The following is a 57671-nucleotide window of genomic DNA, read 5'->3' as shown; positions in this document are numbered from 1 at the left end:
TTATATCACGCATTATCGCCTTATTATCAATGAATTTATTATGTCATATCTGCGTCTTGCACAATACCATGTGGATAATCATCCAGTTGATCCCATAGAAATTTAACACGTAACATAGACGCATCTGTTTCTTTTGAGAAAATATGATGTTTGTCTGCCGATTCATAACCTAACCCTTCGAAATACTCTGGACAACACCCCACAATGATAGTCGTATAGTGTTGTGATTTCGCGCGTTCTTCAACAGCTTGGACTAAGGCTTTGCCCAACCCTTCATTACGATATGGCTGTTCAACTATAAGGGACGCTAATTCTAGTGCTTTGTAACGCTGGTTTCCAGCATTCAAATTAATCTCGCTAAGCATGACATGTCCTATAATATCGCCCGATTCATCTTTAGCAATGACTTCGAGTTCATAATTATAATTCGCTGCTTGACGTAATTTTGAAATGAGTGCACGTTGTCTTTGACCAGCACCTTGATGTTTCTCATCATAACTTGATTCTATTCTATTCAAAGTTTCGCTATAATCCATTTCCGTTAATGTACTTAAGAATAATCGCATATTGACCCCCTCTAATGCGTCAAAGTGTTCTTCGTTCGACACTTGGACATATCGCTTTCCCGTTTTTATTTATCTATATTTTATACAAAAAAATGGGAGCAGGACAGAATTCTGTTTAAATTCGTTGTCCCACCCCCTCAAGGATGACTAGAACTGAGAAATGCTTGATTTAAGCGCCTTCTCAATTTAGACAGCTACTGCGAACTCGCAAAGTAGCATCATTACATTATTTATATTACAGGCTCTCTTTTAAATTTATACTAAAAATTTGATTTATTTCGGTTAATTTAACGTATTAAAAAACCGTGCACCTTCGAATCGAGTGTGTATCACAAACGTTACCGAAGTCGACAGCTAAATCTCGGCTACCCTACGGCACATATGAGGATCCACTTAATGCTGCTTCCGTCAGGACCTGACATGATTCATGGGTTCATATTGCATAGGACCGAAATCTTCAAACACTACGTGCTTCGGGCAGACTTCACAAAAACACACCCTCAACAAAGGAATTAAGTCTCGCATAAAGCGGATTTCGAGTACAGGGAACCGCTACCTCCCCACCTAGCACGGTAAGTTTTATAATACTATAAACGTTCTTCCTATTGCAAGTGTAAAGTTTTAATTCTCCATATCATCGACTCAAAAATAGCTTGATGCCATCTTATAATTTATGTCGTCTTGAAAATTCTTGGAATTTAAATTCTGTTGCTAAATGCTTCGACACATTATATTGGAATGGCGTTGTGTTATTTAAATAAACGACACTTCTCACTGTTGCAGTATATGGTGGTTGTATTTTACCGAAAACATCATAGGCACTTTCAGTAAAAGGCTCAAACGTAATCGATTTGCTTGAATAACTGATATCTAATTCTAATTGTGTTTCTAAATAATGATAAATAGAATCTTTTGCTACTGAATTCGTAATGCCCGGAACGATTGAAGCTAAAAAGTAGTCTTCATCTAAAATCTTCACTCTATGATTGATACTTCTTGTACGTACAACATGAATCAGTTCCTCATCACCCTTAAGATTCAATTGCGTTTTAACATAAGGTACCGAGTTGGCTTTAATCCGTTCGTTAATGAGTACTTCAGTTTCATGTTTCAAACCCAGTTCTTCTTGCACTTCTTTAAAGCTAATTAATTCTGAAAATGGGAACTCCGTAACACCTTGATCAATAACAATAGAGCCCTTACCTCTAATTTTTTGAATCATACCATCATTTGCTAACAAGTCCAGTGCTTTTCGAACAGTTTCACGCGATGTGCCATATCGTGTTACCAATTCATGTTCTGACGGAAGTTGTTGTCCATTGGTATATACATCTTCATATATTTGTTGTTTGAGTTGTTCATATATCGTTATGAATTTTTGTGTTGCCATGTCCTTCTCCATTACATCAATCTATTGAACATCAATGACAATTGCACCAAATGGAGATATTTCACCATTTTCTATTGTGCCATTTTGAATAATAACTGTTCCTTGTCTATTGATGTCTTCAGGTAATTTTACTGCTTCTTTTGAAAAGTTAGCAACCACGAGCCATGTTTGACCATCATAATTTCGGCGGTACATGAATAAGTGTGGGTGTTCCATATATAACGGCTCGATGTCACCATAAGTGATAATATCATGTTCATGACGCAATCGAATCAGTTCGCGATACGTGTGTAGTACGGATGTTTTGTCCTCAATTGCTGCTTCTACGTTAATATATTGCGCATTGTTTGGTATATCAATCCAAGGCGCACCAGAAGTGAAACCTGCTTGCTCACCTGATGTCCATTGAATAGGTGTTCTAGAATTGTCACGTGATTTTTGCCCTAGAATAGTTAAAATTTCACTTTCATCTATACCTTGTTCTTTTAAGTTATCATAGGCATTACGTGACTCAACATCACGATATTGTTGAATAGAATCAAAGTGCGGATCCGTCATACCGATTTCCTCACCTTGATAAATGTATGGTGTACCTTGCAACATATGCAATGCAATAGCTAACATCTTAGCGCTTGCTTGTCGATTTTCTTCTGTAGAATCATCACCGAAACGAGATACAACGCGTGGTTGATCATGATTGCACCAGAAAATCGCATTCCATCCGCCACCTTCGTATATTCCAACTTGCCAATCCATCAATATTTCTTTTAGTTTTAAAAAGTCTAATTTCGCATTTGACCACTTTTCTCCATCAACATAATCTACTTTTAGATGATGGAAGTTGAAGACACTACTTAATTCTTGTCGGTCAGATTTTGTATATTTGATACAATTATCAATGGTTGTTGATGACATTTCTCCTACCGTCATCATATCTTTATCTCCAAATGTATGACGATTGAGTTCATGTAGATACTCATGTACATGTGGTCCGTCAGTATAAAACTCTTTTCCAATTTTAGGAGAATCCTTAAATTCACCTTTAGAAATAAGATTAATTACATCAAAGCGGAAACCATCTACACCAAATTCAATCCAGTGGTTAACAACATCATATAAAGCCTGTCTCACTGCTTCATTATCCCAATTTAAGTCAGCTTGTGTGACATCGAATAAATGTAAATAATATTCATCTGTCTTCTCGTCGTATTGCCAAGCATTACCACCAAACTTCGATTCCCAATTAGTTGGAGGTCCATCTTGTGATGGTTTAAAGAAATAATAATCACGATACGGATTGTCTTTCGAACGGATCGCTTCTTTAAACCATTCATGTTCTGTAGATGTATGATTAATAACAATATCTATCATGACTTTTAAGTCTCTCTTATGTGCTTCACTGATTAATGTTTCAAAATCTTCTAGCGTCCCGAAGCGTTCGTTAATTTTCAAGTAATTGCTAATATCATAACCATTATCATTCATCGGCGATTCATAAACAGGTGTTAACCAAATGTAATCAACACCTAAATATTGAATATAGTCTAATTTTTCAATAATTCCTTTTAAATCTCCCTCACCATTACCTGTTGTATCGTTAAATGATTTGGGATAAATTTGATAAACGACAGACTTTTTCCAATCTTTTTGTGCCATGTATACTCACCTTTCGCTTATTAATCGTATTAATTTGATTTAAAAGGAGTGGGATAGAATTTTTTCGAATTCGTTATCCCCCTCCCAGTTTGCTTAACTTGTAAGATTTCTTTATGAAATTCTCTCTGCAGAGCCCGCCTGTAAGAATGACTAGAACCGAAAAAACTTGATTTAAATGCCCACTCAGTTCAGTCAGCTACTGCAAAATTGCAAAATAGCATTTTATATTTCAACGTCTTTATTTGTAAATTTATTTAGCTGCTGTTTCTTCAGGGTTTTCAACCATCTTCTTAGCTTTAATTGTTGTAAATCTTGCAAAGACAATTGTCAAAATAGCTGGTATTACCACAGCAAGTAATGTAACCGGCATATAAATAAACCAAAATTCACTTTGAATTGAAATGAAGGCTGGAACACCACCTACACCGACACTACCCAATACCTTTTTAGCACCGATAATAGCACCTAAAACGCTTGATGTACAAATAGCAGCAAAGAAAGGTACTTTTAACGGTAAATTCACACCAAACATTGCAGGTTCTGTAACACCTAAAAATGCTGATACACTTGAAGTTAAGGCTAAACCTTCTTCTTTTACCATTTTGCGTCGTCTATAGATAAACCACGCTCCAAACGCTGCCGATCCTTGACAGATATTAGATATTGCAACGATTGGCCATAAATATGTACCGCCCAGTTTGCTTCCCATTAATTGGAAGTCAACTGCCAAGAACATATGGTGTAATCCCGTAATAACAAGTGGTGCATAGAAGAATCCATAAATCGCACCGCCTAACCAACCAGCATGTTCGAAGACAAATTGAACTGCACCAGTAATTCCAGTACCTATCACAAGTGCAATCGGACCAATAATTATAAATGCTAAGAATCCAGTGACCAGTAATGCTACTGGTCCGACAACTAACATTTTAATTGAGTCATGAACAACTTTATTTAGTGCTTTTTCAATGAGTGATAAGACATAGGCTGCAATTAAAACTGGTAAGACTTGGCCTTGATAGTTTAATTGTTTGATTTCAAGCCCAAAAAGATTCCATGTCGGAATATGGCCTTTAGCAATGTCATATTGTGAAACTAACTGTGGATGCATTAGGATAAGTCCAAGTACTAAACCTAATATTGGACTACCACCAAACACTTTCATACTACTCCAACCAATTAACGCTGGTAAAAAGATAAACGCTGTACTTGCGATGACGTTAATAATATTCGATATATCACCCAACTGAGGATATTGTTCAACAAGTGGTTTAGGGCCAAATAATTTTTCCATAGTAAGTAAATTATTAATCCCCATTAAGAGACCTGCTGTAACTAATGCCGGTAAAATCGGAATGAAGATATCTCCCAATAGTTTTATAAGTCGTTGTAAAGGATTGCCTTTTTTCGCTGCAGCAGCTTTTGCCTCATCTTTTGAGGATTCTGCTACACCTGTCTCTTGAATAAATTGTTTATACACTTCGTCCACGGTACCAGGTCCTATAACGATTTGGTATTGGTTATCCGCTTTAAATTGACCTTTAACAAGTGCATTATCGTCTAATGCATCTTTATCAACTTGATTGTCATCTTTTAACACTAAACGCAGTCGTGTAACACAATGCGTTGCAGTTTCAATGTTTTCTTGCCCACCTATTGCTTTGACGATATCCTGCACATCTTTTCTTTTTACAGCCACGCCTTTCACTCCCTTATTTTTAATAACCCAAGTATAACTTGTCTAGACAAGTTTTGTAAAGGCTTTCATAATATTGTTTAATTTTTATTCTAGAATGGACGCTAAATGCAATAAAAAAGACAAGTACTCAACATATTAAACATTGAGTACTTGTCTTTTTTATATTTATTAGTCTTGGATTTTAATTATAATGGCGGAGGAAGAGGGATTCGAACCCCCGCGGCCCGTTAAGGCCCTGTCGGTTTTCAAGACCGATCCCTTCAGCCGGACTTGGGTATTCCTCCAATGAACACAATAAATATCATATACCACGGTTCATTGGAAGTCAATCACTTTTATAGTCAAAATGTAAAATTATTCATTTTTATTTTTAGTACGCGCTTATACGTCATTGAACTTACACGAATACCTTTTGTTTTAAGAAGTGATCTACTGATTGAGCAACGCCACGCCCTTCTTTAATTGCCCAAACTACCAAACTCTGACCTCTTCGCGCATCTCCAGCGGCAAAAATCTTTTCTTTATTAGTACGATAGTCTTTATCGTTGGCGATAATTTTATTTTGTTGCGTCGCAATATCAAATGACCTTGGGACAGTTGGTTCTGTGCCTTCAAAACCGATTGATAAAAGAACTAGATCTGCTGGCCAATGTCTTTCAGTACCATTTACAACAACCATTCCTTCTGGTGTTTCTTCTAAAATTTGTGTGTATACACCACGAACATTACCAATGTGATCTACATCGTACCGCATTGTTTGAACACCATAGGCACGCGGTTCTCTACCGAAACGTGCTTCATATTCTTTGTGTGCATAATCCATTTTGAAGACAGGTAATGCCAATGGCCATGACGTATTACTTTCAAATGCGATTTCTTCAGGTGCTTTTGTATATTTGTTGAATTGTACTATTGACTTACAATTCTCACGTAATGCGGTAGCGACACAGTCTGCACCAGTGTCACCAGCACCAATAATGATGACGTTTTTCCCTTTAGCCGTTATTGTTGGTTCATCTATTTCACCATTTAATAACTGAGTCTGTTCAGTTAAATAATCCATAGCAAAGTGTATCCCTTGGCCCATGCGCCCTTCTAATGGTAAGTCGCGCGCTTTTTGAGCACCCGTACATAAGATAATAGCGTCATACGTCTGCTCTAATGTTTCACGTGATATATCTACACCAATGTTGGTATTCGTCTTAAAGGTAATACCCGCTTCTTTCATTAATGCGATACGACGACGTACAACCTCTTTATCTAATTTCATATTTGGAATACCATACATGAGTAAGCCACCCGCTTCAGCAGCTCTTTCAAACACTGTCACTTGGTACCCCTTATAATTGAGATCTTCGGCAGCAGTAAGACCGGCTGGACCGCTTCCTACAATTGCTACAGATTGTTCTAATCGTCGCTTAGGATATTTAGGCTTAACCCACCCGTGTTCATAGGCTTCGTCAATAATCGTACGCTCAATACCTTTAATGGCAACCGATTCACGATTAATTTTCATAACACAAGACTGTTCACAAGGTGCTGGACAGACACGTCCCGTAAATTCAGGAAAATTATTTGTTTCACTCAAACGATGATAGGCAGACTCAAAATCTTGTCGATAAACTAAATCATTCCATTCAGGGATATAGTTACCGATTGGACAACCAATAGTTTCTCGCCCGAAAGGAAGACCTGTTTGACAAAATGGTGTCCCACAGTCCATACATCGTGCACCTTGAATGGACGCTTCTTCACGAGAAAATCGCTGTTGAAAAGCATCATGATGCTTCAAACGATCAACTAAAGACAGTTCAGATAATGATTGCTTTTCATATTTCATAAATCCCTTAAATTCCCCCATCACAGACCACTCCTTTCTTTAATAAATCACTGCTGGTTGTAATTCTTTGTCAATTGCCGTACGGTCATCGTAAAATGCTGCTAGTTTAGCTTCATCTATTTGTAGTAAATTACGATTTTGTAATTCAATTTTTTGCATCATTAGTTCGTAATCTTTTGGAATTACTTTGACAACTTTATCTGCCACATGTGCAAAATCATTTAAAATTGCTGCTGCTTTTGTACTTTGTGTATAGTGGTAGTGCTCTTCTAACATAGCTTTAAGTAACGTTTTCTCCTCATTATGCGTCACTTCCTTAAACGCTAAGGTTGGCAATTGATTCTTATGTTTAAATGATTCAATATCACTTGGGAATACATAACAAACACCACCACTCATGCCTTGACCAAAGTTCTTACCAACATCCCCTAAGTTGACGACATGTCCTCCGGTCATATATTCCAAACCGTGATCACCGATACCTTCGACAACCACATCAACTCCACTATTTCGAATACAGAAGCGTTCGCCAGCGCTACCATTAATAAAGGCTTTACCTTTTGAAGCGCCATAGAAGCATACATTTCCAGCTATAATTTCACGTTCTCGCTCTTTATTTGGCGCTTTAACAACAACTATACCGCCTGATAAACCTTTACCAACGTAATCATTTGCATCACCTGTATGTTGAATTAACAATCCTGACGGTGCGAATGCTGCTAAACTCTGTCCTGCATGTCCATGCGTTTTAGCTACAATAGTTGCTTCTGGTAAGCCATTAGCACCGTGTTGCTGTGTAATATAGCTTCCTGTAATAACCCCTACATCTCGTTGTTCATTATTAATCACATAGTTCCCTTTAAATACTTTTCCATCCTCAATACTTTGTTTAGCGTCTTTATAAAGATAATTTAAATCGAAACCGATATCTAAATGATGATTTTGATTGATTTCTTTTGCGTTAGGCCCATCAACTGAATCCAATAACTTTTCGATGTCCAATGTTGCTGCTTTCGAACGTTCATCGATTCGACTTGAACGTTGTAACAAATCGGTACGTCCGATCAATTCTTCAACCGTTCTTAATCCTAATGAAGCTAAGACCTCTCTTAACTCTTCAGCAATAAAATGCATAAAGTTAACAACGTGGTCAGCCTTACCTCTAAATAGTGCTCTCAAATCTTTATTCTGTGTCGCAATACCTACTGGGCATGTATCATTATGACAAACACGCATCATGATGCACCCTAAAACAACTAATGGCGCAGTCGCAAATCCAAATTCTTCAGCACCTAATGCGCATGCTAGCGCCACATCCCTACCCGTCATCAACTTACCATCTGTTTCTAAGCGGACACGGCTACGTAAATGATTTAATTTCAATGTTTGATGTGTTTCAGCTAAGCCAAGTTCCCAAGGCAATCCAGCGTGTTGAATACTTGTCTTAGGCGATGCACCTGTACCTCCGTCATATCCACTCACGACAATTTTATCTGCAAATGCTTTAGCAACACCTGATGCAATGGTTCCGATTCCTGTTTTTGAAACTAATTTAACTGCTACGTCTGCATTTCTATTCGCGTTCTTTAAATCATGAATAAGTTGCCCCAAATCTTCAATTGAATAAATATCATGATGAGGCGGTGGTGAAATCAACCCAATACCTGGCGTTGAACCACGTGTTTCAGCGATCCATGGATAAACTTTCGTTCCAGGTAACTGTCCACCTTCACCCGGCTTAGCACCTTGAGCAACTTTAATTTGTAACTCTTTTGCATGTTGTAAGTACTCGCTCGTTACACCAAAACGCCCTAAAGCCACTTGCTTAATCGCACTTGATAACACACTACCATCCGCTTGAATTTCATACCGTTTGGGATTTTCGCCACCTTCACCACTGTTACTTTTACCACCAAGACGATTCATGGCTTGGGCCAATGTTTGATGTGCTTCTTCAGAAATAGAACCGTAACTCATCGCACCTGTATTAAAACGTTTAACAATGGTTTCTACTGGTTCAACCTCACTAATATGAACCGGTCGCTGTGCTTTAAATTCTAATAAATCACGTAAATGATCGTTTCTTTGATCATGTACAGCATTAGAAAAAGCTTTAAACTGTGTATAGTCATTCTCACGACATGCATGTTGTAACAAGTGTATAGTTGTAGGATTAAATACGTGATGTTGACCTTGTTGGCGCCACTGGAAGACACTTCCCGAATCAAGGTACTCATTATGTCTTTGTTGACGCATTTTATTCTCTACGTCAATTTGTTGAATACTTAACCCTGATAATTTGGATTGTGTTCCAGTAAAATAAGCATCAATTACATCTTGGGATAAACCAACCGCTTCAAAGATTTGAGCCCCTTGATAACTTTGAACAGTTGAGATACCCATTTTCGCCATCACCTTAATAACACCTTCTGATAGAACACGTGTGTAAGTTTCAACATTATCTGAAAGCGTGCCTTCTAAACGATGTGTTTCAGTTAAATGGGCAATAGTTTGTTGTGCTAAATATGGAATGACCGCATTCGCACCATATCCTAATAAGCATGCCACATGGTGTACCTCACGCGTTTCACCAGATAGCGCTACTAAGCTCGTATCCATGCGTAAACCTTCTCTTATCAATAACTGGTGAATATGACTGATAGCTAGAAGTATTGGCATAGCGTAGTGTTGTTTCGATGCCTCATCCTCAATATGACAATCAATGAGTCCACTATCATCTAGGACTAATATCGTATAACCTTCTCGTGTAGCTTGTATTGCAGCGTCACCTAATCTTTCCAATGCCGCTTCAAGATGATCTTGATACAGTGTAGACAAGTGTTTCACGTTAAACTTACTTTGTTTAATCCTATTGAGTTGCGTTAGAGTCAAGACCGGTTTCGCTAATTGAATACGATCCAATACCGTTTCATCCGGATGGAATAAGTTACCTTCTCCACCTAAATATGATAATTCACTCGTTACAATCTTTTCACGATAGGCATCAATAGGCGGATTGGTTACTTGCGCAAATAACTGTTTAAAGTAATTAAATGATGATTCTGGTCTCTCGTTTAATACGGCAAGTGGTGCATCATACCCCATCGCACCTATTGGATCTTTCTTACCTTTCACTAACTCAGCCATATATTTATATATATCTTCTTTGGTATATCCAAATTGACGTTGTAACTTAAATAATATCTTGTGATTCAATGAAGGCTGGCGATAAGTTTGCGCTTCTAATTGTAAATCTATTTTATTGTTATCTAACCACTTCTTATAAGGATATTGACTGGCAATACGCGCTTTCAACTCATTATTTTCAATCACTTGACGTGACTCAAAATCTACAAGAAGTAACTTTCCAGGATTAAGTTGTCCTTTGTAAGCAACATTGTCTTCTGGTACATCCACAACACCTACTTCAGATGAAAAGACAATGAAATTATCTTTTGTAATTGTATAGCGACCTGGTCGTAATCCATTACGGTCAGTTAATGCACCAATTTTATCTCCATTACAGAACGAAATCATCGTTGGACCATCCCATGGTTCCATCAAATAACTATAAAATTCATAGAACGCACGAACATTCGCATCATTTTCTTTGTTATATAACCATGGTTCAGGGATAAGCAACATCGCAGCTTCTTCAGGTTCCATTGCCAATGATAGAAATTCTAGCGCATTGTCTACAATTGCTGAATCACTTCCATCTTCATCAACAATGTTCTGTATTTTACTATGCTCTTCGCCAAATAATGTTTGAATTAATTGTCTTTGACGTGCTCTCATCCAATTCACATTACCTTTAATTGTATTGATTTCACCATTATGCATTAATAAACGATTTGGATGTGCACGTTTCCAACTCGGAAAAGTGTTTGTACTAAATCTTGAATGTACTAAACCTAACTTAGATTGATAATCTTCATGATTTAAATCTAAATATAATTTTTTAATTTGATCTGAGCGTAACCACCCCTTATATACAATCGTCTTATGGGATAAGCTTGTAAAATAAAGACCTAAGTCTTGCTGTTCAGCATATTGTTCTATTTGCTTTCTTGCTATATATAATGGTTTAACCGGCGTTGCAATTGATCGAATATCTATAAACACTTGTTGAATGTGTGGCATTGTAGATGCAACATGAGGTGCTATGGCGTTGACATCAACAGGTACATCTCGATAACCAATTACTTTTAGGCCTTCACTTTGAAAGTAATGATTAAATTGCGATTCGTGTGTCGTACCTTGTATCTTTTCGTTAGAGAAAAAAAGACCTACCGCATAATCGCCCTCATTAGGTAAGTCTAAATCGACATGTGCTTCAAAAAATTGAAATGGTATTTCGGTCATAATACCTGCACCATCACCTGTTATACCATCTGCACCAACACCACCACGATGGTCAAGTCGACGTAACATTTCAAGTGATTTTTCAATAATATCGTGCGACCTTAAATTATTCATGTTTGCGTAGAAACCAATACCGCATGCATCATGTTCCTCACGGTAATCATATAATCCTCTTTTTAATCTTTCATCAAACATGATGCCCACTCCTTTTGAGAATTTTCAGAAAATTTACTGTTAATAATAATTAATATAATGTAAAATATTTATCTGAACAATATATTAATTAGATGACTTAATTCTAAAAATTAGAACAATCGACAATAAAATGTTATGCGCACAGTAGAAAGGAGCATTCATTTGGAAATTAAACAATTAAAATATTTCGTAGAAGTTGCACGTCGAGAACATCTCTCTGAAGCAGCACTCGAGTTGAATATTGCCCAATCTGCAATAAGTCGACAAATCACATTGTTAGAACAAGAACTACAAGTTACTTTATTTAATCGACAAGGGCGAAACATCCATTTAACATCACATGGTAAAGCGTTACTCACTCAGGCGACTCAGATTTTGGAGCAATTAGACGAAACAGTAGCGTTATTTCAACAAACTAATCACAAAAATGCGCGCATACTTAATATTGGGTTTGAAGAGAGCTATATTTCTCAAATGATTACTGCCATCATTCAAGCGTTTGAGCGCCAATATGATAGCATAATTGTTCCTCATATGATGTCATCATCTGAGATTTCTGAAGCGCTATATACTGGTAAAATTGATATTGGATTGGTCGAAATAAACACGGCTCTTCAGAAGAATGCTAATTTATCACTCAAACCATTATTTGAAGAAACATACCATGTTTATGTGCCTAAAGATGATGTGATTGCTTTATCTATAAATCCGCCACTAACTCAACTAGCTGAAACACAACTATTTACTTTGAAACCTTTAGCAACAACTATAGAAAGCCGTTTACAACATACTTTAAAGTTACCAATTCATATCATTGGAACGAAATCCCTAGCACACTATTTACTTAAGCATCACCGTGGCTATGTCATCTTGCCTGATTACTTATCATTGGAGAATGAGGTGGAGGCATTATGTGATATATCATTAGCGCATACAGAATTAAAACGCTCCTTTTGCGTCGCTTTCAAAAAAGATAATAAAAAAGTAGATATTCTCAATTTATCGAATTTAATACATCAACTTCTAAGTAAAGTGTCGACATACCATTAACAGTATGAGGTGATATGTCATAATTCAAATAGTTACTATTTGAATAATACAGTTGAGGAGCGTATAATCACTCTGACTTATTAAAGCGTAGAATTTCGAGTTATAAATGAGGGTTAAATATAATGAATGCACAAAATCGCAACTATTTTAGTCATCGTATAATGAATACCATTATTGTAATTATCGGATTATTTATCATCGGCGCCTTTATTTTTACGTTTTTCAATGCACGTTTCTATAACACCCCTATCGGTAAAGTGACACATGTAGAAATGAGTAACGCTCACAAAGTCGTTGATGAACAACATAATACCGACTTCAAATACAAACAACATTTAACAATAGAAATATTAAATGGTAAATATAAAGGTGAATCTACTACGATAGATAATACCTATGTCAAATCGCAAGCAGATTCAGAGCACTTTAGTAAAAATAATAAGGTCTTAATGCACATTCAAAACAGCCCGAAAGATGCAACGATCTTAGAGAAAAAACGCGATAGTCTTACTGTAGCAATTGTAGGTATATTTATTATGTCCCTATTACTGGTTGGACGTAATGTAGGCTTACAGTCTATCCTGTCACTTATCTTTAACACTGGTGCTATTTTAATAGCTATTGCAATCCATGATAAACATCCATCTACTCACCTATTCATTCTAATGAGTGTGGCGATCGTGCTGTCTACCATTGTCACGCTATTGCTCGTAACCGGTTGGCATATGCGCACTTGGATCACAACAATCGGTACGTTATTAGGTACATTTTTATGTATTGGTATCACTCAAATCATTATTCAATTAACCAATGGAGCTGGCATTAAATATGAAACAATGAGTTTTCTAACATTACCACCTAAAGATATATTCTTAGCATCCGTGCTTATTGGATCTTTAGGCGCTGTAATGGATGTCGCCATTACAATATCAAGTGGTATGTATGAAATCTTACAACGTACGCCTAACATTTCTTTATCGCGTTGGGCGCTAGCAGGTCGCAATATAGGACAAGATATCATGGGCACTATGACAAATATTTTACTTTTCTCCTACTTATCAGGAAGTTTGCCAATGTTTCTAATTTATTTAAAAAATGCTAACACATTTACATATACGATTTCGATGAATTGGTCTTTAGAAATCGCTCGTGCTATAACAGGTGGTATTGGTATCGTACTCACGATTCCAATTACGATTAGTCTGATGGTTATGTGGATGAAATGGAAGGGTGTGACAAGATGAATGCAGTCGTCCTACTAGCACTCATTTTATTTATTTTAATGCTTATTTTCGGCGGTAAAAAAGGATTAGTTTCATACTTAACGTTATTCCTAAACTTTATGATCTTACTAATCAGTATTGTGTTCATTTTATTTGGAACACCTATTTATTTAGTTTCATTAATATTTTGTATCGTCATTGCTGCTTGTAACTTGTTTATTTTAAATAGTTACAATATTAAAACCAAGGCTGCTTTTATTGCTACAATATTAACTACGATTTTATTAATATTAGGCATTTATTTATCTATAAGTATTGGCCATCTACAAGGGTTTACTACGGAACAACAAGATGAAACCTATATTTTTTCAATGAATATCGGTATCGATATGGTTCAATTCTCAGTATTTACGGTTATTTTAGCTGTTATTGCAGCTGTCATTGACTTAACGATAACGATAAGTTCACCTATGTATGAGCTCAATGAAACCAATCCTAATCTTTCACGCAAAGCATTGTTCCAGTCAGGTATGCGTGTAGGGAGAGAAATTTTAGCAACTTCTGCCAATACAATATATTTAGCTTATTTTGGGGGGCAATTAACACTATTCTTTTGGTTTTTCCAATTACATTATTCTTTCGGACACATTATTAACTCAAAGATATTTGCGCAAGAATTCATTTCTATCTTACTCGGTGGAATTGCTGTAGCGATTAGTATCCCTATCACAGCATGGATTACTGCATTATTAATAAAGCATCCTAAATTGAGTGCAAAGCCTTCACAAGAAGTTTCACAAACTTCAGAGCAAAACATCAATCATTAAATTGATAAAACAACAAGTGCCATACAATCTTGAAATAAGTTATCGAGATTGGGACAGAAGCCTTTATGAATGCCTTGTCCTACCTCATTTATTTCATATTGATTGTAATGGCACTTTTTTAATGCGCATATTTATAAGAGCTATATGTTCAAATTCATAATATAAACTGGTCGACCTTCTAAACGCGTCTCTCCAGTTATTGAATATTTGGCTTGTTTATACAACGCCATCGCTTTGTCATTGTCAGTATTTACAGTCAATATTATTTCATTAATATAGGGAAACGTTGCTTTAATATAACTTGGTAGTTGTTGAATCACAGCTTTTCCAACACCTTGACCACGATATCGTGCATCTACACTAAATGAACGGAAAAATATAGCATTTTGATGATCGCTATACGGTTTAACCCCTTGACCTTCATGTAATGTAAAGAAACCCACACATTGATCATTTAACATAACAAGTGTCGGATGACGCTCATTGTCCCCTTTAGCCGATGCAATATTATCATTAGGCGTTCGAGTGAATTTTCTATCTTCTGCTAATATTTCAAACCCATTTAATAGTGGTTGATCGTGAATTGAATATGGTCGTATTTCCATTTTCTCCCTACTTTCTCTCTGAAAAGGTCTCAATCCATTTTACAACAGCTGGTGCGATTAAGGTTGTATCAGATTTATCGAACCAACGAATATCTGTAATTTCATTATCAATTTTCACACTATCCCAATCAATTTTCTGTTGAACTTTAAATCCATTTAGTTCCGTTAACGTATTCTTTTGTGGGTAAGCATCCCCAACAACTGTACCTAAATATGTAAAGTCACTTTGTTCGAAAGCCAATTGTAATGCCTCTTTAACTTCTCGTTGTATCGCTTCTAATAGCGTTTCACCCGCATCAATTTTACCACCCGGGAAATAATATTTTTCTCTATTTCTTACTTGTACTAATAAGATTTGGTCATCTGTTTCTTCCACTAAACAAACACATTTGATCATACCTGCACACCTTTTCTATTAAATGTTTTGTACTTCAAAAATATATGTTAATTTAGTATGATGTTAACATATATTAATATACTAAATGTCCGTTTAGTGACATTTTGATATTCGGAGGGTATTATTCATGGCAAAGAAATCAAAATTAACACGCGTTTCAAATTTAGTAAGTACTGCAGGCTTTATCGTTGATGGTTACAACGGTATTAAATTTGATGCAAAAAATAAAAACCTAGTTTATTTATCTTTAGGCCTAAGTACAGTGGGTACACTTTTAGATTTCGTAGTATCAATGAAATCTCCTTACAAATTCCGTAAGTTATTTTCATTCGTTTCATTCATTATTAATGTTACACGCTTAGCTTCAAGTTTCAGAAAAGTTAAAGAAGATTATCAATTTCAATAAAATAAAAGGACTGGGTCAGAATTCTTATTGAATTCGTCTTCCCAGCCCTGCAAGGATGACTTGAGTTGAGAAACGCTTCATTTAAGTGCCTTCTCAATTCAGTCAGCTACTGCACTTTGGCTACATAGCCAAAGTATTATTTTTGTTTCAAGCTTTCTAATGAATGAATTTATAACTACGTACTTGGTACGCAGGAATTGTACGATATGTTAGAACACCTGGACTAGCACTAAAGTTCATTTCTGAAACTAAAATACTACCATTACTATTTACGCGCTCTACAAAAGCCACATGGCCGTAATAACCAGCATCTGATTGTGCAATTGAACCTACTGTTGGATTGCTATCAATGCGATATCCATCTCTAGCTGCCGCATTATCCCAATTATTTGCATTCCACCAATACGTACTGATTCCTTTTCCAATAGCAGCACGACGATTGAATACATGCCAAGTACATTGTCCCCAGTCATATAAGTTACTATGGTTAAATACTGGTGATGAATAGTAAGTTGATTGCGTTGAACGTGTTGTATACGTGTTTGAAGAAGCTGAACCACTCACTCTTAATGTTTGACCAGGATAAATAAAGAAATTATTCAATCCATTTAATTTCATAATATGTTGATATGTTGTACCATATCGGCTAGCAATAGATGATAGTGAGTCACCATAACGTACTGTATAAGTGCTTGATGATGCACCTGAATTTGAATTATAACTTGATTGAGAATTAGAGCTAGCAGAACCTGATACTTTTAATTGTTGACCAGGGAAAATTAAAAAACTATTTAATCCATTTAAATTCATAATATGACGATATGTTGTACCATATCGGCTAGCAATAGATGATAAACTATCCCCTGCTCTCACAGTATATGTACTACTTGAATTACCGTAATTTGAACGACTTGAATAATTAGAAGATCCTGATACTTTTAATACTTGGTTTGGAAAAATAAGATTTGATGATAAGCCATTTAATGATTTTAATTTAGATACAGTGATACCATAATGGTTTGAAATAGACCATAAAGATTCACCACTTCGAACTGTGTGCGTTGTTGATGCTTCAGCTTGATGAGCAAATAGTGTACTAAGTGCTCCTGTCCCTAATACTGCTGTTGCTAGAATTTTTTTATTCATACAAAGCGCCTCCTTAATCTTATGCTTGTTCATTGGGTTACTCACCACTTATTTCTAGTTGTACTAGACACTTATCTGTATTAAATCTTTATTACATACTTCTTTCTTTTATCCGTTCAAGTAGTGTACTTATACTAAATTAATACAATTTAGCATGATATTCCATTTCATTTTGATTACATGTCTATGAATTTTTTGTGCACTACTATAAAATTTCAAATAATATCCTTAGAAATATAATTTACTTTTCATAAGTGTATAACACATTTTCACCGATTAATGTAACGTGTTTGATATAAAATCGACTAAAATATGACGTATTCATCTTTTATTAATAAAGTCGCGTAAGTATTCATACCTTACCTGACTCATTTCAAATATTATTTAGTTAAACTATCTTCAATTTCTTTGATAGCTTTTTTTGATAAATTAACTGCTTTTTCTCCATTTTTTGTATCTTTTTTCAATGCTTCTTGTGCTTCTTTACCATGATAAAGTTCTATAATTTTCTTGAAAGTTTCATTGTCTACATCTTTAGAATTTACTGCTACAACATTAATATATGGTTTAACTGCATCAGAAGACGTTTTTTCTAAATAAATAGGATCATTCTTAGCATCTAATCCTGCTTTAGTTGCTACCCCATTATTAATTACTGAAAAATCAACATCATCTAAAGCACGCGCAGTTTGTTGAGCGTCTACTGCTTTTATTTTTATGTTTTTAGGGTTGGATTGAATATCTTTAATAGTTCCATTTAAACCAAAGTTGTCTTTAAGCTTTAATAAACCTGCTGATTCCAATAATTTTAGAGCACGTGCTTGATTTGATATATCATTAGGAATTGTAACTTCTGCACCATCTTTTATATCTTTAATATTTTTCACCTTTTTAGAATAAATGCCTAAGGGTGCTAAGACAGTTGTACTAATTGCTTCAATTTTGGCATCTTTATGTGCTTTTTTATACTCATTTAAAAAAGCAAAATGTTGAAATGCATTCATATCAATATCGCCATCACTCAAAGCTTTGTTTGGCACGTTATAGTCTGAAAAGTGTTTAATTTCAATATCAATATTTTCTTTTTTCGCTAATTCTTTAACTTTTTCCCATGCAGCTGTATCGTTTGAGGCTACGCCTAGCGTCACTTTTTTATTGTCTCCGCCTCCACCACAAGCTGCAAGGGCGATCAACGTCGCTAATATTAACCCAATAATCTTTTTCATTCACAAAGTCTCCTTAATAAAATTATATTTCAAGTAACTAATTTCGACGAATTAATCGAGAAATAAAGTTACCTAATGATTGAATAATCTGTACGATAATTATTAATACAATAACTGTGATAATAATGACTAAGGTGTCAAATCTTTGGTAACCGTACACTAATGCTAAATCACCAATTCCACCTCCACCAACTGCACCAGCCATAGCAGTACTACCAATCAACCCTATAATAGCTGTCGTTATTGCCAATACAAGCGAGCCTAACGCTTCCGGTATTAAAAAATATCTAATAATTTGAATAGGTGATGCTCCCATCGCTTTTGCCGCTTCAATAATGCCAGCATCTACTTCTAGTAGTGAGTTTTCAACTAGTCTAGCTATATAAGGCGCTACGTACACTGTTAAAGGCACTATAGCTGCTGTTGTCCCTATTGACGTTCCTACTAATAATTTCGTAAAAGGCACAATAGCTATTAATAAAATAATAAATGGTATCGATCTTAATATATTTATAATCGGATTAAGTATGTGATTTACAATAGATTGAGGCCATATACCATTTTTACGAGTTATAACTAATAGAACACCTAATGGAATACCAATTAAGGCACCTATGATAAGTGCAACTGTGACCATATACAATGTTTCATATAATGCTTGTAATAATTGAGATGCATCAATACTTGAACCAAACATCTAATGCACCTCCTCAAACTGAATACTATGATTCTTAAAGTAGCTTTCTAATTTATCACGCTTAAAATTGCTGTCATGATTAAATCTCAACCATAAATAGCACACTGTTTCTTCTTGAATATCAGACATTGATGAAAATAAAATATTAATATCGAAATTATATTGACTAATGAGTTCATTTATAATAGGAAATTTAATTTGATGTTCATCAATAAAAAGTTTGTAATCCGTATAATGACAATCCTTTCTTTTAAATGATTCAAGTAATTTACGTGACGGTTCTGTATTTATAACTGTAGAAACAAAGCTTTTAGCAGTTTTAGTTTGAGGGTGACTAAACACATCTTTGACAGTGCCCAATTCAATCACTTCACCGCGCTCCATAACTGCCACTCGATTACAAATTTTTTGTATTACACTCATTTCATGCGTAATCATCATAATTGTTATACCGAAAGTCTCATTTACATTTTTCAATAAATGAAGAATAGAGTTTGTTGTAGCAGGATCTAGCGCACTTGTTGCTTCATCACATAATAAAATTTTAGGATTAGTGACAAGTGCTCTAGCTATTGCGACACGTTGTTTCTGTCCACCAGATAATTGATCAGGAAATTGATTTTTCTTGTCTGCTAATCCTACAAATTCTAGCATTTCTTCTACCTTTTCTTTTATTTCAGAACTACTTTTATGATTTAAAATAAGTGGCATTGCTACGTTTTTAAAAACTGTTTTTGAGTTTAAAAGATTAAAATGCTGAAATATCATTCCTATATCTTTTTTTATGTTACGGAGTTCTTTTTTTCTATATGTATTAATTTCATGACCATTGACAATCACTTGTCCATTTGTTGCTTTTTCTAGCTGATTGACCAAGCGTACGAGCGTACTTTTTCCAGCACCACTATAGCCAATAACACCAAATATATCGTTTTTATCTATTTTGAAAGATACTTCTTTTAAGGCATGAATTTTTTCATGCTTTTTGCGAAATACTTTATTCACATTTTGAAATTCAATCAATCGATTTCACCCTCATTTATTACTTCTATTGCCTATATGAATAAATGAATTATATTTAAAAGTAAATTGTGCGTCAATATTATTTTAAAAATTTTTAAAATTTTCTGAATTTAAATATAGAACAAAATTATTTTAATATCATCATTTCTCACCTATTTCTGCCTTTTTTAACAATTTAAAAAAACCCTAAAACAACACGTATTGTTACGTAGTTATTTTAGGGTCAACATCTTATTTTAAGATTTTTATTTTTTTTAATAGTTATTCCAAAGTATCGATGGCTTGTTTTAAATCTTCAACTAAATCTTCAGTATCTTCAATACCGATTGATAAACGTACGAGTCCATCAGTGATGCCTTCTTTAGCACGTACATCGGCAGGGATAGACGCATGTGTCATTAAAGCAGGCACTGAAATTAAGCTTTCAACTGCGCCTAAACTTTCAGCTAATGTGAAGTAATGTGTTTCACGAATAAGTTGTTTGGCTGCTTCTGTATCTTTTACTTCAAACGCTACGACACCAGTGTGACCGCTAGCTTGAGAAGCATGAATATCATGATTTAAATGGTCTTTAATACTTGGATGGAAGACTTGTTGAACGGCTGGATGATTTTGTAACATTTCAACAATCGCTTCAACGTTACGATTAATTTGTTCCATGCGTAAGCCTAATGTTTTAATACCACGGACTAATAGGTAACTGTCTTGTGGTCCAAGCACCCCACCTGTTGAATTTGAAATAAATGCTAAACGTTCACCAAGTTCGTCATCTGCAGTAGCAACTAAGCCAGCTACTACATCACTGTGGCCACCAATGTATTTAGTAGCTGAGTGTAATACAATATCAATGCCGAAATCTAATGGATTTTGATAATAAGGTGTCATAAATGTATTATCTACTACTGAAATTAAATTATTTTCTTTTGCAATTTCTGCAGTACGTTTAATATCCGTTACACGTAGTAATGGGTTAGATGGTGTTTCAACATATAACATTTTAGTTTCTGGTTTAATATAGTCCTTCACATTTTCGATATGTGTTGTATCTACGAAATCAACATCGATGCCATAACGCGTAAACACTTTAGTTAAGGCACGGTAAGTTCCACCATATACATCAGAATTTAAAATAAGGTGGTCGCCCTTATCTAATAACATAATAACCGCACTAATGGCTGCCATGCCTGAACCAAAAGCAAAACCATGTTTCCCATTTTCTAAATTAGCAATCACACTTTCAATAGCACTACGTGTTGGATTAGCGGTACGAGAGTATTCATACCCTTGTCTCAAGTCGCCAATGTCATCTTGTAAATACGTGCTTGTTTGATAAATTGGTGTTGTTACTGCACCTGTAAAATCATCTGTTGTATGTCCACCGTGAATCATTTGTGTTTTTTTCTTCATAATCATTATTCTCCTTTGTAATCAAATATTTTCTTCGACATATAACGATCGCTTCCATCTGGAAAAATGGTCACAATAACGCCTTTATCGATTTTATTTTTAATGTCTAAAGCACCTTGCAGTGCAGCTCCTGATGAACTACCTACTAACAATCCTTCTTGTTGCGCTAAACGTTTCACATTCTCAAAGCCATCGTTATCACTCACTGTAATAATGTGATCAACTAAGCTACGTTCCAAAAAGATTGGCCATTTCTCTGAACCAATACCTTCAATATCGTGTGCATGTGCTTCGCCACCATTCAATATTGAGCCTTCAGGTTCAACAATCACATTCTTTACATTGTATTGTTTAAGATGCTGTGCAACACCTGTAAATGTGCCTCCCGAACCAACACCAGCAACAAAGTAGTCAATGTTTGGTAAAACATCTGTCAATTGTTTCCCTAATGTATGGGTGTATGCAGCTGGATTGTGCTCAGTTTCAAATTGGTTCATATATACCGCTCCGAAATCTCGAGCATAACGTCTTGCTTCAGTTTGCGCACCAATCATTCCTTGGGCTTTCGGTGTACGTTTAATATCAGCGCCTAATGCACGCATGATAGATATCTTCTCCTCAGAAAAACCTTCCGGCGCAAAAATAACACAATTTAAATGATATCGATTAGCAGCAATTGCAAGTCCTATTCCTGTATTACCTGCCGTAGCTTCAACAATTGTATCGCCAGATGACACACGACCTTCTTTTATAGCTGTTTCAACAAGATATTTACCTAGTCGATCTTTCACACTGCCACCCGGATTAAATTGCTCTAATTTTGCATATATCTGAACATTTTCATCGCTGAAACTTTCCAGTAATACTAATGGTGTTTGTCCTATTAAGTCAAATGCAATCATATTAATCATCTAAAGCGCTTTATTCGCTTTGACTCAACCTACCTTCTGTTTAAAATATTCATGATTCCCAATACTGTTTTATAAATTCTTACTCAATCACTATGAATTATACGATAATCTTAAGATTTATGCAAAACTACAAATTTTAAAATTTCCTATGTAATCATACATGTACTCGTATCTCAATAACTATCGTTCAACTTAATACTCGTGTTACGATAATAACGATGCAAAAGCAATAACTGATGATTTATATGAATCATACTTAAAGGAGAATCATAATGACATCAAAAGCCGATTTATCTTTATCTGTGTTCACTAATGAACAGTTTAAAAGTAAAAAATATACTCATAGTACCTTCAGAAACGCGATGTATGACGATTTAGAAGTCAATAAAAGTTATTTTAAAAATTGCGACTTCTCAGAAGGTATATTTAAAAATGTTCATTCCGTAGTTAATACTAAGTTAATTAATTGTGATTTTAGCAGTAGTATTTTTGTGAATATTAATTTCTTTAAGACACTAATGCGTAAAGTGAATTACAGTGTAACTACTTTCGATAATAGTCAATTCAACGCATTAACGATAGAACATACGACCTTCAAAGACTGTAGCCTACGTAACGTTACTTTCAAGGATGTTGTTTTAAAGAAAGTAGTCTTTGAAAATGTAGCATTAGATTTATGCCAACTAGATAGCGTAAAAATTAAAGATTGCATTTTTAAAAATGTTTCAATTAATAATTCTGCAATTTCTGAGAAAGTCATGAAAGAATTACGTAAACAAGACGTTCATTTTGAAAATATGTAACCTTGAGTAGTTACACCTATACACTTCCTAACTTATCAATCATCTCTTTAACGTTCTAAAACATATGTTTCAAATAGAACCGTTAAAGGAATAATCATTTAAGTATTTCAAAGGGGGGGAATGATTCATGGCTACTCATGAAAATGATCACTATAAAGCATTTGAACAGAGTCAACTTCATCGTGACGATTTAATGGATTTAAGCGACTTACAACAACGCGTTGATACATTCAATACAAAAAATAATAACTCAGAATTAAAACAACATATTGATACTGAATTAACGAAATGGAAAGAATATGTAAGAGATCACTATAGGCCTGAAGCACCAGCAGAACAATCACGATTGTCAAATATTGCTGATAAAGTTCAAAGTGATATCAATACAGCTTTTGAATACAATGATGGCGCAAAAATATTTGCGTTTTTAGAAGCTTCGTATCAAAGAAGTAAAGAGGACTTAACCTACGGACGGACGTTAATCCTCTTTTCCGAAAAGGATACAATAAAACGGGCACTCACATTCTTTGATTCTGAGGAAGATAATCGTGAACTTGCTGACTTTATTATTTCTAAAAATATTGAGATTGGTAAAGAAATAATGTCTAACGATTATATAACGTTATTAGAAATTGAGCGCGACTTTATCAATGCTCATTTCAAGTAAAAAAAACAGGGGAGTGGGACGACGAATTTAAAAGAATTCTGTCCCACCCCCCTGTTTTTTTTAATATATTTCTTAGAATAACTGCACGATAAACACAAGTATGATAACGACTGGCATGACAAATTTAATTAAAAAATACCAAGATGCAAAGAATTTGAACTTGTCGCGGCCGAAACTTTCTTTTAAGGCATCTTTATCCAACAATTGACCCACTACTAGCGTTGTTCCAAGCGCACCTAAAGGCATTAAAATATTTGATACGACAAAATCCATATTATCAAAAATTGTTCCTGCGCCAAACTTAATATCGCTTAAACTACTAAACGATAAAGTCGCTGGAATACTAATCATTAATATCAGTATACTTGCGATAAACGCTACAGATTTACGTTTAGAATTATCATTTTTAGTAAAGTTTGATACGTTTAATTCTAATAATGAAATAGATGATGTTAATGCTGCAAATAAGAATAAGATTAAGAATAGGAAGTAAAACGTAACACCAAAGCCCATTTGATTAAACACTAAAGGTAATACTTTAAATAATAAGCCTGGACCTTCTTGAGGTTCGTAGCCAAATGTCTTCAAAGCTGGGAATATAGCTAAGCCAGCTAGTACGGATACTAAAATATTCATAATCACAATTGAAATTGCTGATGACTTAATAGTCATTTCCTTAGGCGCGTAACTAGCGTAAGTAATCATTCCCGTTGTTCCCAACGATAATGTAAAGAATGATTGCCCTAACGCAAATAAAATACCTTCCATAGAAATATCTTCTAAACGTGGTTGTAAAATATAGCGAACACCGTCTACCGCACCGTCTAAAGTTAAAGCTTTCACCACAACTATAATTAGAAAAATAAATAACAACGGCATCATCACTTTTGATGCTTTTTCTAATCCTTTTTCAACGCCTAACATTACGATAATCATCGTTAAAAAGATAAAAATCCCTTGGCCCAAAACGGTTAACCATGGATTACTAATAATTGCTTCAAAATTAATGCTAGTTAAAGATGTCTTCTCGATAGATAACATTTGTAATATCACGTTACCGATATAAATAATGATCCATCCACCTATAACACTATAAAAACCAAATAATATGAATACTGCTAAATTACCATTCCACCCAATAATATTTAGCCACTTCTTACCAGTTAACTTGCTATATATTTGAGTAGTGTAAGTTCTCCCCATCTTACCTACTGTAAATTCCATAATTAATAGTGGTAATCCTACAAATATAGTAAATATTAAGAATAGCAGTAGAAAAGCACCACCACCATAGATGCCTGCCATGTACGGAAATTTCCACATTGCGCCCAAGCCAATCGCCGATCCCGCACTCGCTAAAATAAATCCAGTTGATGTCTTCCATTGTGATTCTTTGCTCAATCGTTTCACTCCCTTTAACGCGTTAAAGCGTTTATGCACTTAAGTAATACTGTAACATGTCTTGCTTATAAGTGCAATATACATAGTTTTTTTATTTTTTTAAATTTATAGTAAAATTTAACTAATCCTAATGATGAACGAAGGAGTATAACGACATTGCTTCACGAAAAATTAGCGCTAATTATTGGAAAGGTATAGAAGTTATAGGTGGTTATATTGTATTTGAGGATGAGGGATTCAGGTTTACACCCCCCATTTAACATTCAAAGCGGTTCAGTGTTTGTACTTTATCAACATATTCAGGACGTTATGTTATTCATCGTCCCTAATGGTATCAAAATAATTGATAAAGACCACAATATACATCAATGCGTTTGTTCATGAAAGAAAAAACAGTCTGTGACATAAATAATATAATAATGCTATTTAGCAAATTCGCAGTAGCTGACTGAACCGAGAAGGCGCTTTAATCAAGCTTTTCTCAGTTCTAGTCACCCTGCAGAGGTGGGCCCGACCCCAACACAAAAAATCACGAAAGTGATTTTACAAGCTAAGCAAGTTGGGGTCGGGCCCCCAACAAATAGAACTTCATCAAAAATTCGCTACAAAATAAGCATGCTGGGGACCGGCAATGAATTTATTTCTTATTTTCTTCATCAATAAAATAGTTTGTATCCAGACAATGATTATCCAGTATTTCAAAATATATACTACTTATATTATGCGGTTAATGAATAGATTAATCTTCAAAATCGTACATCACTTCTTGTCCGTCCACGACTTCTTGAATGCTTAAACTTTCAATATGATCAATGTTAATATAATGCGATTGTTGGCCCGTTTTTAAAAATAAATAAGCCAGTTCATCAAATTCATCAATAAGACGTTGTACGCATGTATCATGATCAGGGCCATTTTGAAATGTTTTAAATTCAGTATAATTTTTACCAGACGTCGTTATGTATGTTAATAAAAATGTACGTTTCATTCTTTACACTCCATTTAGTTAGTCATAAAAAATTCTGCAATTTGTGATTCTACTTTATCACTACCCTCACCATGTGTCATAAGATGTTTACATAAAGGGTGAGGTGTTAAATCTTTATCTGCACTATTAATATGTTCATAAATATAATGTGCGCTATCTTGATAAGATTGTTCATCCTTTTCTCCATAAAGAATGCTTGCCGGTGTTGTAATATCGCCTAAATGAGCAGTAATATTTGAAATAAAATCTTTAAATACACGAACGCTAGGGCGATAGTCTTCTATATAATTTAGCTGCGCCTGTGCGGCATCACCATCTACATTCATCAACTCATTCATGCGTTGTCCGTAACGTTCCATACGCCATACAATACCTGCTTCTTCCTTTTCACTTGGTGCGGACATGACTGCAATTTTGGCAACATCTACCGTTTCAGCTAATTTTAAAGTGAATAGACCGCCTAAAGATACGCCAGTTGCATAAATTGTGTCATATCCTGCATCTCTTAGGAATTGATAACCATCAAGGACATCATTCCACCAATCATGAACAGTATATTGTGTAAACTGGTCGAGTGGTAACCCGTGCCCTTTATAATTAGGTGCGTAACATGTGTAACCTTCATTATTAAGTGTCTGTGCTAATGGTTTAATATCACGAATTGTACCAGTAAATGAATGCAGCAATAATACTGCTTCTTCGCGTGTCCCTTGCAAATGAATAGGACGTGGTGATTTTACTTTCATTCTTAATCTCTCCTTATTTTAAAAATAAACACATAATGACATTGCGCGTAGTCTTAAATGTGAAAAATCATTCAACCCACTCGCTAAATTCCATATGAACGCGTTGTGCGAGGGATTTGCCTTGCTCATAACCCGCATTTCCTATTTTTAAGATGTTATTAGGATTATAAATGTTATCTCCAATTTCTGCTCTACTCTTACTATCTGGACTTATCACTAGAACATGGCTATGTTCACGCAATCGTTTAGCATCATCAAATGCCCCCGGTATCATACCTAAGCCATCCGCTAATGGTGCCAATATAATGATACTATCAGCACCTTCTGCTAACATTGCGTTCGTAGGAGAAACCATGCCCCCATCAATCCAGTCACGATGGTTCAAACGTATATGCGGCCAAATACCCGGTACTGCGCCACTTGCTGTCACAGCTTCTTCAAGTGTCACATCGCTATGTGAATGAAATGTAGTAACTTCACCTGTTTTAGCATTCATAGCGGTAATCTCTAAATTATCGTGCCACTCTACATCTCCTAAACGCTGTCGTATGGCTTGTTTACGTTTAGATAAATCGACACGAGAGGGTCTCGTATATATAATGTCTCCCATCATTTGCCCTACTTTTACAGCATCATCACGACCTACAATAAAGGCATTCTGCCATAAACGATAAATATCTGAAGAAACCGTCGCCCGATCACTATCATCTCTGCGCTCATTTAATTCATAGTAATATGTGCGCATATCATCACCATTCGCCAGTACTGCCCCTACAAATGATCCTGCTGATGTGCCAATGATTCTATCTGCTAAATCTAAACTCACACCACTTTCAATCATTCCAGCTAAGACGCCTGATTCCCATGCAATCCCTGTAATACCGCCTCCACCAAGAACTAAAGTACATGCTTTATCTTTTGGCATTGCCATCTCCCCTTTGTTAAAAAGATGTTGTCCTATTCATTATTATTAGATTTATGACGAAGATTAAGGTTAAACAGTGGTAATATCATTAAAAACAATGCTATCCACACCACAGCTAATGTCACACCTCCAACTACATCCGTTATATAATGCGCATGAAAATATAGTCGGCAACACAATACACCTATCCATACGATAATGGTTATAATACTGATTATGATCTTGATAGCTTTAAACTTGATTAGTGGAATTAAGATAATGAGTAACATTAACGCAAGTAGCGTACTCGCATTAGAATGGCCACTTGGAAATGAATAACCATGATCTCGCATCAAATGATTATATGGACGTGGTCTTTCAATTAGCTGTTTAATCAAATAATTTAATAACGTACCACTGGATACCGTTAAAAGCATCCAAATAGCTAGTTTAAAATGTTTAAATAATAAAATGATAGCTAAAAATAACGTGATATAGATAACAGATTTTACTTCTCCTATTTCAGCACAAAACGTCATAAAATTATGCCAAAGGCCGTCACCAAATCTGCGTTCTGGTTCACCAAAATAATCGGTTAGCCAATGTAATGATCCTTTATCGATATATTGAACCATTAATGTATCACGACTGACATTTATTGCTACAATAATAAAAATAATTAATCCAATCATGAACATAGGTACCGTCGTCATAGGTGATATTTCTCTTTTTTGTTTCATCATACGTTCATCAGTCCCTAATTTCATTGTTTTCTGTAATTCACAGCAATTTAATTCACTTCATTAAAAGTCATTTAAATGTTTAATTTGTTGTCCATCCTTATTGAAATTAGACGGTGCAAGCCAATGTTCGAATCTTAATTTCACATCTGGCCACTCGCTATCTAACATTGAGAACCAAGCCGTATCACGATTACGACCTTTACAAATATTAGAATGTCTAAATAATCCCTCGTATGTAAAGCCAAATCGTTGTGCAGCATGCTTAGAAGGCGCATTTAAATTATCACATTTCCATTCATATCGTCTGTAACCTAGTTGTTCAAATACATATTTTGCTAACAAATATTGAACTTCTGTAGCTACACGTGTTTGCTGTAATTGATTAGAATAAATGATATTGCCCACTTCTATCGATCCTTGTTCTGGGTTTATGCGCATTAATGCCACAATACCTAGAGGTTTGTACTGCACCTTATCTATAATCGTAAAGAAATATTTATCTTCACTATCAATCAGTTGATTAATGTATTGTTCAAATTCCGTTTTAGAATCAAAAGGGCCTTCATAAAGGTACGTCCAAATGTGTCTTGATTCAACATCACATAGCACGTCATACAAATCATCTGTGTGATGACTATTTAACTTTGCTAAACTACCATAATGCCCTTCTAATAATTGTTTATTAGGAAAAGGCGGTGTCACAAAATCATCTAATGCTTCTCCAATTGGTTGCTTAAATTCATTTACGCGCATCACTTTCAACTCCTAGATTACCTTTGTGTAAATTGTACACTAAACCACTAAAATAATCTCTTAATTAGAAATTATAAAATATAAATGAATCATGCATCCATTAACCTTCATATAAATGAAAAGTACCCTGAAGGTCAGTTTCTATTGCTGACTAGATAGGGTACTTTTCTAAATTTATATTACAATGCTTGTTGTTGAATATTAAAGTTGCTTTTCCAAATTAGTATCTAGTTTAAATACAATCACACGTTCACCTGTAATCGTACTTAAATCACTATGGAAACTACTTACACTAACCCCAGTAATATCTAAGATTAATTGCATCAAATCGTCTTGACCGGATTCCACAAGTTCTGAACGCGTAAGTTTAATGTTAAGTAAACCTTCTTGCGTTTTACATACTCTATACTCGGCTGGTGTTAATACGCCTTGCAAATTGACGATAATCATATCGCGTAATATATCCGTTTTTACTGAGAGTGAGCCACGTCCGAGAAAGTCCTTTTCCCATTGCGTAATTGCTTTACTAATTTCTGCCTCATAAGCACCTTTAGATTTAGCCATGATTAATCTTTTATCTCCTATTGATTGATTAACCTTATTTTATCATTTTTTTCGGAAAAACCGAACTCCCTACCAGTCTTTCCAGCTATCGTTCTCATCAATACTAGCCAAACGTACCCAGTGATTATCCACTTTCTGCTTGAACTTAACATTATTCTCAAGTAAGTCTTTAATATATTGATCTGGCGCTTGAATAACGACCAATAATCGAATTGGAGAATGATAAATCTTGTTATCCGCTGCCATAACTGATTGCCAAGGTAACCCGGCAAGTAAATCACTTGAATTCCCTTGCATGACACCGACACCAGACGTAACAGATTGCGTCGTTTTATTTCCGCTTCCGTAAAAATGCGGCGCAACCGTCGATGCGTAATATTGTAAATTAATCCATTGGGCTACTAGCGCTGGTCCTGAAATAATTGTGTTTAATAATTGTCCATCAGCATCTTTCTTCCAATCATAATTATGTAAGAAAGCACGCCCTTCTAAATCAGTACCAGCAGTAATACTACGTTGTCCAATAATAAATTCCGCATTACGTGCTAAGCCCCATTCTGGACGAATCTCACTCCAGTCATTCGCAAAGCGATGTGCTTCTGCCACTGGGTCTTTTAAATGTTCTTGATCTAAGCCAGGAAGGTTAGCTAGACGTTCAGAATTTGCCTTATAACTTACACGCGGCATAGCTTCATTTAACATATCCAATGCATGTTGTGCTTCTGTCGTTAATTCAGGCATATAAATATATTCTAAGTCATCGATAGACGTCTTGTGCTCTGCAGCCACAAAGACTGTTGAATCTGGAATCACTATACCTTCACTTTTTAAAGCTTTACGAACGTGAGGCAAGTTGCACATCATTGCTAATAATTTAGCATTAAAGCCACTTGATGCACCGCCACAAGCACCACATTCTAGCGAGGCATGGTACGGATTATTATTAGACACACTTCCATGACCCCCTAATACAATTAAAGGGGCAAAGTTCGTCGTTAAATCCATCAATTCTAATGCTTGTCTTGTAAAAGCAACTTGTTCTTCTTCTGTGAAACCGATTGGTAAATCACTATAAACTTCATGTTCACGGTCTATTGTTAGTTTAGCTTCGGGTTTCTTCAACCAATTCTTGGTAAAATTACGAACAAAATGCCCTGTCTTCTTCGGCATCAATGTACTCGCAATCGTATTCAAACTTAAAAATGGTCCACTTAATTCTGGTAATAGTAAACTTGGTAAAACATTATGTTTCATCAATTTAAATGTATAGAACATAGATGTAACCGAATGTTGCTGTTGATTATACGTATTTAGAGCATGACGATCCGCGTACTCTTTAATGGCATAAGCCGGCGGTACCATAACAGGCAATGAATTATGTGTAAATTGTTCATCTAGCACTTCTTTTCTAATTGGAAGTCCAAAGAAACCTGCAATGCCGATTGTTTCAAATGGTCCTTCACTTTCTAAATGACGACGGAATGGTTCAGAACGCACATCAATACAAAAGGCTAATTGAACTTGTGTTTCTTGTTTAACTGGTTTAACAGATTTATCATATATCGCTTCCACTAACTCACGTTCATGCGTTTCTTCCCATGCTTCAAGCCATAATTTTTTGAAATAAAGCGGGTTAAAATCATGTGCAAATCTTAAATGTTCTAACTGATCTTCAATGGACATCGATGCCCAATCATCAATAGACATTTCTCCATAATATAACCATTTACTTACCAATTCTTTAATTCGTCTTTCCACATTTAAGACTGCCGGGCGACTCATTTTTTCAGTATCTAATAAAATACATTCCATCGTTAATCGTATAGCAAGATACTGTGTTAATAAGTCCGCTTCATGCTCATGTTGTTCGGCACGATAATACATCATTCCAGCCCAACCTGGTAATGATAAGAAATGTCCTGTTAGATAGGACTCTCGTTCATCTTCCGCTATATCTAAGTGGTTCAATGCCATAATTAAAGCTTCTCTATAATCTTGAGGTAATGTTTTAACCATTTTACGTTGCGTCTTACTCAACATGGGATCATGCTGTGCGAGATGCAACCAAGAGATATAAAATCCTTCTTCTCTTTTCGGCATTGTCCAACTTGATTGGAAGTTATCCAAATATAATTTAGACCACTTAATAATATGTGTATTCAGTTCATCCATTAAAGATTCACCTTTAGCATTAAACGCATTCGCACTTTTTGAACGTGCGTATTTAAAAGGTTCATCTTCAAATACACGTTTAAGCTTAGATACTTCAATCTTTAAGTAGGCTTCTTTAGTAATTAGGTTTGTAGGCACATCCTTAATGCGCATTGCGTTCTTACAATAAGTATCAATATGTGATTTTGGCACTGATGTATCGTAAGCTTTAATAGCTTGTTGAACGTCTGCTTCTACGAGTGTTTGATCTATCTCGCCATTTTCCAAAGCAGTCATCACCGATGCATGACTTGGGTACAAATCTATATCGCGAACATGTTTAAACCATTGAGCAACTTGATCAAACGTTTCATGTTCCATTTCCTCCCATGGATTACGTGCAGCAAAGATAGAGATCGGAGATAGTGGTGTAATCACACGACGTGCCGCTTTGACTGTGTCCTCTATGTTAAATTTAGTTATAGTCATGTTTGATTCCACCTCTTATAAATATTTTTTTAAATAGTTCGGATGACTTTCAACCGATTTAAATTTTGCTTCCCCAATTTTCACAAGCCATAAATATACTTTAGCAAAAGCTGTTGACGAACGACGACGTGCTACCCAAATGCTAAAGATACTACCTAATACTAGAATGGCAATACAAATGATCACGCTAATGAATGGTGGGTGTGGCGCAACCATATATACACTACTTAAAATATTGACAAATACGTCATGCGTCACAACATAAACAAGCGCTACAATGATGAGCATTGCGATGCCAATCATCCTACCCATCATTCCTCTATTTAGCGCAACCATTTGATTCCACGATACAGATAACGACCATGCTAAAATAAATGCACTAATTAATGTATAAGGTGTATGCGAACTTGTTAAAAAGAAAATAACTGCAATAACAATTGCTAATGTTCTCCCTAACACTGTCCAAGCATAAGAACGTTTAACATTAGGTGGTGTTGGAATATTAAAACGTTTAACAATTGATCCTGATTGTAAGAATAGCGTTGCTTTGAAGACACCATGTAAAATCAAGTGAATAATCGCAGCAGAATAAACACCTAACGCACATTGTACAAGCATAAAGCCCATTTGGCTCATTGTTGAACCTACAAGCTGTCTTTTATAATCAACATGCACCAAGCTAATTCCTGAACCGATAAGTACAGAAATACTTGAAATAACAAGTAATAACGTTAAGGCAATACTATTATCAAACACAGGTGAAAAACGCGTTAAAATGATGCCACCTGCATTTACAATACCAGCATGCATAATTGCAGAAACAGGTGTGGGTGCTACAACAGATTCAATTAACCAGCTTTGGAATGGATACTGTGCTGCTGGAATAATAACTGCAATAACGAGTAATAAATCTACAATTAATTTCAGTCCATAACTCATTGCAACATCATAATCTTGTGATGGGTCGATAACCCAATCGCCTGTACCAATATAAAATACAACGACAGCTAAAAGTAATGCTATCCAACCAATGATAAATGATCGTGCAGAAACCTTTGCTGCTTCAGCTGGTACTTTCCATGAACGATTGAGTCGAATCAGTTGCGTTAAACAAAATAATGTCAATCCCCAACAAATAACCATTAAACGTAAATCATTACTTAGCCAACCTACAGACGCAAATACCGTTGTAAATGTGTATAACGGAAAGTATTTACGATAATTACGATCACCTAATAAGTAACGTGTAGAGAATTTTTGAATTATAAACCCTAAAGCGAGTACAAAGGCACCTACTAACCAAGCTAATTTGTCTAGCGCAAAGATGCCTACGATATCTCTGCCATTAATAGTGATTAAGCCAATTACTCCTACAATGACAGGTAATAGAAGTAAAGTTAAATGTAAACGTATGTATTTTACAGGAACCGATGGCACTAAAAAAATCAAGCCACTTAACACTGCAATGACAAGCGTTACGAAAAATAATGTTAGTAAAAAACCTGAACTTAACATTGCTGCTCCTCCATGTCTTCAATCTATTTCATTAAAAAGTTCCCTTATACTATTAACAATATAAGAAAAAACCTACAATAGTCTAGTTTTATCCTTAGATATCAGATATTTACTAACTATTGTAGGTTTCTATGAGAACTCATTTACTTAATATGTATAAATGCTCTTTCAAGCTACCTTATATGTATCATCAACCATATGTCTCATCCTTCAATTGAACAATGAATACTGCGTATCCTTGCACAACTGCTTGATAAAGACCTATGTAAAAATTCAGCACAATACATACAATATAAAAAATTATTGCTAAAAAGTCAATCTATTAACGTATTCGAAGGGTATTTCGTTTATCCAATATTATTATCGACCTTTAATCATTCAGATAGGCATGATTTATCGTTACTAATTGTCTGAAATCTAACGAATACGAAACGCTTTCATTGAGTTAGGAACTATCGCCCACAGATATTCAAAGTCACGTTATACTTTATTTAACATTTAATAAGGAGGTACTCAAAATGGGAATCATTTCTGGTATTATTGAACTTGTTAAATTCATCATCGACTTAACTAAAAAATAAGTCTCGCATAACGCACATAAACATTCCATATAAAAAAGAGTGAAATCGAATGATTTCACTCTTTTTTTGCGTTAATAAACAAAACGTTCAATCTCTATATGGATAAAGATTGAACGTCAGTGGATAAAATGAATTTATTTTGTTTAAGTATAAAGTAACATATTTTAACGGTCATGCATGTAACAATTTTGTGAAACCGCTTAAAAATATTTTAAAAAACCTCTTATAATTATCGATTTAATTAATATTTAGTGAATTTTTCTTATGAATATGTTCATTTTAGAACAATACACGTAAATTTAGGGTAATAGTGAATCAAATACTAGAGATGTACATCATCAGATATTTTTTGATTAATACCTAATCGGATTATCTTCATTGACTAACGATTCGAATTCGTATCTTTAGACAAGGGGGAGTGGGGCAGAATTCTTTTGAATTCGTCGTCCCAGACTATAGTATTAATACCTTTATCACTTTGATATAACCTATTAAACATTTAAAGTTGGTGTCTACTATGATTGAACATTTAAAAAAGAAAAATCGCAAAACAATAAAAGTATTAGGCAATATTTGGCTTAATGCAAATTTAGATACACATACCTTTATTGATAGTTTTTATTGGATAGACAACTATACTACTGTACTTGATGCTCTTAAGGATGCTGAGGTTTACGTTTATAAAAATGGTAAGGACATTGTCGCATTTTGCGGGCTTAATGACACTTACATGGCCGGCTTGTTTGTAAAAGAAGAATTTCGAGACCAAGGGATTGGGCATGCACTCATTAAGCATTTACAATCTGAATATGATTATTTATCTTTAAAAGTATTTGAAGAAAACCATCGCGCCGTTCATTTTTATACGGATTTAGGTTTCATAAAAATCGACGCCAATATTGATAAAACAAACCATACTGAATTATTGATGGCATGGAAGAAGTAAAACCATTTACAATTTAAGATGCACGATTGGATAATCCCTACCTTGTCCATCCTTTGCAGATTCATCATATTTTATGAATCCATTCTTGCGATAAAATGCCAAGGCACCGGGGTTATCTTTGTTTACATCCACATACCTAACATTATGGTCTCGAATTAAACTTTGAAGTATTGCCGTGCCATACCCCTGTTTAAAATACTTAGGATCTAAAAATAACATTTCTAAATTTGAATCATGAGTCCCGGAAAAGCCAATGATGTCGTTCCCGTCGAACCATAAATATGCTTCAACATATGGAAAATAGGTTGGTATTTCCTTTTTAAGTGCGATTCTATCCTTCTCTTTTAAAAAGTGGTGTGTCGCGACAACTGAACGCTCCCAAATGGCTAATGCCTTAGAATAATTTTCTTCTTGAAGCTTCATTTTATTTAATTTCATTTATATAACCTCTTAATCATAAACTAAATTGATTCTGTCAGTATCAGGGTTGCGTTGAAACTCACCACGTTTCACAACGACCTCACGTATTTCAGTTTCATCACCGATTGCTACATTAGTAAGTATATGAAGTAATTCATTAGCGGTTAGCACGCTCTCATCTACCATTTTTTACGTTGTTCATTGATAAATCTAGCGACTTTCTCATTTCTTAGCAATCTACTACCCTGTACATGTGCTGTATGTGGGCTATATCTAGCCTTTATTGCGCTTTGAATGACATTTAATTAAGGTATTCAAGTGCAAACTTTTCTTGTCTAGCGCTTAATTCACTCATATTATCCCTCCTTATTTTCTAATTTGTCTAATAAATCTGAGTATAGTTGATACACTCTGCTTTTCGTAATCATTAATATATCTGCTATTCGTTTTAGTGATTGTCCTTCACATAACATAATAAATAACAGATGTTCCCTACTGATGCATGTGGCGTATATATATTGATCTAACTCATTAAAAAACGCCTGCTGTCCTACATCTACAATATTCATACTTTCAACATCTTCATTTTTGATAGATCCTATAATTTAGTATGTGACATTTTGTATCCCTTCTTCCTTATTCATAGCAGAACATAGTAAGCATTTAAAATTATTTCATCAATAGTTATATTAGGAATCAAATCTTTTCTTAATAAATTTCTAAAGACAATCATCTCTTCTTTATTAAAATTTATTTCTGTTTCTCTTTCATTTGTTACGCTTGAACTGAAATATCAAATTGTTTTGCCATTTTTTTCTTGCGTCATACCTAACATATTTCGATAACCAACTATTTTATTCATCTTCATTACCTACGATAAACACCGTAAAACATAGTATTTCTATTTAGCCAATTTAAAACATAACAATTTGTTATATAATTAAAATTGAGGTGATGCGTTGGATAAAATCGAAATTAGCAATAGAATTAAAAATATACGTAATAGTTTAGGTTTAACTATGGAAGCTTTTTGGAGAAAAAATAGATAACGAAAACCCTGTAAAGTCTGGTGTAGTTTCTAATTGGGAAAATGGGAAACAACTGCCTAATAAAGAAGATATAAAAAAAGTGAGTGACACAAATTTAATCTACAAAAAATATGCGTATAACGAGAAAATAACTTCTGTTGATAAACTTAACAATTTTTTTCAGCTAACTATATAGATTTACAAAACAAATTATATAGATACCAATCTAAGAATTATTTTATTGCAGATGTAATAAATGATTTAATCAAATACGGTATACAATTATCAAAATTGAATAAAAATGATGAGATAGATAAAACTATAGAAATAAATATAATTAATTTTTTGATTACATGTCTATATGTCAATAAGGAAAGTAACATGTTAAAGAACACTGTTTTAGAAAATTCTAATTTAAAAAAGTATATTGAGAATGGTTTAATAGATGACTTAGATATTTTAAGTCAAGTTATTGATGCAAAAAACAAGGATAATTAAATATTTTATAAATAGAAAAGGAGTTATACATATAAAAAAACTATTCGGCGTATTACTAACAAGCACATTAATTTTAGGAGCATGCAGCACTCATAATGACGCTTCTAAGAAAGATGAAGATACCAAATCTGGTATGAAGTCAAATGATCCTAATAAGGATAAAAGTAAAGATAATAAAAAAGATAACGATAAAAAGAAATCTGAGAACAAGTCTAAAAAAGACGATAAGAATGCAAATGAGAAAGAAAATCCCCAAGATAAATCATCTAGCAATGAACAACCTACTCAACAAACTCAGACTAATCAAGATCCACAATCTCAGCAAACTCAAGAACAACAAGCAAATAATAACCAACAAAGCAGCGGCCTTTTAAATCAAGAGCAAATGGAAGCTAATGCTAGAGTAGCGAAAGAGAATGGTTATACTGGTATTCCTAATGGTGATATTGGGGCTGCCGATGAAATGGAAGCCTATGCAAAACAACGCTATGAAGAAGATAAAAACATCAATAATGAAGATGTAGAAGAATTTACTCCTGAAGAAGAACAAGCTGCTATGGAACGACATGCTAACGAACTAGAACAAGAAGGTTTGAAATAACTTAATAATTTCAGAGTAGTTTATCTACCCTATTTATTTTAGGAAGCTCACTCACATGTAGTATTAGATATTCAACAAATTTTCATCTAATAATTAAGGTGGTAGTTCTATCGAACAATATTTATTACACCATAGAAAAATGAATATAAAGGACAATAAATTTTAGGAGAATATATATGAAAAAATTACTAGGAACTTTATTTGCAGCTACACTTGTTTTAAGTGCTTGTAGTCAAGACGATACTAAAGAAGATGAAAATAAAAAGTCGGAAAGTACTACTGAAAAGAAAACTAATGATAAAAAAGAAAACAAATCTAAAGAGGATAATAAGACTAAAGAAGAAAAGAAAACTTCAAAACCAGATACTGACACACAAGAAAATAAAAACAACAACTCAAGTGAAGAAGCTCAATCTCAAGAGCAAACACAACAATCTGATACGCAACGTTCAAATTGGGAAATAAATCGTGCAAATGAATTAAGAAATGATCCAAATGCTAACTACAACAGTGATTGGACTGAGGAACAACAAGCACATGCAGAATATGAAACTAAAAAATCTGGCCGTCCTGGTATGGCAGATGATGTAACAGTTCCTAATAATAGCCAACAATCATCAAATTCAAATTATGATCCAAATAACCCGTATATGAATTTACCAAACCAAGAATGGCGTAATAATACTGGTGGTTTATCTTCAGGTGAAATTCAAACAAGAAATGAAATATTAAATGGTACATATGAAGGTGATGATGCACAACAAAAACTCGATGCTATAAATTATTATGAACAAAAATATTCGAAATAATTAAATTTAGGGTAGCACGTCTACCCTTTCTATTCTAGGAGATATACTCACATGTGACATGAAAAATTTACTAATAAGCATGGCGAAGTACAATATCGCTATTATGAAAAGTATAAAGATCCACTCACAAATAAATGGCGACATACTAGCGTAGTGCTTGGTAAACAGTCACAAAAAGAGGCTCAAAAACGCTTAAATGAGCGTATAATAGCAAAGTTAAATGACAAGACATCTACTAACCTTAAAACGTTAACTTTTCATGCTGCATGTGATGAGTGGTTAAGTTAATATCTGGATCTAAACAGTCAACTATTACTACTAAAATTTATAAAGTGGCTCACATTAAAAGAAATATAACATCACTGATATATCATACATAGATGATGTTGTAATGCCTAAAAAAGCGCCTACAAGCAAAGAAGTTAAAGGTAAACGTGAGAATTATTTAGAAATGGCTGAAGTTCTAACTATTGTTGAAGAATTAAAGCGTATAGCAAATAAAAAGCATGCTAGTTGTATAAAAAGATCATACTTATTTACTGCTTACATAGTTGAATTTCAAGCATTAAATGGCATGCGTATTGGCGAACTCTTAGCATTTCAACCCGATAATATTGATTTTTAAAATAAGAAACTTGTCATTGATGGCACTATACACTGGCGCAAAGATGGTAACAAAATAGGTTTCAAAGATATCTCAAAAACTGCGTCATCTTATCGTACTACATCTTTAACTACTAGAAGTTGTGATATTTTACGTAAGGTTATGTTAGAAAATAAGGAAGCAGTTCAATGGGAAAACATGTATGTGGATAGGGGCTTTATTTTCACAAGTCATAGAGCACCCCTCTCCCTCTTACATCAATTAATAGAAACATACAAACCGCTACACAAAATATAGGGATAGAAAAGCACGTGACAAGCCACACCATGCGTCATAGCCATATATCATTATTATCTCAACTAGGCGTGTCACTGCGTGCAATAATGGATCGTGTAGGTCATACAGACCCCAAAACTACATTACAGATATACAGCCATGTTACCGAACAGATGGATAAAGACATAATGAATAAATTAGAAATGGTTGGGAGATAAATTGTTGACTCTTATCATTAAAGGTGCTAATATTTATCTACAAATAAGTTAACTCAACCCATGAGAGTAGACACCCCACCATAAGGGGATGAGCGAAATCATGGGTTTTTTGTATGATTTTTTATTATAAGGGGAAATTATTGATGAAAATAGCCGTACTAGTCGATGGAGGATACTATCGAAAAAGAAGTCAAAATGTATTTGGAAAAGTTACAGCAAAAGAAAGAGCAGATGAGTTATATAAATACTGTAATCGACATTTAAAAGAAACACATTTTGGAATAGAAAAATATGCAGACTTATATAGAATTTTTTATTATGATTGTCCGCCTATTGATAAACAAGTGTTCCACCCATTAACACAAACGAATATCGACTTTACTAAAAGCGAAACCAAGCAATCGACCGAAGATTTTTTTAAAGAGATATCAAAAAAACGTAAAGTAGCATTGAGATTAGGAGAGTTAAACGAGGCTACTGTGCATTATAATCTCAAACATACTAGCACTAAAAAATTAATGAAAGGCAGTAAAGAAATAAATGAATTAGACGAGAAGGACTTTGCATTATCATTAGTTCAAAAAGGTGTAGACATGAAAATCGGGTTAGATATTGCCACCTTATCTTATAAAAAGCTAGTAGATAAAATCGTTTTAATTGCAGGAGATAGTGACTTTGTACCTGCTGCAAAGTTAGCGAGAACCGAAGGAATCGACTTCGTACTCGATTCGCTAGGTGCAGACATAAGAGATAGTCTTTCGTTACATATTGATGGGCGTAGGACATGTGACGAAAAATACATAAATAGAAATAGACAATCAAAAAAAGATACATAATAACTACTTTTCCTCACACTTTGCCCTTTTTCTGCCCTTTTTTCTAAATTCAAAGCATAAAAACAACCCTCTAACCATTGTGGTTAAAGGGTTTTATCATTCATATATTCTATTCCCACTCAATAGTGCTTGGTGGCTTAGACGTAATGTCATAGACTACGCGGTTGACGTGATCTACTTCATTTACAATACGGCTTGAGATTTTTTGTAAGACTTCCCAATCAATGCGGGCGAAGTCACTTGTCATACCGTCGATAGATGTTACTGCACGGATACCTACAGTATGGTCATACGTACGATAATCTCCCATTACACCTACAGATTGAATGCCAGGAAGAACTGTGAAGTATTGCCAAATGTCTCTTTCAAGACCTTCTTCACGTACAACCTCACGTAAAATCGCATCTGATTCACGTACAATTTCTAATTTATCTTCTGTAATTTCACCTAACACACGGATACCTAAACCTGGACCTGGGAATGGCTGTCTCCAAACTAAATGTTCAGGAATACCTAATTCAATACCTAAAGCGCGTACTTCGTCTTTGAATAATGTATTGATAGGCTCAATAAGTTCAAATTCCATATCTTCTGGTAATCCACCTACGTTATGGTGCGATTTAATTGTTTGCGCTGTTTTAGTGCCTGATTCAATGACATCAGTATAAAGTGTACCTTGTGCTAAGAAATCAACATCTGTTAATTTAGCCGCTTCATCATCAAACACGTATACAAATTCATTACCAATAATCTTACGCTTTTGTTCTGGATCAGATACACCTTTTAATTTATCCATGAAACGCTCTTGTGCATTCACACGAATAATATTCATGTCGAAACCTTCACCAAATTGTTCCATAACCATGTCCCCTTCGCCTTTACGAAGTAATCCATGGTCAACAAAGATACATGTTAATTGATCGCCAATCGCTTTATGTAATAAGACTGCTACAACTGATGAATCTACACCACCACTCATCGCACATAAGACTTTACGATTGCCAACACGGTTACGAATTTTTTCAATTTCAATTTCAATAAAGTTTTCCATTGTCCATTCGCCCGTACATTCACATACACGACGCACAAAGTTTCTTAATAAATCATTACCGTATTCTGTATGACGTACTTCAGGGTGGAATTGAACACCGTAAATTCGGCGTTCTTTGTCTTCAATTGCTGCATAACTTGTACTTGGACTATCCGCGATAACTTCAAATCCTTCTGGAATTTCAATCACTTTATCAGAATGACTCATCCATACTGTTTGTTCAGATGGTAAACCGAAGAATAAATCATCTGATTTCGCATTAATTATTGCTTTTCCATACTCACGTTCGTTAGCGCGTTCAACTTTTCCGCCTAAAAGTTTCGTCGTCAACTGCATACCATAACAAATACCAAGTACAGGAATACCTAAATTATAAATGTCAGGGTCAATTGTAAATGAACCTTCCTCATAAACTGAGTTTGGACCACCTGAAAGGATGATACCTTTCGGATTCATACGTTTGATTTCTTCAATTGAAATTTCATGATCGTGTAATTCACTGTAGACGCCCATTTCACGAATACGACGTGTAATCAATTGGTTATATTGACTACCAAAGTCTAAGACAAGAATCAACTCTTGCTCTTGAGCCATTTCCATAATTGTGGATCTCCTTTAAATTGAATTTTATGTAAATAATAGAGAGACACTTTCCACATGTATTGCTCCAAGATTATGTTTTAAAGTGAACAAACTCTGAGACAAACATATTTGAATTGAAAAGTGCTCCCCATTCTTTCTAACAAACTGCCATCATCACACTACGTTCATTTTAAAATGAGTAGTTAGGTGATTCTTTAGTAATTTGTACATTATGTGGATGACTTTCTGCTAAACCAGCAGGACCCATACGTGTGAATTGTGCTTCGTCACGTAATGTTTTCAAGTCAGGTGAACCTGTATAACCCATACCAGCTCTTACGCCACCCATAAGTTGGTAAATTGTATCTTGTAATGGACCTTTGTAAGCTGTACGACCTTCAATACCTTCAGGGACAAATTTTCTAGGAGATTTGTCTTCTTGGAAGTAACGGTCATTTGATCCTTTTTCCATTGCGCCTAAAGAACCCATGCCTCGGTACACTTTATACTGTCTACCTTGGAATACTTCAGTGGCACCTGGGCTTTCTTCAGTACCAGCTAATAAGCTTCCTAGCATTACTGCATGTCCACCAGCTGCTAACGCTTTAATAATATCACCAGAGAATTTAATACCGCCATCTGCTATGATTGCTTTTCCAAATTTACGTGCTTCCGTTGCACAATCATAAATCGCTGTAATTTGAGGTACACCTACACCTGCTACGACACGTGTTGTACAAATTGAGCCTGGTCCAATACCAACTTTAACTACGTCAGCACCAGCTTCGAATAATGCACGTGTTGCCTCAGCAGTCGCTACATTACCAGCGATGATAGTAACTTCAGGATATGTTTCTTTCATTTTCTTAACTTCTTGAATCACGCCACTAGAATGACCGTGTGCTGTATCGATAATTAATGCATCTACCCCAGCTTCGACTAATTTTTGAGCGCGAATTTCTGTATCTTTAGATGTCCCAATAGCTGCTGCAGCGAGCAAACGACCATGCGCATCTTTAGCTGCATGAGGGAATTCAAGGACTTTTTCAATATCTTTAATTGTAATTAAACCTTCTAAACGGCCATTTTCCACTAAAGGTAATTTTTCAATTTTATGTTCTTGTAGAATTGTTTCGGCTTCATCCAATGTTGTGCCTACAGGAGCTGTAATTAAGTTTTCTTTAGTCATCACATCAGAAATCTTGATTGAAAAATCTTCTATAAAACGTAAATCACGATTCGTTAAAATACCTACTAATGCTCTTGATTCTTTATCACTCACAATTGGTACACCTGAAATACGGTATTTACCCATCAACGCCTCTGCTTCATATACACTTTCATCAGGTGTTAGATAGAATGGATTTGTGATAACACCGTTTTCTGAACGTTTAACTTTTTGAACTTCTTCAGCTTGTTCTTCGATGCCCATATTTTTATGAATGACACCTAGACCACCTTGACGTGCCATTGCAATTGCCATTTTAGACTCGGTTACTGTATCCATACCAGCTGATATAACTGGAATATTTAATTTAATTCGTTCTGATAATTCAACACTAAGATCCGCATCACTAGGTAACACATCTGATGCTGCTGGAATTAATAAAACATCGTCAAACGTCAAAGATTCTTTAGCAAACTTATTTTCCCACATTGATAATACAGCCTCCATTTTTATATATAGTTACTTCTATTATTTCACATTTTCTTCGCTTTGTTTATACTTTATACCATTAAAAAAGAAATTAAGAATAATTGCGGAAATCGCGCCTAATACAATACCGTTTTGAGTTAGCCATGCAAATTGCTCACCTAAAGCTTTAAACGCTTGTGGTACTGCACTAATACCTGTACCCAATCCTACAGATACAGCAATGATTAATAAATTATTTTGATTCTTAAAATCAATATGACCTAAAATACTAACACCGTAAGCCATCACCATACCAAACATCGCAATCATTGCACCGCCTAATACAGGTAATGGAATGATATTAGCTAAAGCACCTAATTTAGGAATACAACCACAAATGAGTAGTAAAACTACCATACCGTAAATCACTTTATTCTTCTTCGCACCTGATAAAGATACTAACCCAACATTTTGTGAATATGCCGTGTAAGGAAATGAATTAAAGATTGATCCTAATACAATAGCAAGACCTTCCGCAGTGTAACCCTTACGAAAATCTTTCCTTTCTAATTTTTTGCCAGTAATTTCACTTAGCGCATGATATACACCAGTCGATTCTATTAAACTTACGATTGCTACAATCGTAAATACCAGTATTGCACCTAAATCAAAACCGAAACCAGAAAAACGAAATGGTTGAGGAATGCCTAACCAATGGGCTTCTCCCACTTGCTTAATATCTACTAAACCAAGCAGATTGGCCAATATTGTTCCTGCAACCAGTCCGATTAAAATCGCAATGGATTTTAAGAACCCTTTTGTAAATCTTTGCAAGATAAGAATAATGATAAGTGTAACGCCACCTAAAATTAAATTTTTAGGATTTCCATAGTCTTTAGCGCCTTCTCCACCAGCTAAATAGTTCATTGCAACTGGCATTAAATTGATACCAATGATTGTAACCACGCTTCCTGTTACAACAGGTGGAAAGAACTTAACTAAGTAAGAGAAGAATGGTGCAATAATGACAACTAAAATACCTGATATAAATAATGAACCATATAGCACATCCAGACCCTTCGTTTGACCGATTAAAATCATAGGTGCAACTGCAGTAAACGTACATCCTAGTACAATGGGTAAGCCTGTACCTGTTACTTTGTTAGCTTGTAAAAATGTTGCCACACCACACATGAAAACATCCACTGTGACTAAATACGCAATTTGTTCTGGTGTAAACTTTAAACTCGTACCAACGATGATTGGTACTAAGATTGCACCGGCGTACATTGCTAATAAGTGTTGTAAACTTAAAATGAACGTCTTCATTCATTTTCACCTAGTAAAGTCACTTGGTTGCCTTGTAACGAGGCTACTTTACATAATGAAGACACATTTAAACCTGCCTCTTCTAATCTTTGTCTGCCATCTTGGAAACTTTTCTCAACAACAATGCCAATACCAACTGTTTTAGCTTTAGCTTGTTGTGCAATATCATATAATCCTAGTGATGCATCGCCATTTGCTAAGAAATCATCAATGATTAAAACTGTATCATTCTCATCTAGAAATTCTTCTGAGACAATCACTGTACTTGTTTTGTTTTTTGTAAAGGAATGGATATCCGTACTATAAAAACCATCTTTCAACGTACTTGGTTTCGCTTTTTTAGCGAATAAGCATGGGACATCAAAATGTAATGCCGCCATAATAGCTGGAGCAATGCCTGATGCCTCGATTGTTAAAATCTTAGTGACACCTTTATCTTTAAATTGCTCATAAAATGTTTTGCCTACTTCATGCATTAGTTTTGCATCGATTTGATGATTTAAAAAACCATCAACTTTTAATATTTTTTCATCAATTACTACGCCATCTTCTTTGACTTTCTGTCTAAGCGATTCCACGTCAAAACCTCCTAAATTTGTATACAAAAAAAGCCTCAAACTTCACGAGAAAGTTTCAGGATCCATGAGCGAACAGGCAATACATATCATTTTAAGATTTCAAGAAGTCGTAAATTTAAATGTATTCTTCTTTAAACACTTTATAATTTTAAATTTGTTTGATCTCATAGGATGAAGTGAATGAATATACAACCTCCAAAGTGAAACAACCTTATACAGTATTTCTAGATAGTCATTTAAATAAACATCGTCCATTTTATGTATTGATTCTGAACCCATAGTCATGTCGTTTGTGGCAACATGGTAGAAACTTCTAAAGCCATATTCTTTAGATTATATGAGTGATATAAATTATTTTACGATAATAGCAAACTTTTGCTTGATTTTCAATATCATAGAAATGGTTATAAGCCCTTTCACAATAATATTTTGTCGTGTAAGCGTTTAACTAAATATTGCTCAACACTATTTGTAAACACTTCTTAATTAATTATATAATAACTATAGTTGCGTTTTATAACTATTCTTAAGGGTATATTTTTATTAAAAGTAGGACGAAAAGATGGAGGGCGATTAATATGGCAGATTTTACCGTATTAGATAAACAAGATGAGATTTATAACGTTGTACAAAAGAAAAAAGCTGAAGGATATTCAGAAAATGAATTAGTCGTTGTAAGTAAAAGTAAATTACACTTAGATGATTTACATGATTCTCAAGTGACTTTAATTGCCACAAGTGGTTCATTTAGTGATCGCATGTCTAAATTATTAACTGGCGAAGACGGTGAAGAAGCTGTTTTAGCTCGTTATGATTTATCTGAGGATCAAAAAGAAAAATACAAAAAAGAAATCTTAGACGGCAAATTTTTAGTAGTTGCTAACAAAGATAAATCTTCACATGACGAAGTTGAACAAAATAACTCAGCTTACGAAGAAATTGATATCACACATTATGCGAATGAATCTAAAGGTCCAAAATCATAATCACGATTGGATTTAAACTTTGAAGCCGTAAGATGCGCTATAGTAGTGCGTTTATCTTACGGCCTTTTTTCGTCTCATAACGTTTTATTAATGACGTCTTATTATCTAAATATGCTATACTTAAACAAATATTCGTGGGGGTGAGATTATGAAATTTCACGTGATTCAATCAATTAAAGATGCGTATTATGACAAAGCAATCGCTTTTTATAATCAACAACTAGATGTAAATTTTTATGAAGATAGCTATATTATTGAGCGATCCTTAAAAAATAATAAAACAGAAAATGATTATACTTTTCTCGTGGGCATACGAGATGATGAAATCATTAGTTTAGCGACGGCACATTATGAAGCAACAACAAATTCAGCCTTTTTAATACACTTAATTGCGAATAACACTTCAGATTATGAAGATGTCCTCGTTAGCACACTACAAGAAATTGAGCATCAATTAAACCTACTTTCTAATAAGGTGCATGCTCGTGATATTAATTTTGTAATGGTTGAAGTCCCTAAAACAGACCACTCATTACAAGACATTAATCAACAAGCAGTCACTCAACGCCAACAATTATTGCTATCTAATGGCTTTGATAGACAAAGTGAAATTGATTATATACATCCAAATTATTCTAAAATTGAATCGCCTTTTAAAGTAGATCTATTCATTAAATCAAATATAGAATTAACTAAAGATATATACCCAGCAAGTGTGAAATCAAATTATATTTTAAAATATGTATTTGCTAATGGTATTTCACGGGATATTATCTATCCTTTATTAGTAAAAATGAATTTACGCCTACCACACTAGGAACACTTGAAATGAGCGATATAAAGGGTTAAACTAATAGTCGAGGTTAGACTGACGTTTCACTGACAGAAGACAAACGTCAGTGTACATAAATCAATGAACGAAAGGACTTTCAGCTATGTTAACCAAAGAATTCGCTCAGCGTGTCGAACTAAGTGAAAAACAAGTCCGTAAAATAGTCCAACATTTAGAAGAACGTGGCTATCAACTTAGTAAGACTGAATATCGTGGCCGTGAAGCTACTGATTTTAAAGAAGAAGATATTGAACTTTTCCAAGATATCGCTGAAAAAGTAAAACAAACAAATAGTTATGATTTAGCTTTTGAAGAGCTTGAAAAGGAAAAAGACTTTTTACAAGTCATTGTTAAAGAAGACAATGAACAATTACCTGCGGATCAAAGCGCTACGCAATTAGTAGAAGAATTACGTACAGAAATTCAAAAAATGCGTGAAGAACGTCAAATGCTTGGTCAAATGATCAGTCAAGTGCATCAACAACAAACAGAATTAAAAGAACTTCAAAATCAAATCACTGAAAAATTAGATGTTAATAATCAATCATTATTAGCTATTCAAAATGCTCAAGAAGCCATTCAAACGGCTCAAAAAGAGCAATCTGAATACACTAAAAATGATTTAGTTAAAGAAATTAATGATAAAAATCAACAATCTATCGATACATTAAAAGAGGATATTACGACGCAAGCTCAGTCATCTCCTCTTGGTAGACCTAACGATGAAAAGAAAGGTTTCTTTGCACGATTATTTAACTTATAAATCTTTCAAATAAAGCGAACAGTTGTGACACTATCAATTTGTTACAATACTATTAATATAAGGGTGAGACAGCATTCATTTTGAATCCACTGCCTCACCCTTTTTTATATGATTAATAATTTAAAACTTTAAATTATTTTAATTTAATTAGCTATTGCGTCTTTTCAAAAACTTATAATTTATGCTTTTTATTTCAAAGTATTGAAATATAAAATAAATAGTATTATCCTTATAAAGTATGTCGGAATTAGAATATTATAAGGAGATTCATTATGGGGACTTTTTTTACAGCTATTAATATTGTCATTATGATCGTATTCTTAATTGGGTTATTTATAATGGCTAAAAAACACGTCTCATTTCCTAAAAGAGTATTTACCGCATTAGGATTGGGTATCGTGTTTGGAATTGCTTTACATCTCATTTATGGTGCCAACTCTAAAGTACTTGAAACAACTACAGATTGGTTCAGTATTGTAGGAGACGGCTATGTTGCATTACTACAGATGATTGTAATGCCACTGATTTTCATTTCAATCGTATCAGCATTCAGTAAAATACAAATTGGTGATAAATTCGCTAAAATCGGTACTTATATTTTTATGTTTTTAATTGGGACTGTAGCTATTGCTGCTATTGTAGGAATTTTTTATGCCATTGTATTTGGCCTCGATGCCTCAAGCATTGATTTAGGCAGTGCAGAAAATTCAAGAGGCAGCGAAATTAGTAATCAAGCGAAAGATATAACTGCTAATACGTTACCACAACAAATTCTAGAATTATTACCAAGTAATCCATTCTTAGATTTCACTGGTCAGAGAACAACATCTACAATTGCAGTGGTTATCTTTGCAATTTTCGTAGGCTTTGCTTATTTACGTGTGGCTCGCAAACAACCGGAAAGTGGTAGTTTATTAAAACGTGGTATCGATGCAATTTACTCATTGGTCATGTCTATCGTGACATTTGTATTAAGACTCACACCATACGGTATCATTGCGATTATGGCATCAACAATCGCTACAAGTGATTTCCAAGCGATATGGACATTAGGTAAATTTATGATTGCATCATATGCAGCATTAATCACAATGTACATTATCCATTTAATATTATTAGCAATTATGGGTATCAATCCAGTTCGTTACGTTAAGAAAACATTCGAAGTGCTTGTATTCGCATTCACTTCTCGTTCAAGTGCGGGTGCATTACCATTAAACATTCAAACGCAAACGCAACGATTAGGTGTACCAGATGGGATTGCTAATTTCTCAGCATCATTTGGCTTATCCATAGGTCAAAATGGTTGTGCAGGTATTTATCCTGCGATGCTAGCAATCATGGTAGCACCAGTTGCAAACGTAGATATTGATCTACCATTTATACTTACTTTAATTGGCGTTGTTATTATCAGTTCATTTGGTGTAGCTGGTGTCGGTGGTGGTGCAACATTTGCATCTATCCTCGTATTATCAACGTTAAACCTTCCAGTAGCACTTGCAGGGGTACTTATCTCAATCGAACCCATCATCGATATGGGACGTACTGCATTGAACGTTAATGATTCAATATTAGCAGGTACTGGTACAGCTAAGCTGACTGGTAATATGGACAAAGATAAGTTTAACTCAAACGAATATGGAGATTTATCAACAAATTAATTCATATTTTAAAAAGCGTAGCTCAAACGTTACTATGTTTATTTCAAACCATTGTAATCGTTAGCTACGCTTTCTTTATTAAAACTCGATTATTTCTTCATTAATCCTGATTTATTCAATTCTTCTAACATATCTAAACGTGTTTTTCCACTTAAGAACCCAGCGACTTGTTCTGACCATGTTTCTTGGCGTTTTCCATTCGTTCGTTCTTTATAATAGTTACTAACTGTCTCATCATATTTTTGAATTGCTTCTCTTTGTTCTTTCGCATTACTATTATAAACATTTTTATGGAATACATGATCAAGCGGTAAACGTGGCTTAGGTGCACCATTCTCGCCCTCTGCCGGTTCTCCCACAGCCATTCCAAATAATGGAAATGCATATTCAGGTAAATCTAAAATTTCTTTAACACGACCAACATCATTTCGTAGTGAACCTAAATAAACAATACCATAACCCATATCTTCTGCAGCCAAAGCCATATTTTCAGACACTAAAGCCACATCGATTGCACCTACTAACAACCCTTCTGCTGATTCAAAAGAAGTTTGCATGTCAAAATCAACAGTTTCATTGATTAAATTGTGACGATAATAATCTAAAACAAAGACAAATAAATAGCCATTATCCACAACATATGGCTGGCCTGATACTTCTTTTAATTGTTCTTTAATGTTTAGGTCTTCTACACCAATGATTGAGTATGTTTGTAAATAACTAGACGTTGATGCACTCTGACCTGCTTCTACCAACTTTCTAACTGTGTCATCACTTAGCGGTTTATCTTTAAATTGTCTTACTGAATGGTGTTTTTTCATTAAATCGTAAACATAGTCTGTCATTGTATCCACTCCTTCAATCCTATTGACTACATCGTAACAATTTATTTTTTATTTTGCTTTTATAAAGAATTACTTATCTCTCATAAACCATTTGCATGATGGTCATTTTATAGTTATCATAATAGTAACAATTTTCAGATATTTAAGGAGAGATAGCATGAGCCAAGCAAATAAAGAAGTATCAAACGCCTTATTTCAAGCATATATATCAAAGGAACCTATTGAATTTGTAAGTAACACACACACGCTTACTGAACCTGAAGCTTATCAAACACAAGATGATCTTATTCAGCAAATTCAAGCTGAGAAGCAGGTCCCTATCAAAGGTTATAAAGTAAGTATGACAAGTGCTGCAACTCAAGCCATCGCTAATACTAACGAACCAGCTTACGGTACAATTTTATCTCATCAAGTTGTAGAAAATGGTCATGGCGTATCACTCACTACATTATTTGCGCCACTATTAGAACCTGAAATTATTTTTGAATTAACTGCTGACTTACCTGAAGATGCTGACACGCAAACTATATTAGAAAGTGTGAAAATCGCACCAGGAATCGAAATTCCAGATGCACGTTATAAAGATTGGTTCCCTAATTTTACTCTAGGTGACTTGATTTCTGATAATACTGCTACAGGACTCATCGTAGTGGGCGAACGCATCACACCTCTCGATTATGAAGCATTCGCAGTTATTAATTTAAAATTATTCAAAGATAATCAGCAAATTGAAACTGGTCACTCTAGTGAAGTGCTTGGAAACCCTATTGAATCCGTGAAATGGTTAAATAAAAAATTACATTCTCATGGCAAATCTTTAAAAAGAGGACAATTTATTTCTTCTGGAACCTTTATTTCTCCTTTAAATTTAGAAGAAGGTACGTATACTGCTGACTATGACAAAGTAGGATCAGTCACAGTTAAAGTCATTGATTAAACATACGTTCCAACATTATCCTGAGTCTTAAATAAATTATTTATACACCCTATTCATTATTATTGAACGGAACAATGAAATCTTCATACTATATGTGGTTTCTATTCCGTTCTTTTTATATTTATTTTATTTTGCATGATTAAAAATATATGTTTAGTTGAGAATGAAAAAGGTTAATTGATATTCAGAAGAAATGATAACACCTATTTTTCAAATTAAAAACTAAAACTTAATCACTTCTTCATTTTCTTAACGACGTGTTAAAAAACCTGTTCAAACAATGTTAAAACAGCATTTTATCACTTATAAGTGCATTAAGTTGACGAATAAGAAATAGCATGTAATAATAATACTTAAGAAATTAGAATTATTATAAACAAGCAATTATTATTATGTAGTTCTAATTAATATTCACGATAATCAGGAGGAATTTAAGTTATGTCTTTAATCAATAAAGAAATTTTACCATTCACAGCGCAAGCTTATGATCCTAAAAATGACGAATTCAAAGAAGTAAGCCAAGATGATTTAAAAGGTTCTTGGAGTGTCGTATGTTTCTACCCAGCTGACTTCTCATTCGTATGTCCAACTGAATTAGAAGATTTACAAAACCAATATGACAAATTACAAGACTTAGGTGTAAATGTATTCTCAGTATCAACTGATACACATTTCGTACACAAAGCTTGGCATGATCATTCAGATGCTATCAGCAAAATCCAATATCAAATGATTGGTGACCCTTCACAAACAATCACTCGTAACTTCGACGTATTAGACGAAGAACTTGGATTAGCTCAACGTGGTACATTCATTATTGACCCAGACGGCGTTGTTCAAGCAGCTGAAATCAATGCAGATGGTATTGGCCGTGACGCAAGCACATTAGTAAATAAAATCAAAGCCGCTCAATACGTACGTCAACATCCAGGTGAAGTTTGCCCAGCTAAATGGGAAGAAGGTTCTGAATCATTACAACCAGGATTAGACTTAGTAGGTAAAATTTAAGGAGGCATTAAAGAATGCTTAATGCTGATTTAAAACAACAATTACAGCAACTTTTAGGACTTATGGAAGGCGATGTAGAATTCAGAGCAAGTATCGGTTCTGATGATAAATCTAAAGAGCTTAAAGCACTTTTAGACGAAATCGCTGAAATGTCTGAACACATTACAATCGTAGAAAAAGATTTAAAACGTACGCCAAGTTTCTCAGTTAGCAAACCTGATGAAGAAGCTGGTGTCACATTTGCCGGAATTCCTTTAGGTCATGAATTTAATTCACTTGTATTAGCAATTTTACAAGTTAGTGGTCGTGCCCCTAAAGAGAAACAATCTATCATTGATCAAATTAAAGGTTTAGAAGGTAAATACAACTTCGAGACATACGTTAGTTTAACGTGTCAAAAATGTCCTGATGTTGTTCAAGCATTAAACCTAATGAGTGTTGTTAACCCTAATATCACGCATACGATGATTGATGGTTCTGTATTCCGTGAAGAATCAGAAGATATCATGGCTGTTCCTGCAGTATTCTTAGATGGTGAAGAATTTGGCAATGGACGTATGACTATTTCAGATATCTTAACTAAATTAGGCAGTACACAAGACGCTTCTGAATTCGAAGGTAAAGACCCTTACGATGTTTTAATCATCGGTGGTGGCCCAGCTAGTGGTAGTGCAGCCATTTACACTGCTCGTAAAGGACTACGTACTGGTATTATTGCTGACCGTATTGGTGGCCAAGTTAATGATACTGCTGGTATCGAGAACTTTATCACTGTAAAAGAAACAACAGGTTCTCAATTCTCAGCTAATCTCGCAGCACACATTGATGAATATGACATTGATACAATGACAGGCATCCGTGCTACTAATATTGAGAAGACAGATCAAGCCATCCGTGTCACACTTGAAAATGATGCTGTTTTAGAAACTAAGACTGCTATTATTTCAACAGGTGCAAGTTGGCGTAAGCTTAACATTCCTGGTGAAGATCGTTTAATTAATAAAGGGGTTGCTTTCTGCCCTCACTGTGATGGTCCTTTATTCGAAAATAAAGACGTTGCAGTTATCGGTGGAGGAAACTCTGGTGTTGAAGCTGCTATCGACTTAGCAGGAATTGTTAAACATGTTACTTTATTTGAATATTCATCAGAACTTAAAGCAGACACAGTATTACAAGATCGTTTGCGTTCACTATCAAACGTAGACATTCACACGAATGCAAGAACTGCTGAAGTATTAGGTGAAGATCATGTAACTGGTATTAGTTACGAAGATTTAACTACTGGCGAAATGAAAGAATTAAGCTTAGATGGTATCTTCGTACAAATTGGATTAGTACCAAACACACATTGGATTGGTGACGCAGTAGAATTAAATAACCGTGGCGAAATTGTTATTGATCGTAATAACAATACAAACGTTCCAGGTATATTTGCGGCTGGTGACGTTACTGACCAAAAAAATAAACAAATTATTATTTCTATGGGTGCTGGTGCCAATGCGGCATTAAATGCATTCGATTATATCATTAGAAATTAATTACTATTTAAGGATAGGTGTAAGATCTTTATGACCTTGCTTCTTATCCCTATCAATCACTTAACCTATCAAATATCTTCATATATAACAGAGACCCATGTAAGGGTCTCTGTTTTTGTATGACTTTCATATTATCTATGATAATCTAAACTTATACAGATAAATAACATTGGATGTCTTCTTTATGCATGAATCACTATCCCTAATTTCAGAGGAACAAACGAGTAACTTGAAGCAACTTGTAAATCCACCATCTTATTACAGCAAAGCCGATATGTTGTTTGAACTCGCTTCACAACCTAAAACATTAACGCGACTTTACAATGAGATGAGTCAATCTGAGAAAAATTATATTAGTACTTTTTTAAAAAATGGTGAATCACTCATTCTAATTAATAAGAGAAAATTAAAAAAGTTACCTATTTGTTATAAATATGGCATTGTTACATTTGTAAAAGAAGATACGTTTGTCGTAAATAATCTCATACTAACTATGTTGAACGAAGTGGTTTTAAAGAAAAAGTACCCTGATTTTCCACCAAAAACCATCAGAGAAGAAGATTATGTTATGAAACTTCATGGGCAATATACAGCAATTGAAAAGTATAAAAACGTTTCTCTTAAAGAGGAAATGGCTGAATATAATATGGAAAGTCTAAAAGATATTTGTCGTTCTTATAAAATTAAAGGTTTCTCTAATAAGAAAAAAGCCTCAATTATCGATTTAATAAATGACGCTTTCTTCCGAGATTTTTCAATTTTAAAACAGGAATTCGGACGAATGCCCCGTAGAATACTAGATATCTTTGTAGATACATATAAATCTGGTAAAAATGTTAATACGAATTATGACTTCAATGCATTAAATGCATACTTAAGTATGGATTTCCAGGTCTTAGAAAGACATCTATTTATTTTAAGATTTGATATACGTAGCGAAGTTATTATCATACCACAGGATGTTATGAATCATTTTTCACAATATGTGAATGATATTGGTGGGTTAGATAATCTTTTGCCCGATTTACTGACTATTAATAACGACGTCCCCTTCTTAGATGAAGATGACTATATTGATGAAGAATTGAATCTTTTATTCGATGTAAATAGCGATCATATTAACAAACTTATAGATATGGGCGTTGAAAACATCGATGAGCATGATTTAGAAAAATTATTAAGCGATGAAATTCTAGATTCTACATTTACGAATAGTGTTAATAATTTGTTAAAAGAAGCACATGTTGAATATAAAATAAGCGAAATGAAGGATCAAAATAAAAGTGATAAAGAAATTACCTTATTTAGATTTTATACTGCAGCAACAAATTTATATGGTGTCGTGTCACTGCAATTCGTTTCAAAATTATTAAAACGATTATTAAACACATCAAAATCAAGCAATGAAATTAAATTCCATATTCAATCTTTAAATATGCATCACTTCACAGTTATTAAGCAAGGGTATTTAGTCCATCCAGTAATGGCACATTATATTGACCCAACTTATGTTGAATCATTAGATCTTGATTATTATGAACCAAAGACATTAAAAGAGTTACTTTCTTTCGATGTCCATGAATATTATAAAGCGGACAAAGTGATTAAAGAATTTAAAACGTTCATAAAACACTACTTCACTACTGATGATAAAGAAGAGATACACACGGATATGACTATGTTATTCCACGAATTACGTTCATCTTCAGACTTAGATGAAGCGATTATGGCTATTGAAGTTATGATTGCAGGAGATATGCTGTACCCTATTCCCGAGGATAAACTAACCGAGCAAGTAGAACAGGTTTGGACTCATTTAAGACTTTGGTTTGCAAAAGGTAATACAATAGTAGAAATACAAAATATGTAGATGGATAAATGCCACAAATTGTTCATAGATAATTGTGATTTTAAGCACTTAACATTCAATTATTTTTCAATAAATGATAATCTATTACTATGTAAAATTATAGTTGCGTTACTAATAAAGGAGATTTTAGAAACCTATGAAGAAAAGTTTAATAATAGGTCTCTTTTTATCATTATTACTAACATTAAGTGCTTGTGCACCTGAGGAGGATAATGATTCAACAGACCATCATAGTAATGGTGTTAATGCACCTAAAAATGCTAAAGCGTTGAAAGAGAGCGATATTTTCACTTCCGATAAAAAGAATCAAAAACTAACTGAAGATGAAATGAATAAAGCCATTAAAAAATATTTAGATGTAAATAGTGATATTTTAGATAATAAATATGTAATGCAAAGCCAAATTGACCGTCAAAGTACAGGTCAAACACACGTTACGGATGAACAAGCCAAAAAACTTAGCAACTTATCAAATTTGGCCGTTAAAAACGATATACATTTCAAAAATTTCGTAAAAAACAATACGTTACCTTCTGGTTATAAAGAAAATACGGAGCGAATTATTAACTACTTCCACGCCTTAAATAGTACGATTGCGGATGTAGATAAGAGTATTGAGCAACTTAATTATGAACCTCAAAATACAATTAATGTCGTCGATGTGCCTACGCATTATGCAGGTGATGTGAATGGTAAACAACAAGATAAAATCCAAAAATTCCTAGATGATAAAAATATTAAATCTGACGTACTAGATAAATAAAAAACATACTAAGATTGGGGAGTGGGACAGAATTCTTTTGAATTCGTCGTCCACTCCCAGCTTGCTTTGTTTGTAGAATTTCTTTATGAAATTCTCTTTGCTGGGGCCCCGAACCCCAACTT

At 34.4% G+C, this 57671-nt stretch carries 49 protein-coding genes, 1 tRNA gene, 1 other RNA gene, 3 pseudogenes and 1 riboswitch; of the genes and pseudogenes, 22 read left to right on the top strand and 32 right to left on the bottom strand.

Going from position 1 to position 57671, the window contains the following annotated elements; all coding sequences use genetic code 11:
- Window positions 1-38 precede the first annotated feature (38 nt).
- From JVV30_RS09220 to gltB, 8 genes are all read right to left on the bottom strand, one after another.
- Window positions 39-566 (bottom strand): GNAT family N-acetyltransferase, encoded by a 528-nt coding sequence (locus JVV30_RS09220; protein WP_053030223.1) that lies wholly within the window; start codon window positions 564-566, stop codon window positions 39-41.
- A gap of 303 nt (window positions 567-869) precedes the next feature.
- Window positions 870-1139: signal recognition particle sRNA large type (gene ffs, locus JVV30_RS09215), an RNA gene on the bottom strand.
- Window positions 1140-1230: 91 nt separating this feature from the next.
- The gene (gene treR, locus JVV30_RS09210) at window positions 1231-1956 is read right to left on the bottom strand and encodes a trehalose operon repressor (RefSeq protein WP_070854409.1); all 726 of its coding nucleotides are present in this window, start codon (window positions 1954-1956) and stop codon (window positions 1231-1233) included.
- Between the two features lie 21 nt (window positions 1957-1977).
- Window positions 1978-3612, bottom strand: coding sequence for an alpha,alpha-phosphotrehalase (gene treC, locus JVV30_RS09205; protein ID WP_070854407.1), 1635 nt, complete (start codon window positions 3610-3612; stop codon window positions 1978-1980).
- Window positions 3613-3862: 250 nt separating this feature from the next.
- Window positions 3863-5311 (bottom strand): PTS system trehalose-specific EIIBC component, encoded by a 1449-nt coding sequence (treP, locus tag JVV30_RS09200; RefSeq protein ID WP_070854406.1) that lies wholly within the window; start codon window positions 5309-5311, stop codon window positions 3863-3865.
- Window positions 5312-5502: 191 nt separating this feature from the next.
- Window positions 5503-5595, bottom strand: a tRNA-Ser gene (locus tag JVV30_RS09195).
- A 113-nt stretch (window positions 5596-5708) separates the two neighbouring features.
- Complete coding sequence (locus JVV30_RS09190) at window positions 5709-7172, bottom strand: glutamate synthase subunit beta (protein ID WP_070854404.1); 1464 nt, start codon at window positions 7170-7172, stop codon at window positions 5709-5711.
- An 18-nt stretch (window positions 7173-7190) separates the two neighbouring features.
- A complete protein-coding gene (gene gltB / locus JVV30_RS09185) occupies window positions 7191-11711 on the bottom strand; it encodes a glutamate synthase large subunit (protein WP_204194034.1) in 4521 nt (1506 codons plus the stop codon).
- 162 nt (window positions 11712-11873) lie between these two features.
- On the opposite strand from gltB, the gene gltC reads away from it, so the two are divergent.
- The 3 genes from gltC (at window position 11874) to JVV30_RS09170 (ending at window position 14811) form a co-directional block, all read left to right on the top strand.
- Entirely contained in the window at window positions 11874-12761 is an 888-nt protein-coding gene (gene gltC / locus JVV30_RS09180) for a glutamate biosynthesis transcriptional regulator GltC (protein ID WP_053030229.1), read from the top strand.
- Window positions 12762-12883: 122 nt separating this feature from the next.
- Window positions 12884-14005: a YibE/F family protein gene (locus tag JVV30_RS09175; RefSeq protein WP_070854400.1), complete on the top strand. Its 1122-nt coding sequence runs from the start codon at window positions 12884-12886 to the stop codon at window positions 14003-14005.
- Window positions 14002-14811 (top strand): YibE/F family protein, encoded by an 810-nt coding sequence (locus JVV30_RS09170; RefSeq protein WP_053030231.1) that lies wholly within the window; start codon window positions 14002-14004, stop codon window positions 14809-14811. Before JVV30_RS09175 ends, JVV30_RS09170 begins: the two co-directional genes overlap by 4 nt.
- A gap of 140 nt (window positions 14812-14951) precedes the next feature.
- Here the strand turns inward: JVV30_RS09170 and JVV30_RS09165 are convergent, their stop codons facing one another.
- Together JVV30_RS09165 and JVV30_RS09160 are read right to left on the bottom strand one after the other, a co-directional pair.
- Window positions 14952-15416: a GNAT family N-acetyltransferase gene (locus tag JVV30_RS09165; RefSeq protein ID WP_070854399.1), complete on the bottom strand. Its 465-nt coding sequence runs from the start codon at window positions 15414-15416 to the stop codon at window positions 14952-14954.
- Between the two features lie 7 nt (window positions 15417-15423).
- Entirely contained in the window at window positions 15424-15813 is a 390-nt protein-coding gene (locus JVV30_RS09160) for an NUDIX hydrolase (RefSeq protein ID WP_070854397.1), read from the bottom strand.
- A gap of 127 nt (window positions 15814-15940) precedes the next feature.
- On the opposite strand from JVV30_RS09160, the gene JVV30_RS09155 reads away from it, so the two are divergent.
- Window positions 15941-16219: a hypothetical protein gene (locus tag JVV30_RS09155; RefSeq protein ID WP_053030234.1), complete on the top strand. Its 279-nt coding sequence runs from the start codon at window positions 15941-15943 to the stop codon at window positions 16217-16219.
- Window positions 16220-16375: 156 nt separating this feature from the next.
- Here JVV30_RS09155 and JVV30_RS09150 read toward each other — a convergent pair whose 3' ends face one another.
- The 6 genes from JVV30_RS09150 to JVV30_RS09125 all read right to left on the bottom strand — a co-directional run bounded on the left by JVV30_RS09150 (window position 16376) and on the right by JVV30_RS09125 (window position 22620).
- The gene (locus JVV30_RS09150; RefSeq protein WP_053030235.1) at window positions 16376-17365 is read right to left on the bottom strand and encodes a LysM peptidoglycan-binding domain-containing protein; all 990 of its coding nucleotides are present in this window, start codon (window positions 17363-17365) and stop codon (window positions 16376-16378) included.
- A 380-nt stretch (window positions 17366-17745) separates the two neighbouring features.
- Window positions 17746-18591: a dipeptide ABC transporter glycylmethionine-binding lipoprotein gene (gene gmpC, locus JVV30_RS09145; protein ID WP_070854396.1), complete on the bottom strand. Its 846-nt coding sequence runs from the start codon at window positions 18589-18591 to the stop codon at window positions 17746-17748.
- Window positions 18592-18628: 37 nt separating this feature from the next.
- On the bottom strand, window positions 18629-19288 hold the full coding sequence (locus JVV30_RS09140; protein ID WP_053030236.1) for a methionine ABC transporter permease: 660 nt from the start codon (window positions 19286-19288) through the stop codon (window positions 18629-18631).
- Window positions 19289-20311, bottom strand: coding sequence for a methionine ABC transporter ATP-binding protein (locus JVV30_RS09135; RefSeq protein ID WP_204194031.1), 1023 nt, complete (start codon window positions 20309-20311; stop codon window positions 19289-19291).
- A 261-nt stretch (window positions 20312-20572) separates the two neighbouring features.
- Entirely contained in the window at window positions 20573-21718 is a 1146-nt protein-coding gene (locus JVV30_RS09130; protein WP_053030238.1) for a bifunctional cystathionine gamma-lyase/homocysteine desulfhydrase, read from the bottom strand.
- 5 nt (window positions 21719-21723) lie between these two features.
- Entirely contained in the window at window positions 21724-22620 is an 897-nt protein-coding gene (locus tag JVV30_RS09125) for a PLP-dependent cysteine synthase family protein (RefSeq protein ID WP_070854418.1), read from the bottom strand.
- A 281-nt stretch (window positions 22621-22901) separates the two neighbouring features.
- Between JVV30_RS09125 and JVV30_RS09120 the strand changes: the two genes are divergently transcribed.
- Both JVV30_RS09120 and JVV30_RS09115 read left to right on the top strand, forming a co-directional pair.
- A complete protein-coding gene (locus tag JVV30_RS09120; protein ID WP_070854392.1) occupies window positions 22902-23432 on the top strand; it encodes a pentapeptide repeat-containing protein in 531 nt (176 codons plus the stop codon).
- Window positions 23433-23559: 127 nt separating this feature from the next.
- The gene (locus tag JVV30_RS09115; RefSeq protein WP_070854390.1) at window positions 23560-24099 is read left to right on the top strand and encodes a hypothetical protein; all 540 of its coding nucleotides are present in this window, start codon (window positions 23560-23562) and stop codon (window positions 24097-24099) included.
- 72 nt (window positions 24100-24171) lie between these two features.
- Here the strand turns inward: JVV30_RS09115 and JVV30_RS09110 are convergent, their stop codons facing one another.
- The 9 genes from JVV30_RS09110 to JVV30_RS09070 all read right to left on the bottom strand — a co-directional run bounded on the left by JVV30_RS09110 (window position 24172) and on the right by JVV30_RS09070 (window position 34353).
- Window positions 24172-25500 carry a sodium-dependent transporter gene (locus tag JVV30_RS09110; protein WP_239469354.1) on the bottom strand — a complete coding sequence of 443 codons (1329 nt, stop codon included), beginning with the start codon at window positions 25498-25500 and terminating at the stop codon, window positions 24172-24174.
- Window positions 25501-26239: 739 nt separating this feature from the next.
- On the bottom strand, window positions 26240-26488 hold the full coding sequence (locus JVV30_RS09105; protein WP_053030242.1) for a hypothetical protein: 249 nt from the start codon (window positions 26486-26488) through the stop codon (window positions 26240-26242).
- Window positions 26489-26502: 14 nt separating this feature from the next.
- Complete coding sequence (locus tag JVV30_RS09100; protein WP_053030243.1) at window positions 26503-27234, bottom strand: alpha/beta hydrolase; 732 nt, start codon at window positions 27232-27234, stop codon at window positions 26503-26505.
- 67 nt (window positions 27235-27301) lie between these two features.
- Entirely contained in the window at window positions 27302-28159 is an 858-nt protein-coding gene (locus JVV30_RS09095) for a patatin-like phospholipase family protein (protein WP_204194026.1), read from the bottom strand.
- Window positions 28160-28191: 32 nt separating this feature from the next.
- Window positions 28192-28878 carry a phosphatase PAP2 family protein gene (locus JVV30_RS09090; RefSeq protein ID WP_070854417.1) on the bottom strand — a complete coding sequence of 229 codons (687 nt, stop codon included), beginning with the start codon at window positions 28876-28878 and terminating at the stop codon, window positions 28192-28194.
- A 63-nt stretch (window positions 28879-28941) separates the two neighbouring features.
- Window positions 28942-29634 carry a GNAT family N-acetyltransferase gene (locus JVV30_RS09085; protein WP_204194024.1) on the bottom strand — a complete coding sequence of 231 codons (693 nt, stop codon included), beginning with the start codon at window positions 29632-29634 and terminating at the stop codon, window positions 28942-28944.
- A 201-nt stretch (window positions 29635-29835) separates the two neighbouring features.
- Window positions 29836-30198: a Na-translocating system protein MpsC family protein gene (locus JVV30_RS09080; protein ID WP_204194023.1), complete on the bottom strand. Its 363-nt coding sequence runs from the start codon at window positions 30196-30198 to the stop codon at window positions 29836-29838.
- A 69-nt stretch (window positions 30199-30267) separates the two neighbouring features.
- Entirely contained in the window at window positions 30268-32838 is a 2571-nt protein-coding gene (locus tag JVV30_RS09075; RefSeq protein WP_070854384.1) for a DUF2309 domain-containing protein, read from the bottom strand.
- A gap of 15 nt (window positions 32839-32853) precedes the next feature.
- Entirely contained in the window at window positions 32854-34353 is a 1500-nt protein-coding gene (locus JVV30_RS09070) for an NADH dehydrogenase subunit 5 (protein ID WP_070854382.1), read from the bottom strand.
- A 518-nt stretch (window positions 34354-34871) separates the two neighbouring features.
- Here JVV30_RS09070 and JVV30_RS13560 point away from each other — a divergent pair.
- Window positions 34872-34934, top strand: coding sequence for an alpha family phenol-soluble modulin (locus JVV30_RS13560; protein WP_089046351.1), 63 nt, complete (start codon window positions 34872-34874; stop codon window positions 34932-34934).
- 517 nt (window positions 34935-35451) lie between these two features.
- Complete coding sequence (locus JVV30_RS09060; protein ID WP_070854381.1) at window positions 35452-35880, top strand: GNAT family N-acetyltransferase; 429 nt, start codon at window positions 35452-35454, stop codon at window positions 35878-35880.
- Window positions 35881-35886: 6 nt separating this feature from the next.
- Here JVV30_RS09060 and JVV30_RS09055 read toward each other — a convergent pair whose 3' ends face one another.
- Together JVV30_RS09055 and JVV30_RS09050 are read right to left on the bottom strand one after the other, a co-directional pair.
- On the bottom strand, window positions 35887-36318 hold the full coding sequence (locus tag JVV30_RS09055) for a GNAT family N-acetyltransferase (protein ID WP_204194022.1): 432 nt from the start codon (window positions 36316-36318) through the stop codon (window positions 35887-35889).
- A gap of 15 nt (window positions 36319-36333) precedes the next feature.
- Window positions 36334-36655 (bottom strand): annotated as a pseudogene (locus JVV30_RS09050) (terminase small subunit); the annotation flags it as partial.
- A 964-nt stretch (window positions 36656-37619) separates the two neighbouring features.
- On the opposite strand from JVV30_RS09050, the gene JVV30_RS09045 reads away from it, so the two are divergent.
- From JVV30_RS09045 to JVV30_RS09025, 5 genes and pseudogenes are all read left to right on the top strand, one after another.
- Window positions 37620-37826 (top strand): hypothetical protein, encoded by a 207-nt coding sequence (locus tag JVV30_RS09045; protein ID WP_174841436.1) that lies wholly within the window; start codon window positions 37620-37622, stop codon window positions 37824-37826.
- A 133-nt stretch (window positions 37827-37959) separates the two neighbouring features.
- On the top strand, window positions 37960-38427 hold the full coding sequence (locus tag JVV30_RS09040) for a hypothetical protein (protein ID WP_231119762.1): 468 nt from the start codon (window positions 37960-37962) through the stop codon (window positions 38425-38427).
- Between the two features lie 176 nt (window positions 38428-38603).
- Window positions 38604-39236, top strand: a complete 633-nt coding sequence (locus tag JVV30_RS09035; protein ID WP_053030252.1) for a hypothetical protein — start codon at window positions 38604-38606, stop codon at window positions 39234-39236.
- A 57-nt stretch (window positions 39237-39293) separates the two neighbouring features.
- Window positions 39294-40334, top strand: a pseudogene (locus JVV30_RS09030) (tyrosine-type recombinase/integrase); the annotation flags it as partial.
- A 143-nt stretch (window positions 40335-40477) separates the two neighbouring features.
- Complete coding sequence (locus JVV30_RS09025; protein ID WP_176747935.1) at window positions 40478-41170, top strand: NYN domain-containing protein; 693 nt, start codon at window positions 40478-40480, stop codon at window positions 41168-41170.
- Window positions 41171-41279: 109 nt separating this feature from the next.
- On the opposite strand, the gene guaA is transcribed toward JVV30_RS09025, so the two are convergent.
- The 4 genes from guaA to xpt form a co-directional block, all read right to left on the bottom strand.
- Window positions 41280-42821, bottom strand: coding sequence for a glutamine-hydrolyzing GMP synthase (gene guaA, locus JVV30_RS09020; protein WP_053030254.1), 1542 nt, complete (start codon window positions 42819-42821; stop codon window positions 41280-41282).
- Window positions 42822-42993: 172 nt separating this feature from the next.
- A complete protein-coding gene (guaB, locus tag JVV30_RS09015) occupies window positions 42994-44460 on the bottom strand; it encodes an IMP dehydrogenase (RefSeq protein ID WP_053030255.1) in 1467 nt (488 codons plus the stop codon).
- Between the two features lie 39 nt (window positions 44461-44499).
- Window positions 44500-45768 (bottom strand): xanthine permease PbuX, encoded by a 1269-nt coding sequence (gene pbuX / locus JVV30_RS09010; protein ID WP_053030256.1) that lies wholly within the window; start codon window positions 45766-45768, stop codon window positions 44500-44502.
- Window positions 45765-46346: a xanthine phosphoribosyltransferase gene (xpt, locus tag JVV30_RS09005; RefSeq protein ID WP_053030257.1), complete on the bottom strand. Its 582-nt coding sequence runs from the start codon at window positions 46344-46346 to the stop codon at window positions 45765-45767. The genes pbuX and xpt overlap by 4 nt, the downstream gene beginning before the upstream one ends.
- Window positions 46347-46604: 258 nt before the next feature.
- Window positions 46605-46707, bottom strand: a riboswitch (purine riboswitch).
- Window positions 46708-46924: 217 nt separating this feature from the next.
- Here xpt and JVV30_RS09000 point away from each other — a divergent pair.
- The 4 genes and pseudogenes from JVV30_RS09000 to JVV30_RS08985 all read left to right on the top strand — a co-directional run bounded on the left by JVV30_RS09000 (window position 46925) and on the right by JVV30_RS08985 (window position 50588).
- Window positions 46925-47332 carry a general stress protein gene (locus JVV30_RS09000; RefSeq protein WP_053030258.1) on the top strand — a complete coding sequence of 136 codons (408 nt, stop codon included), beginning with the start codon at window positions 46925-46927 and terminating at the stop codon, window positions 47330-47332.
- Window positions 47333-47480: 148 nt separating this feature from the next.
- Window positions 47481-48149 carry a hypothetical protein gene (locus JVV30_RS08995; protein WP_204194021.1) on the top strand — a complete coding sequence of 223 codons (669 nt, stop codon included), beginning with the start codon at window positions 47481-47483 and terminating at the stop codon, window positions 48147-48149.
- Between the two features lie 118 nt (window positions 48150-48267).
- Window positions 48268-48771 (top strand): annotated as a pseudogene (locus JVV30_RS08990) (DNA-binding protein); the annotation flags it as partial.
- Window positions 48772-49199: 428 nt separating this feature from the next.
- Window positions 49200-50588, top strand: coding sequence for an L-cystine transporter (locus JVV30_RS08985; protein WP_204194019.1), 1389 nt, complete (start codon window positions 49200-49202; stop codon window positions 50586-50588).
- 89 nt (window positions 50589-50677) lie between these two features.
- On the opposite strand, the gene JVV30_RS08980 is transcribed toward JVV30_RS08985, so the two are convergent.
- Window positions 50678-51433 (bottom strand): NADPH-dependent oxidoreductase, encoded by a 756-nt coding sequence (locus JVV30_RS08980; protein ID WP_070855671.1) that lies wholly within the window; start codon window positions 51431-51433, stop codon window positions 50678-50680.
- Between the two features lie 157 nt (window positions 51434-51590).
- Between JVV30_RS08980 and JVV30_RS08975 the strand changes: the two genes are divergently transcribed.
- From JVV30_RS08975 to JVV30_RS08955, 5 genes are all read left to right on the top strand, one after another.
- Complete coding sequence (locus tag JVV30_RS08975) at window positions 51591-52370, top strand: 2-keto-4-pentenoate hydratase (RefSeq protein ID WP_070855670.1); 780 nt, start codon at window positions 51591-51593, stop codon at window positions 52368-52370.
- A gap of 438 nt (window positions 52371-52808) precedes the next feature.
- Window positions 52809-53378 carry an alkyl hydroperoxide reductase subunit C gene (gene ahpC / locus JVV30_RS08970; RefSeq protein WP_053030264.1) on the top strand — a complete coding sequence of 190 codons (570 nt, stop codon included), beginning with the start codon at window positions 52809-52811 and terminating at the stop codon, window positions 53376-53378.
- Between the two features lie 14 nt (window positions 53379-53392).
- The gene (ahpF, locus tag JVV30_RS08965) at window positions 53393-54916 is read left to right on the top strand and encodes an alkyl hydroperoxide reductase subunit F (RefSeq protein WP_053030265.1); all 1524 of its coding nucleotides are present in this window, start codon (window positions 53393-53395) and stop codon (window positions 54914-54916) included.
- 184 nt (window positions 54917-55100) lie between these two features.
- A complete protein-coding gene (locus JVV30_RS08960) occupies window positions 55101-56786 on the top strand; it encodes a hypothetical protein (RefSeq protein WP_070855669.1) in 1686 nt (561 codons plus the stop codon).
- Between the two features lie 136 nt (window positions 56787-56922).
- Entirely contained in the window at window positions 56923-57549 is a 627-nt protein-coding gene (locus JVV30_RS08955) for an NDxxF motif lipoprotein (RefSeq protein ID WP_204194017.1), read from the top strand.
- The last annotated feature ends 122 nt before the right edge of the window (window positions 57550-57671 follow it).

It is taken from the genome of Staphylococcus sp. GDY8P47P (assembly GCF_016892225.1).
Lineage (GTDB): Bacteria > Bacillota > Bacilli > Staphylococcales > Staphylococcaceae > Staphylococcus > Staphylococcus borealis.
This window is presented reverse-complemented; position numbering and strand designations above follow the sequence as displayed.

Excerpts from the sequence above, each read along its gene's own strand:
- JVV30_RS09055 (WP_204194022.1), bottom strand. The coding sequence starts at position 36,318 with ATGAAATTAAATAAAATGAAGCTTCAAGAAGAAAATTATTCTAAGGCA.
- JVV30_RS09150 (WP_053030235.1), bottom strand. The coding sequence starts at position 17,365 with ATGAATAAAAAAATTCTAGCAACAGCAGTATTAGGGACAGGAGCACTT.
- JVV30_RS09155 (WP_053030234.1), top strand. The coding sequence starts at position 15,941 with ATGGCAAAGAAATCAAAATTAACACGCGTTTCAAATTTAGTAAGTACT.
- JVV30_RS09085 (WP_204194024.1), bottom strand. The coding sequence starts at position 29,634 with ATGCGCGTAAATGAATTTAAGCAACCAATTGGAGAAGCATTAGATGAT.
- JVV30_RS09100 (WP_053030243.1), bottom strand. The coding sequence starts at position 27,234 with ATGAAAGTAAAATCACCACGTCCTATTCATTTGCAAGGGACACGCGAA.
- JVV30_RS09095 (WP_204194026.1), bottom strand. The coding sequence starts at position 28,159 with ATGCCAAAAGATAAAGCATGTACTTTAGTTCTTGGTGGAGGCGGTATT.
- JVV30_RS09070 (WP_070854382.1), bottom strand. The coding sequence starts at position 34,353 with ATGTTAAGTTCAGGTTTTTTACTAACATTATTTTTCGTAACGCTTGTC.
- treR (WP_070854409.1), bottom strand. The coding sequence starts at position 1,956 with ATGGCAACACAAAAATTCATAACGATATATGAACAACTCAAACAACAA.
- JVV30_RS09160 (WP_070854397.1), bottom strand. The coding sequence starts at position 15,813 with ATGATCAAATGTGTTTGTTTAGTGGAAGAAACAGATGACCAAATCTTA.
- JVV30_RS09090 (WP_070854417.1), bottom strand. The coding sequence starts at position 28,878 with ATGAAACAAAAAAGAGAAATATCACCTATGACGACGGTACCTATGTTC.
- JVV30_RS09060 (WP_070854381.1), top strand. The coding sequence starts at position 35,452 with ATGATTGAACATTTAAAAAAGAAAAATCGCAAAACAATAAAAGTATTA.
- gltB (WP_204194034.1), bottom strand. The coding sequence starts at position 11,711 with ATGTTTGATGAAAGATTAAAAAGAGGATTATATGATTACCGTGAGGAA.
- JVV30_RS09170 (WP_053030231.1), top strand. The coding sequence starts at position 14,002 with ATGAATGCAGTCGTCCTACTAGCACTCATTTTATTTATTTTAATGCTT.
- JVV30_RS09120 (WP_070854392.1), top strand. The coding sequence starts at position 22,902 with ATGACATCAAAAGCCGATTTATCTTTATCTGTGTTCACTAATGAACAG.
- ahpC (WP_053030264.1), top strand. The coding sequence starts at position 52,809 with ATGTCTTTAATCAATAAAGAAATTTTACCATTCACAGCGCAAGCTTAT.
- treC (WP_070854407.1), bottom strand. The coding sequence starts at position 3,612 with ATGGCACAAAAAGATTGGAAAAAGTCTGTCGTTTATCAAATTTATCCC.
- ahpF (WP_053030265.1), top strand. The coding sequence starts at position 53,393 with ATGCTTAATGCTGATTTAAAACAACAATTACAGCAACTTTTAGGACTT.
- JVV30_RS08975 (WP_070855670.1), top strand. The coding sequence starts at position 51,591 with ATGAGCCAAGCAAATAAAGAAGTATCAAACGCCTTATTTCAAGCATAT.
- JVV30_RS08995 (WP_204194021.1), top strand. The coding sequence starts at position 47,481 with ATGAAATTTCACGTGATTCAATCAATTAAAGATGCGTATTATGACAAA.
- JVV30_RS08980 (WP_070855671.1), bottom strand. The coding sequence starts at position 51,433 with ATGACAGACTATGTTTACGATTTAATGAAAAAACACCATTCAGTAAGA.
- guaA (WP_053030254.1), bottom strand. The coding sequence starts at position 42,821 with ATGGAAATGGCTCAAGAGCAAGAGTTGATTCTTGTCTTAGACTTTGGT.
- JVV30_RS09175 (WP_070854400.1), top strand. The coding sequence starts at position 12,884 with ATGAATGCACAAAATCGCAACTATTTTAGTCATCGTATAATGAATACC.
- JVV30_RS09080 (WP_204194023.1), bottom strand. The coding sequence starts at position 30,198 with ATGGCTAAATCTAAAGGTGCTTATGAGGCAGAAATTAGTAAAGCAATT.
- JVV30_RS09000 (WP_053030258.1), top strand. The coding sequence starts at position 46,925 with ATGGCAGATTTTACCGTATTAGATAAACAAGATGAGATTTATAACGTT.
- JVV30_RS08985 (WP_204194019.1), top strand. The coding sequence starts at position 49,200 with ATGGGGACTTTTTTTACAGCTATTAATATTGTCATTATGATCGTATTC.
- JVV30_RS09115 (WP_070854390.1), top strand. The coding sequence starts at position 23,560 with ATGGCTACTCATGAAAATGATCACTATAAAGCATTTGAACAGAGTCAA.
- guaB (WP_053030255.1), bottom strand. The coding sequence starts at position 44,460 with ATGTGGGAAAATAAGTTTGCTAAAGAATCTTTGACGTTTGACGATGTT.
- JVV30_RS09190 (WP_070854404.1), bottom strand. The coding sequence starts at position 7,172 with ATGGGGGAATTTAAGGGATTTATGAAATATGAAAAGCAATCATTATCT.
- JVV30_RS09035 (WP_053030252.1), top strand. The coding sequence starts at position 38,604 with ATGAAAAAATTACTAGGAACTTTATTTGCAGCTACACTTGTTTTAAGT.
- JVV30_RS08955 (WP_204194017.1), top strand. The coding sequence starts at position 56,923 with ATGAAGAAAAGTTTAATAATAGGTCTCTTTTTATCATTATTACTAACA.
- JVV30_RS09130 (WP_053030238.1), bottom strand. The coding sequence starts at position 21,718 with ATGAAGAAAAAAACACAAATGATTCACGGTGGACATACAACAGATGAT.
- JVV30_RS09140 (WP_053030236.1), bottom strand. The coding sequence starts at position 19,288 with ATGTTTGGTTCAAGTATTGATGCATCTCAATTATTACAAGCATTATAT.
- JVV30_RS09040 (WP_231119762.1), top strand. The coding sequence starts at position 37,960 with ATGAAGTCAAATGATCCTAATAAGGATAAAAGTAAAGATAATAAAAAA.
- JVV30_RS09025 (WP_176747935.1), top strand. The coding sequence starts at position 40,478 with ATGAAAATAGCCGTACTAGTCGATGGAGGATACTATCGAAAAAGAAGT.
- JVV30_RS09075 (WP_070854384.1), bottom strand. The coding sequence starts at position 32,838 with ATGACTATAACTAAATTTAACATAGAGGACACAGTCAAAGCGGCACGT.
- JVV30_RS09165 (WP_070854399.1), bottom strand. The coding sequence starts at position 15,416 with ATGGAAATACGACCATATTCAATTCACGATCAACCACTATTAAATGGG.
- pbuX (WP_053030256.1), bottom strand. The coding sequence starts at position 45,768 with ATGAAGACGTTCATTTTAAGTTTACAACACTTATTAGCAATGTACGCC.
- JVV30_RS09220 (WP_053030223.1), bottom strand. The coding sequence starts at position 566 with ATGCGATTATTCTTAAGTACATTAACGGAAATGGATTATAGCGAAACT.
- gmpC (WP_070854396.1), bottom strand. The coding sequence starts at position 18,591 with ATGAAAAAGATTATTGGGTTAATATTAGCGACGTTGATCGCCCTTGCA.
- JVV30_RS09105 (WP_053030242.1), bottom strand. The coding sequence starts at position 26,488 with ATGAAACGTACATTTTTATTAACATACATAACGACGTCTGGTAAAAAT.
- JVV30_RS08960 (WP_070855669.1), top strand. The coding sequence starts at position 55,101 with ATGCATGAATCACTATCCCTAATTTCAGAGGAACAAACGAGTAACTTG.
- JVV30_RS09125 (WP_070854418.1), bottom strand. The coding sequence starts at position 22,620 with ATGATTGCATTTGACTTAATAGGACAAACACCATTAGTATTACTGGAA.